The following is a 57,671-nucleotide window of genomic DNA, read 5'->3' as shown; positions in this document are numbered from 1 at the left end:
CACGGGCAAAGGCAAAGCGATCTTTCGCGTTGTCAGCGGCAACTTCCTCGAAATGTTCGACTTCATGGTCTATGGCTTCTACGCCACGGCCATCGCCAAAACCTTCTTCCCGACTGACAGTGCCTTCGCTTCGCTGATGCTGTCGTTGGCGACTTTTGGTGCCGGTTTCCTGATGCGACCGCTGGGGGCGATCTTTCTCGGCGCCTACATTGACCGTCATGGCCGTCGCCAGGGTTTGATCATCACGCTGGCATTGATGGCCGCCGGTACGGTGCTGATTGCCTGTGTTCCGGGATACGCCACCCTCGGCGTTGCCGCTCCTTTGCTGGTGCTGTTTGGCCGCTTGCTGCAAGGTTTCTCGGCGGGCGTGGAGTTGGGCGGCGTGTCGGTGTATCTGGCTGAAATCGCCACGCCGGGCCGCAAGGGCTTTTTCGTCAGTTGGCAGTCCGCCAGCCAACAAGCGGCGGTGGTCTTCGCCGGTTTGCTCGGCGTCGGCCTCAATCATTGGCTGAGCCCGGAACAGATGGGTGACTGGGGCTGGCGCGTGCCGTTCTTGATCGGCTGCATGATTGTGCCGGTGATCTTTGTCATTCGTCGTTCGCTGGAAGAAACTCCGGAATTCCAGGCACGCAAACATCGCCCTACCCTGCGGGAAATTGTCCGCTCGATCGGTCAGAACTTTGGCATCGTCATCGCCGGCATGGCGCTGGTGGTGATGACCACGGTGTCTTTCTATTTGATCACCGCGTACACCCCGACCTTCGGCAAGGCTGAGCTGCACTTGTCGGACTTCGATGCGTTACTGGTGACGGTATGTATTGGCCTGTCTAATTTCTTCTGGCTGCCAGTGATGGGCGCGGTGTCCGACAGAATTGGACGTAAACCCCTACTGCTGGCGGCGACTATTCTGGCGATTCTGACCGCGTATCCAGCGCTGTCGTGGTTGGTGGCGAATCCGAGCTTCAGCCATTTGCTGATCGTCGAGTTGTGGTTGTCGTTCCTGTACGGCTCGTACAACGGCGCGATGGTGGTGGCGCTGACCGAGATCATGCCGGTGGAAGTGCGTACAACCGGGTTCTCGCTGGCCTATAGCCTGGCGACGGCGACGTTTGGCGGGTTTACTCCGGCGGCGTGTACTTATCTGATTCATGTGCTGGATAACAAGGCTGCGCCGGGGATCTGGCTGAGTGGTGCGGCGGTGTTGGGGTTGTTGGCGACGCTGGTGTTGTTCCGTGGCAACAAGCATGAGCTGCGCACTGCGCAAGCGGCCATCCCTGGCGGCGCCCGATAGGAAACCTTCGGGAGCGAGCCCCCTCCCACAGGAGAATGCATTCCAATTGTGGGAGGGGGCTCACTCCCGAAGAGGGCGTAAAGCAAAGATCGCAGCCTTCGGCAGCTCCTACAGAATCAAATGCGATCTCCTGTAGGAGCTGCCGAAGGCTGCGATCTTTTGATCTTCCCCAAACAAAAACGCCCCGACCAAAGTCGGGGCGTTTTCATGTGCAGCTATCGCTTAGCGCGGGAACGCTGGCGGATTCACATCAGCCATGTCTTCCATCACGCGGATAACCTGGCAGCTGTAACCGAACTCGTTGTCGTACCAAACATACAGAACAACGCGGTTGTCCTGAACGATGGTCGCTTCAGCGTCGACCACACCGGCGTGGCGCGAACCCACGAAGTCAGTCGAAACCACTTCCTGGGAATTGACGAAGTCGATTTGCTTGTGCAGATCGGAGTGCAGCGCCATATAGCGCAGGTACTCGTTCATTTCTTCACGGGTGGCGGCTTTCTCAAGGTTGAGGTTGAGAATGGCCATCGACACGTTCGGCGTCGGAACGCGGATCGCGTTACCGGTCAGCTTGCCGGCCAGCTCAGGCAGGGCCTTGGCAGCAGCGGTAGCAGCACCGGTCTCGGTGATCACCATGTTCAGCGCGGCGCTACGACCACGGCGATCGCCTTTGTGGAAGTTGTCGATCAGGTTCTGGTCGTTGGTGTACGAGTGAACGGTTTCGACGTGACCGTTGATGATGCCGAACTTGTCATTCACAGCTTTCAGCACTGGCACGATGGCGTTGGTGGTGCAGGAAGCAGCGGAGACGATCTTGTCATCAGCGGTGATTTCACCGTGGTTGATGCCGTGAACGATGTTCTTCAGCTTGCCTTTGCCAGGCGCGGTCAGAACAACGCGGTCGATACCCGGGCACTGCAAGTGCTGGCCCAGGCCATCAGCGTCACGCCATACACCGGTGTTGTCCACCAGCAACGCGTCTTTGATGCCGTACTGGGTGTAATCCACTTCAGTCGGGTTCTTCGCGTAGATCACCTGGATCAGGTTACCGTTGGCGGTGATGGTGTTGTTTTCTTCGTCGATGGTGATGGTGCCGTTGAACGAACCATGTACCGAATCGCGACGCAGCAGGCTGGCGCGTTTGGTCAGGTCGTTGTCGGCGCCTTTACGCACGACGATGGCACGCAGACGCAGACCGTCGCCACCACCGGTTTTCTCGATCAGGATGCGCGCCAGCAGACGGCCGATACGACCGAAGCCGTACAGCACAACGTCGGTGCCTTTACGTGCGGAAGCGCTTTGCTGGCCAACCACATCAGCCATTTCTTCACGAACGAATTGCTCGGCGCTGCGGCCGTTGCCTTCGTTGCGGAATTTGAACGCCAACTTGCCCAGATCTACCGAAGCCGCGCCGAGCTTGAGCTCGCTCATGGCTTTGAGCAGTGGGAATGTTTCGTGGACGGAGAGTTCGCTGTCGTCGGAAGAACGGTGGCGCGCAAAGCGGTGAGCTTTGAGAATCGCGATGACAGACTGGTTGATCAGGCTGCGGCCATAGATCGAGCTCACCACGTTGTTATTGCGGTAGAGCTGACCGATAAGCGGGATCATCGCTTCTGCGAGTGCTTCACGGTCGATCCATTCACCAAGACACTGGTCGGGCTTCTGAGTCACGGTAACCTTCCACATGTAGGGGCAGAAAAAAGGGGCTACATTATGCCGCCCACAACCTCATTCAGCAATGCGCGCTTGTCGCGAAATCGGTAACAAAATTCCTTTCAAAAAAATCACGCCTCGCGCCAGCCCAGTAAATACGCGGCTTCCAGCGCAGTCAATTTTTCGTCGACTGTTAGACGATGTCTGTAACCCTCCGTAACACGAGCCAATTTCGGCACTACATAACCACTAAAAAAGTGCTCGTTTTTATGGTTACCACTACATTTCGCCAAAACAGTGAAGATAGACGTAGTCTGCAACTGACAGGCGACACCCGACGCCGCTACAATTACCGACTTTGTCGCAAAGCCTGGAGCTCAACCTTCCGTGCCCGTTCTGCGTCTACCGCAACTCCCTGCCGAGGCAGGTAAACAGCATTGGGGCAATTTGCCCGGCGCTGCCCTCAGTCTGGCGATTGCCGAGGCTGCCAGCGCTGCCAAGCGCTTCACCCTGCTACTGACCGCCGACAGCCAGAGTGCTGAACGACTGGAACAGGAGCTGAGTTTCTTCGCCCCGGATTTGCCCGTCCTGCATTTCCCCGACTGGGAAACCCTGCCCTACGACCTGTTCTCGCCGCATCAGGACATCATTTCCCAGCGCATCGCCAGCTTATATAGGCTGCCGGAACTGGAACACGGTGTGTTGGTGGTGCCGATCACCACGGCCCTGCACCGTCTGGCGCCAACCAAATTCCTGCTCGGCAGCAGCCTGGTACTGGATGTCGGGCAGAAGCTCGACGTTGAGCAGATGCGCGCGCGACTCGAAGCCAGCGGCTATCGCTACGTCGACACGGTGTATGAGCACGGCGAATTCACCGTGCGCGGCGCGCTGATCGACCTGTTCCCGATGGGCAGCAAACTGCCCTATCGCATCGATCTGTTCGATGACGAAATCGAAACCCTGCGCACCTTCGACCCGGAAAACCAGCGTTCCATCGACAAGGTCGATTCGGTCAAGCTGCTGCCGGCGCGTGAATTCCCGTTGCAGAAAGACGCGGTCACCCGCTTCAAGGCGCGGTTCCGCGAGCGTTTCGACGTCGACTTCCGTCGCTGCCCGATCTTTCAGGATCTGAGCAGCGGGATCACTCCGGCCGGTATCGAGTACTACCTGCCGCTGTTCTTCGACGAAACCTCGACCCTGTTCGATTACCTGCCGCAGGACACGCAAGTGTTCTCGCTGCCGGGCATCGAGCAAGCGGCGGAGAATTTCTGGAACGACGTGCGCAATCGTTATGAAGAGCGCCGCGTCGATCCATCGCGTCCTTTATTGCCGCCCGCCGAATTGTTCCTGCCGGTGGAAGACTGCTTCGCGCGCCTGAAGAGCTGGCCGCGAGTGGTTGCCAGTCAGCAAGACGTCGAAAGCGGCGCCGGTCGCGAGCGCTTCCCGGCGCAAGCCCTGCCGAATCTGGCGATTGAAGCCAAAGCCACGCAACCGCTGGCCGCGCTGGCTGGCTTCCTCGATGAATTCCCCGGGCGCGTGCTGTTCACTGCTGAATCCGCGGGCCGTCGCGAAGTGCTGCTGGAGTTGCTCGAACGTCTGAAGCTGCGACCGAAAACTGTCGATAGCTGGCCGGACTTTGTTGCGAGCAAGGATCGTCTGGCGATCACCATCGCCCCGCTCGACGAAGGCCTGATGCTGGATGATCCGGCGCTGGCACTGGTCGCCGAAAGTCCGCTGTTCGGTCAACGCGTCATGCAGCGTCGCCGTCGCGAGAAGCGTGCCGACGGCAACAACGACGCAGTGATCAAAAACCTCACCGAGCTGCGCGAAGGCGCGCCGGTGGTGCACATCGATCACGGTGTCGGTCGCTACCTCGGCCTGACGATTCTGGAAATCGACGATCAAGCCGCCGAATTCCTCACCCTCGAATACGCCGAAAACGCCAAGCTGTACGTGCCGGTGGCCAACCTGCATCTGATCGCGCGCTACACCGGCAGCGACGATGCACTAGCGCCGCTGCACCGTCTCGGCTCGGAAACCTGGCAGAAAGCCAAACGCAAAGCCGCTGAACAGGTACGTGACGTCGCCGCTGAGTTGCTCGACATCTACGCCCGCCGCGCCGCTCGCGAAGGTTATGCGTTCGCCGACCCGAAAGCCGACTACGCGACGTTCAGCGCCGGTTTCCCGTTCGAAGAAACCCCGGATCAACAAACCACCATCGAAGCCGTGCGCGCCGACATGCTCGCGCCGAAACCGATGGATCGCCTGGTCTGCGGCGACGTCGGTTTCGGCAAGACCGAAGTGGCCATGCGCGCGGCATTCATCGCCGTACACGGCGGCCGCCAAGTTGCGATTCTGGTGCCGACCACCCTGCTCGCCCAGCAGCACTACAACAGCTTCCGCGACCGCTTCGCCGACTGGCCGGTGAGCGTGGAAGTGATGAGCCGCTTCAAATCGGCCAAGGAAGTGAATGCAGCGATCGCCGATCTGGCCGAAGGCAAGATCGACATCGTCATCGGCACGCACAAACTGCTGTCGGATGACGTAAAAATCAAAAACCTAGGGCTCGTAATCATCGACGAAGAACACCGCTTCGGTGTCCGTCAGAAAGAACAGCTCAAGGCCCTGCGCAGCGAAGTCGACATCCTCACGCTGACCGCCACGCCGATTCCGCGCACGCTGAACATGGCGGTGTCGGGCATGCGCGATCTGTCGATCATCGCCACGCCGCCAGCGCGACGCCTGTCGGTGCGCACCTTCGTCATGGAGCAGAACAAGAGCACGGTCAAAGAGGCCCTGCTCCGCGAACTGCTGCGTGGCGGCCAGGTTTACTACTTGCACAACGATGTGAAAACCATCGAGAAATGCGCCGCCGACCTCGCCGAACTGGTACCGGAAGCGCGTATTGGCATCGGCCACGGACAAATGCGCGAGCGCGAACTCGAACAGGTGATGAGCGACTTCTATCACAAGCGCTTCAACGTGCTGATCGCCTCGACCATCATCGAGACCGGCATCGACGTGCCGAGCGCCAACACCATCATCATCGAGCGCGCTGACAAATTCGGCCTGGCGCAACTGCACCAGTTGCGCGGTCGTGTCGGCCGCAGTCACCACCAGGCTTACGCCTACCTGCTGACGCCGCCGCGCCAGCAAATCACTTCGGACGCGGAAAAGCGTCTGGAAGCGATCGCCAATACTCAGGATCTCGGTGCCGGTTTCGTGCTGGCGACCAACGACCTGGAAATCCGTGGTGCCGGCGAACTGCTTGGCGATGGCCAGAGCGGGCAGATTCAAGCCGTCGGTTTTACGCTGTACATGGAAATGCTCGAGCGCGCGGTGAAAGCGATCCGCAAGGGCGAGCAACCGAACCTCGATCAACCGCTCGGCGGTGGCCCGGAGGTCAACTTGCGGGTACCGGCGTTGATTCCGGAAAACTATCTGCCGGATGTCCATGCGCGCCTGATTCTGTACAAGCGCATTGCTTCGGCCACCGACGAGGAAGGCCTGAAGGATCTGCAAGTCGAGATGATCGATCGCTTTGGCCTGTTGCCGGAACCGACAAAAAATCTGGTGCGCATCACAGCCTTGAAGTTGCAGGCCGAGCAGTTGGGCATCAAGAAAGTCGATGGCGGGCCGCAAGGTGGGCGCATCGAGTTCGAAGCGCAGACGCCGGTCGATCCGATGACGCTGATCAAGCTGATCCAGAGCCAGCCGAAACGCTACAAATTCGAAGGCGCCACGATGTTCAAGTTCCAGGTGCCGATGGAACGCCCGGAAGAGCGCTTTAATACTGTAGAGGCGCTGTTTGAGCGCCTCCTCCCGAAATCTGTTTAAAGGACGCCGCATGCGCCTGTTTCGCTCGCTGACTTTGCTACTCACCCTGGTAGCACCTTCGGTTTTTGCCGATGACCTGTATCAGGTCGAAATGATTCTGGTGCGCCAGAACGCCGTGCCGGCCATCGTCAGCCGTGCCGCGCCGGAAGACTGGGCCGCCGGCGCCCAGCGTTTGGCCGACGACAGCAAGCGCACCCCGGCACTGAATGACGTGGTGACTAAACTCACCGCCAGTGGCGACTACACAGTCCTGATGCACAAGGCCTGGCAGCAGACCCTCGGCGAAGCACCGGCGAAAGTCGCGGTCAGCGACGGTCAGGAGCAATACGGCCAGTTCCCGATCGAGGGCACGCTGGAGATGAAGCTCGGGCGCTTCACCGACGTCGCTGCCGATTTCTGGGTCAATCAGATCGACACCAATGGCTTGGTCACCGCCAGTGAACGCCTGAAACAGGACAGCCACACCAAGAACGGCCAACTCAACTATCTCGACAACGGCCATCTGGCCCTGCTGATCAAGATCACTTCCCTGACCGCACCCGCGCCACGGGAAGCGCCTGAAGCGATTCCGGACTGATCGAAGTCCTTATGAACCCGCCGCTGAGTAAACCGTTGGCGCCCTCTTGGGTCAGCCGATTCAAGGAACAGAGCCTGGAGCGTGGCCGCCGCTACGCCCTGGAAAACCGGGTACGCATCGCCCAGGTCGGCGATGCAACGATCACCGCCAGCTGCGAAGGCTCTGGCGGTAACGTTTACCGTCAGACGATTCATCTTCGCGAGTCAGCCAAAGGCACTTTGCTGCTGGTCGATGCCGGCTGCACCTGCCCGGTGCGCAACAACTGTAAACACTGCGCAGCGGTGTTGCTGAAAGTGCAGGAAACCCTCGACTACCCCGCCGCCGCCAAAGACGCCGAGCTGTTGGAGAAACTTCAAGCCGTGCTGGAAAACCGTGGCCCGAAAGCGCCGCCGCAAGTGCTGATCGACAATGTGCAGCCGATGCCGCGCCTGTGGCTGGCCAGTGTCGAGTTCAGCGCTTTCGAACCGCGCAACGGCAAGATGCAGCGCTACATTCAGCACCGCGCGGCGCTGTCGTTCAGCTATCTGGATGAGTACGTCAGCGGGCAGAAGAACAGCGACATCCTGATCCGTCAGGAAACCCAGACGCTGCGGATAAAACGCCACCTGGAAGTCGAACAGTCCTACCGCGAACAGTTAAGAATCCTCGGCTTTCGTATCGCCACGCGGCAGAGCAAAGCGCTGCCAGAAAGCGCGGGCGAACTGTATGAGATGGTCAACGACAGCGCCTGGCTGACGTTTACCCTCAACGATTTGCCGAAGCTGCGCACCCAAGGCTGGGAATTGCAGATCGACGAGGAGTTTGGCTTTGACCTGACTGCCGTGGATGACTGGTACGCCACGGTCGAGCAGGCGCCGGAGCGTGACTGGTTTGATCTGGAACTGGGGATCATCGTCAACGGTGAGCGCCTGAGTCTGTTGCCGATCCTGCTTAACCTGATGCGCTCGCACGCGGAGATTCTCAACCCGGAACGCCTTGCGCGGCGTCGCGATGACGAGCTGATTCTGGTCAACGTGCCGCAACGTAATAACGAGCACGGGCCGCTGCAGGTGGCGTTGCCGCTGGGTCGGTTGAAACCTGTGCTGATGACGCTCGGCGAGTTTTATTTGCAGGAACCGGGCGAAACCACCCTGCGCCTGAGCAAGGCCGACGCCACACGCCTCAACTCTCTGGAAGGCCTGCCGCTGCTGTGGGAGGGTGGCGAGCAGATCCGCACGTTCGCCCAACGCTTGCGCGACATTCGTGACTTCAGCGCTGAAGCACCGGAAGGACTGAACGCGACGCTGCGTCCGTATCAGCTCGAAGGCTTGAGCTGGATGCAATCGCTGCGGCAACTGGAAGTCGGCGGGATTCTCGCGGATGACATGGGTTTGGGTAAAACCCTACAGACCCTGGCGCATATTCTCAGCGAGAAAAATGCCGGACGTTTGGATCGCCCGTGCATGGTGGTGATGCCGACCAGCCTGATTCCGAACTGGCTGGATGAGGCGGCACACTTCACCCCGCAGCTGAAAGTGGTCGCGCTGTATGGCGCCACGCGCAAAAAGCATTTCGATAATCTGGCCGATTTCGACCTGATCCTCACCACCTACGCGCTGCTGCCCAAAGACGTCGAACGTCTGGCCAAGCAACCGCTGCACGTGTTGGTGCTGGATGAAGCGCAGTACATCAAGAATCCCAACAGCAAAGCTGCGCAAGCGGCGCGTGAGCTCAACGCACGCCAGCGTCTGTGCCTGAGCGGTACGCCGCTGGAAAACCACTTGGGCGAGCTGTGGTCGCTGTTTCACTTCCTGCTGCCGGGCTGGCTCGGCGACGTCAAAAGCTTCAACGCCGATTACCGTGTGCCGATTGAAAAGCGCGGCAGTGAAGTCAGACTTCAGCACCTCAACGGTAGGATAAAACCGTTCCTGCTGCGCCGCACCAAAGAGCAGGTCGCCACCGAGCTGCCGCCGAAAACCGAGATCATCCATTGGGTCGATCTCAACGAAGCGCAGCGCGATGTGTACGAAACCATGCGTTTGGCGATGGACAAAAAAGTCCGCGACGAGATCACCCGCAAAGGCGTGGCGCGCAGTCAGATCATCATTCTTGAGGCGCTGCTGAAGCTGCGTCAGGTTTGCTGTGATTTGCGCTTGGTCAACGACGCCACCCTGCCCGCTCGCGGCAGCACCTCGGGCAAGCTCGACAGCTTGATGGAAATGCTTGAGGAGTTGCTTGAGGAAGGACGGCGGATTTTGCTGTTTTCGCAGTTCACCTCGATGCTGGCCTTGATCGAGCAAGAGCTGAAAAAGCGTAATGTTTCCTACGCGCTATTGACCGGCCAGACCCGCGATCGGCGCACACCGGTGAAGGAATTCCAGAGCGGCAAGCGTCAGATTTTTCTCATCAGCCTGAAGGCCGGTGGCGTTGGTCTGAACCTGACGGAAGCGGACACGGTGATTCACTACGACCCGTGGTGGAACCCGGCGACCGAGAATCAGGCGACGGATCGGGCGTACCGGATTGGTCAGGAGAAACCGGTATTCGTTTACAAGATGATTGCTCGGGGCACGGTGGAAGAGAAGATTCAGCATCTGCAAAAGGAAAAATCCGACTTGGCGGCAGGCGTGCTGGATGGGCGCAAGGCTGGGGACTGGAAGTTGCAGAGTGATGATATTGAAGCGCTGTTTGCGCCGTTGCCGGATAAGCTCGATAAGCGTTGAGACCTGCAGTGCTGGTTAGATAGCTTTCGCGAGCAGGCTCGCTCCCACATTAGAATTTTGGCATTCACCAGATCCCTGTAAGAACTGGATTGGTGAACGCCACAGACCCAATGTGGGAGCGGGCTTGCTCGCGAATAGGGGCACCTCGGTCTAACGGTTAAACCCCAGGCTCAAACCTTGGAAACAGGCAACGGCGCAAACAGCGCCTCGATGTCACTCTGCTCAAGCTTCCAGCCACCCGTCGTCCCGCCTTCAAGCACCGCCCCGGCCAGTGCAGCCTTCTCCTGCTGCAACGCCTGTATCTTCTCCTCCACGGTGCCACGGGCAATCAGCTTGTAAACAAACACCGGGTTGTTCTGCCCGATGCGATACGCGCGATCAGTGGCCTGATTCTCCACCGCCGGGTTCCACCAAGGGTCGAAGTGGATCACCGTGTCCGCAGCGGTCAGGTTCAAACCGGTACCGCCCGCCTTCAGACTGATCAAAAACAACGGCACCTTGCCACCCTGAAACTCCTTGACCGGCGTGCGCCGATCCGTGGTGTCACCGGTCAGCAGCGAATAGGCAATGTCCCGTTGCTGCAATTCTTCCTCGATCAAGGCGAGCATCGAGGTGAACTGCGAGAACAGCAGGATTCTGCGACCTTCGCCGAGCAGCTCTTCGAGCATCTCCATCAAACTGACCAACTTGCCACTGCCGGAACGCAGTGCCTTGGCTGTCATTGGCATCTTGATCAGGCGCAAGTCGCAACAAACCTGCCGCAGCTTGAGCAAGGCATCGAGAATGATGATCTGACTGCGCGCCACGCCACTGCGGGCAATCTCGTCACGAACTTTTTTGTCCATTGCGACGCGAACCGTTTCATAGACATCGCGCTGGCCGTCGCTGAGTTCGACCCAATGGACGATTTCGGTTTTCGGCGGCAACTCGGTGGCGACCTGATCCTTTTTGCGACGCAACAAAAACGGCTTGATCCGTGCCGTCAGGTGCTGCATGCGCTGAACATTGCCGTGCTTTTCAATTGGCGTGCGGTAATCGCGATTGAAGGATTTGCTGTCGCCAAGCCAGCCGGGCATGAGGAAATGAAACTGCGACCACAGCTCGCCCAAGTGGTTTTCCAATGGCGTGCCGCTCAGGCACAAGCGCTGACGGGCCTGCAGATCACGCGCGGCTTGCGCCGCTTTGCTGATCGGGTTTTTGATGTTCTGCGCTTCGTCGAGAATCAGCACGCTCCACAGCTGCGGCTGTAGAACCTCGAGATCCCTCGGCAGCAACGCGTAAGTGGTCAGCACCAGATCGTACTCGGCCAGATTAGCGAAATCTTTCTGCCGTCCCGTTCCGTGCAGCGCCAAAACTTTCAACTGCGGGGTGAAACGCTCGGCCTCGTCGAGCCAGTTGGGAATCAGGCTGGTTGGCATCACCGCTAGAGCCGGGCAATCGAGGCGACCGGCGTGTTTTTCCGTGAGCAGATGCGCCAGGGTTTGCAGGGTTTTGCCCAGCCCCATGTCATCGCCCAGAATGCCGCCGACCTCAAGTTCACGCAGGGTCTGCATCCAGTTCAGGCCTTCGAGCTGATACGGGCGCAGTTGCGCGTTAAGACCGGCCGGCGCAGCGACGTGGGTGTGACTGGAATTCTGCAAACGCTTGGCGAAGGTGCGCAGCCGCTCGCCACCCTGCCAATCCAGCGGCACGCCATCGAGCATACTCAAGCGCGCGGCATCCGGGACACTCAAGCGCAGTGCATCGCCCTGATGACCGCCCAAGTACAACTCGCCCAGCGTCGCCATCAGCGGTTTGACCCGACTCAGCGGCAGCGCGACCTTGGCGCCCGAAGAGTCACCAAAACCGCTGGGCTTCAGTTCGATCAGGAGTTTTTCGTCATCGCTGCGTTGTGCCAGATTGACCGGGTCGAGCAAGCGCGGCTGGGTGCGCAACAAGTGCAGAAGGATCGGTAGCAAACTGTAGCGCTGGCCATTGACGACGATACCCAACTGCAAATCAAACCACTGATGCCCAGCCTCTTCTTCGACCTCGGCGTACCAATGCTCGACTGGCTGTACATTGAAATGAAAGCCGTCACTGATCTCGACTTGCCAGTTCAAGGCGCGCAGGGTGGCAAGCCCTTCGTGCATAAACCCGAGCCAGGCGGAATCATCCGGCAAGGTAAACATCTCGCCGCGACGATCCAGCGAACTCTTGCGCGTGGCTTTCTTGAAGCCGTGCTTTTGCAGGATCTGGCGCAGCTGCTTTTCCACCGCAGGCTGGCGTTGAATACGCTGGGTTTCGGTGCCGTTGAGGATCATCACTTCCGGATTGCGATCCGCCGTCGGCTGGCCGTTGTAGGTAAACACCAGGGCGGCGCGGTGCTCCAGAACGTATTCCCAGCGCGAGCGCTCCCGACCGCTGACGAGGGTCAGTTGTGGCTGCGGCAATACGTCGTCGATGACTCGTTCGGTCAGTTGGTGTGGCGGCGGGATTCTCGTCGCCACACTCATGCGATGGCTGAACTGCATGGCCTGACGCGCCGGAACGTCCGGCGCCAGCGTCAAATGACTGGCCAGTTTTTCTTCCAGATCATTGAACAGAGGGCCAATCTGCCGCTGTTCACGATCCAGGTAATAAAGCGGCTCCAGCGCCAGCACGGTTTCTTGCGCCGCCTCGGCACTGCTCCACTGCGCGCGGAAGCCGCCGTCGGCCTGTTCAGCCCAGGCGAACTGGCCGGTGCGTTTCGCCCCCGCCACCAACGGGCGCAGATCTTCGAAATCGAGGAACAGCCGCGAGGTGCGCAGGAGCATGTCCAGCAGTTCGGCGCCGCTGCTGCCTTCCAGCGGATAGCCGCTGTAATAGGCGTGGTGGGAGTGCATGGCAACCAGCAGCCTGGCGACGCGCAGATCCAGCTCGGACAGGTAGCCGGGCTGACGCATGAGCATTTCCGCCAGCGAATACATCGGTTTGACTTCGCGTAACTCGCCGCTCTTGAGCTGGGAAACCTTGAAAATATCGAGCAGCCACTTGCCGCTCACTGACGTTGGCTTGAGCTTGTAAAACAGGCGCGTGCCTGCGGCTTGCGCGCCCTCTACGGCGGGCTTGGCCGGCACCGGAATTGTCGAAAGCCAATGTTCCAGCGCCCGACCCAGCGGGATCTGTGCGTCACTTTCAGACGCACTATGATCACTGCCCTGCAGGTGATAAAGCACCGCAGCGCAATGCTTGCAGTCGATAGCGACAGGACAGGTGCACAGGCAACGCAAATAGACGGAACCTAGCCGATCTTCAGACAGGTAAATGGTTTGTTCATACGCCTGATCTTGCGAACCGACGCAGAACGCCTCGATCTTTCTGTCATCGATCTCGATGATCTCTACCCGGTTCTCTGCGGCATAAGCGCGAGCCTTGGCCAGCGCGCTGCTAGTGAATTCCTGAGTCCAGGCCAACGACTTGAGCTGTTCGATGAAAATGCTCATGGGCAGCCCTTAGCTGGCCAACACCCGCGCCAATGTCGACTTCACCTTACCCATGCCGTCATGCAACGCCTGCTCGATCTCGGCCATGGTGATCACTTCGGTGGTCTTGCCCGCTGCCGGGTTCACTACCAGCGCCAGACAGGCGTAATCCAGATCCAGTTCACGCGCCAGCGCGGCTTCCGGCATGCCGGTCATGCCGACGATGTCGCAGCCATCACGCTCCAGTCGCACGATCTCGGCGACCGTTTCCAGACGCGGCCCTTGAGTGCAGGCGTAAACGCCTTGATCGCTGTATTCGCAGCCTTCGGCGGCCACGGCAGCGATCAATTGCTGACGCAGCGGTTCGCTGTAGGGAAAGCTGAAGTCGATGTGGGTGACGTGCTCCAGATCATCGGCGAAATAGGTGTGCTCGCGGCCGCTGGTGTAGTCGACGATCTGATGTGGCACGCAGAAATGCCCGGTGCCCATCACCGGATGAATCCCGCCGACGGCATTCACCGCGATGATCGCTTCAGCGCCGGCCTGCTTCAGCGCCCACAGATTGGCGCGGTAGTTGACCTTGTGCGGCGGGAAGCGATGCGGGTGGCCGTGACGGGCCAGGAACAGCACTTCCTTGCCGGCGTATTCGCCGATCTGCACTTCGGCCGATGGCGCGCCATAAGGCGTATCGACTGCCAGCGACTGACGAATGCTCAGGCCTTCGAGTTGAGTCAGGCCGGTGCCACCGATGATTGCGTAAACGGTCATAACGAAAAATCCTTAATCGATCAGTTGAGCGTCTTTGAGCGCGCCGATGGCGGTGAGCCAGCGCGGATCCTGGCGATATTCGGTGCTGGCAATGGCCTGACCGCGCATACGGGAAATTCGGGCGGAGGGCTTGACCTTCATCCGTTGCGCGGCGCTAAGGGCGAGTTCGGCAGCGGCGCGGTCGTTGCACACCAGGCCCATGTCGCAGCCGGCAGTCAGCGCAGCTTCGATGCGGCTGGCGGCGTCGCCGACTACGTGTGCGCCGGCCATCGACAGGTCGTCGCTGAAGATCACGCCGTCAAACTGCAACTCGCCGCGCAGGATGTCCTGTAACCAGCGGCGGGAGAAACCGGCTGGCTGCGAATCGACCTGCGGATAGATAACGTGCGCCGGCATGATCGCAGCCAGTTGTTTGCTGAGTCTGGCGAACGGCACGAGGTCGTTGGCGCGGATCTCGTCGAGGCTGCGTTCGTCATTCGGGATCGCCACGTGGGAATCGGCTTCGGCCCAACCGTGACCAGGGAAGTGCTTGCCGGTGGCCGCCATGCCCGCGCTGTTCATGCCGCGAATAAATGCCCCGGCAAGGACTGCGGCGCGCTCGGGATCGCCTTCAAAGGAACGGGTGCCGACCACGGCGCTGCGCTGGTAATCGAGATCGAGTACCGGGGCGAAACTCAGGTCGAGTCCGACCGCCAGCACTTCGGTGGCCATGATCCAGCCGCATTGTTCAGCGAGGTATTCGGCATTCGGGTTGTCGGCGATGGCGCGCATGGCCGGCAGGCGCACGAAGCCCTGACGCAGACGCTGCACACGACCGCCCTCTTGATCCACGGCCAGCAGCAGATCCGGGCGAATCGCACGGATCGCGGCGCTGAGCTCACGCACCTGGCGTGGATGTTCGATGTTACGGGCGAAAATAATCAGGCCGCCCACTTCGGGCTGACGCAACAATTGGCGATCTTCGGCCGTCAGCCAAGTACCGGCGACGTCCACCATCAACGAGCCTTGCAGGCCAGCAGTCATAGAGATTCCTTGAAAACGAAAAACCCGATGCGCAGAAAATCGCTACCGTGAGCAGTGCTCGGCAGGTCGGCAATTTCTGTGAGAATCGGTTTCAGAACGAGAGTCGGCATGGGCGGCTAGCTTAGCGGATACAAGCTGCCGCGCCCACCCGTGCGCGGTTAAACCTTGGCGGCGACCGGCGTTGACTTGCTGCGCGGACGCAGTTGCGCGGTGGCCATGGCCGTGTCGGTGACGCCGGTTTCTGCGCGCATGCCTGCGGCGAGGAACGGCACCATCAGGCGCATGACTTGTTCGATGGAAGTGTTGACGCCGAAATCGGTCTCGGCAATCGCCCGCAACGCCTTGATACCGGACATGCTAAAGGCCGCAGCGCCGAGCATGAAGTGCACGCGCCAGAACAGTTCGATGGGTGGAATACGCGGCGCGGCTTCGTTGACCAGCAACATGTAGCGACGGAATACCTTGCCGTACATGTCTTCCAGATAACGGCGCAAGTGGCCCTGACTCTGGCTGAACGCGAGGCCGAGCAAACGCATGAAAATCGACAGATCGTTGCCGCTGCGTGGTTGCACCACGAGGGCTTGCTCGACGAGGATTTCCAACAGTTCTTCGAGGGTCGGCTTGTTCTCAGGCTTGGCCTGACGGCGCTCCAGCTCTTTATCGAGGCTGAGGCAGAACGGCCCGAGGAAGCGCGAGAAAACTGCCTGAATCAGGGCCTTCTTCGAACCGAAGTGATAGTTCACTGCTGCCAGGTTGACGCCAGCCTTGCTGGTAATCAAACGCAATGAGGTTTCAGCGAAACCTTTCTCCGCGAACAACTGCTCGGCAGCATCAAGAATGCGTTCAACGGTTTCCGACTGGGCCATGGCTACTCCGCCTGACAAACACTTGTTTGAAACATACGTTTCAGCCTATGCCTTGTCAAGCCTGCCAGTTCGTTTTGGGAATGGTCGGTCAGCTATTTAACCACACAAGCCCGGCGCTTTTATAAGCAGCGCCGCCGACCGTCCGGCGGCAGACAAAAAAACGGTCATTGCCAAGAGCGTTTCACTGTATATAATCCCAGTCACTGTATAAAAAGACAGAGCGATCATTATGCTAAAGCTGACGCCACGCCAAGCCGAGATTCTGGCCTTTATCAAACGTTGCCTCGAAGACAACGGTTATCCGCCAACCCGTGCGGAAATCGCTCAGGAACTGGGCTTCAAGTCGCCTAACGCGGCAGAAGAACACCTCAAGGCGCTGGCCCGCAAAGGCGCCATCGAAATGACCCCGGGCGCCTCTCGTGGCATTCGCATCCCTGGCTTCGAAGCCAAGGCTGACGACTCTACTCTGCCGGTCATTGGCCGTGTCGCTGCAGGTGCGCCGATCCTCGCTCAGCAGCACATCGAAGAATCCTGCAATATCAATCCCGCCTTCTTCCACCCGCGTGCCGACTATCTGTTGCGCGTGCACGGCATGAGCATGAAGGACATCGGCATTTTCGACGGTGACCTGCTGGCCGTCCACACCACCCGCGAAGCGCGTAACGGCCAGGTTGTTGTCGCCCGTATCGGCGATGAAGTGACCGTCAAACGCTTCAAGCGTGAAGGCAGCAAAGTCTGGCTGATGGCCGAAAACCCTGAGTTCGCCCCTATCGAAGTCGACCTGAAAGATCAGGAACTGGTGATCGAAGGCTTGAGTGTCGGCGTTATCCGCCGCTAAAGGAGGCTTTATGCAGTTCCCACACACACCTCAGCAAACACAACTGCCTTTATTCGAAGCGTTTCTGGCGCAACCGATGGCGCCGATCCTCAAAGAAGTGGTCGAGCGTGAATGGAATGCCGAACCTGAAGTATTCAGTGAGCTGTCTCTGCGCGGTGCGGCCGGGAACTGCCTGAACCTGCTCGCCCCGATCCTTCGCGAATTGAGCGAGGATCAGGACGCTCGCTGGCTGACGCTGATCGCGCCGCCTGCCAGCCTGACGCAAACCTGGCTGCGCGATGCAGGCCTGAACCGCGAACGCATTCTGCTGCTGCAACCGCGCGGCACGCAAAGTGCTCAGCAGTTGGCGTGCGAGGCATTGCGTCTGGGCCGCAGTCACACAGTGGTGACCTGGCTCAACCCGCTGAACACAACCTCACGTCAGCAACTGATCAGCGCAGCCCGCACGGGCGACGCTCAAAGCCTGAACATTCGCTTGGGTTGATTCGCAGGTGAAATGCGCTGTGTGAAGCGCAGGGCTTCTCCAAGGACAGAGAAGCCGATCTGAAGCGGTACCGATAAAAACGAAAAGCAGGCAGGGATCAGTGAAGAACCCGTGGCCCCTCTTCCTTATCAAACTCACCTTCAATCATCCGGCCGGCCATCTGCACGCCGACGCTCAACATCGCCTTGGCGATTTCCACATGCTGACCCTGAAGGAAAGTCTTGGCATCCTCGGAGAAATCCAGAGTCACCAAAGAACCTTCGTCCTCAGCCCTGCGCAGTTCGATTCGGCCGTCTGGTAACTCGACAATTTCTAGAAAGGACGTTGGCATATAGGTCTGTTCTCCACGAAAGGCAGGGATTATATAGACATCATTCAGGATTCGCTCGGGATCTTGACCAGCAGCATGTTTCAGATTGCCACCGCGTCAATCAGTCTCAGCACTCGTTCAATCCTTCACGAAAACGAATCGCCAAACCTTTCAGATTCTGCCGCCAGCTCTCCAGCTCCTCTCGGCTCAACTCTTCTGGCGCCTCTTCTTCATCGAGGTTGATCGCCTGAATCAGCGGCTGGGTCACGTCGCCCTTCGGCTTATGCGGCACCCGCGGAGGCTGAAACAGTGCCGAATGCGCCGCCAACAGTTTCGCCAGCCAGGTTTCAGGATTACCCGCCAATTCGACCATTTCGGCCATTTCGGGAATCGCGATCGACTCCAGCACTTCGCGCGTCAGCAGCATCTCTGCCCGTGGCGCACTGGCCTGAGGTAGACGATAGAACCCAGCGATCTCGTGGCACAGGCCCAGCAAAGCGCCGTAGAGGTGGAACAACGCCGATTCACGCCCGGCCTGAATCAGCGCCAGAGAATTCATCGCCCGCCCTTCTTCAGCGCGAGCCAGGGCTTCCAGCGACAGGCCGGCGAAATAGATCTTCTGATTGGTACGGGTATAGAGTTCGTGAGCCATGACGGCGCTCTCCACAACGAAATAATTGCTTCACACAGGCCGGACAGTGTCGTGGATCAGCCGATCCCACCGCAAGCAGAAAACAAAAAGGCCGCATGAAAACCCGAGGGTTTGCATGCGGCCTTTTCAGTATCGGACTAACGCTTACTCGGCCTTGGCCTTCGTACGCTTGTCTTCAACCGTCCACTTGCCGCCATCGTAGTAAGCCTTCCAACCGGTAGGCTTGCCGTCGACTTCGGTCTGCACGTATTGCTCCTTGGTTTTGCGGCTGTAGCGGATAACCGCTGGCAGACCATCAGGATCCTTCTTCGGCGCGTCGCAGAGGAAGTGGTACTTCGGATCGATTTCGTCCTTGTGCGGCACAATCTCAATCACCAGCGGAGCCCGGGTCTCGCGGTTTTTCGGGAACTGACTCGCCGCGAGGAACAGGCCGGAGGCACCGTCGCGCAGGATGTAGGTGTCGTTGACCTTTTCGCATTTCAGCTCAGGCATCTTCACCGGATCCATCTTCGGCGGCGCCGCGTCACCGCTTTTCAGCAGCTTGCGGGTGTTCTTGCACTCGGGGTTGGTGCAACCGAAGAACTTGCCGAAACGGCCGGTCTTGAGTTGCATCTCACTGCCGCACTTGTCGCATTCCAGGCTCGGCACCTTCGTAGCCCTTGATGCGATAGCTGCCCTCTTCGATTTCGTAGCCAGCGCAATCCGGGTTGTTACCGCAGATGTGCAGCTTGCGCTTTTCGTCGAGCAAGTAAGCGTCCATCGCTGTGCTGCAGATCGGGCAACGATGCTTGCCGCGCAGTACCAGCGACTCCGACTCGCCCTCATCGTCCGCAGCGATTTCATCGCCCGGCACCAGGTTGACGGTGGCCTTGCAGCGTTCTTTCGGTGGCAGGCTGTAGCCCGAGCAGCCGAGGAACACGCCGGTCGATGCGGTACGAATCTGCATCGGACGGCCGCAGGTGGTGCACGGAATATCGGTCATCACCGGTTGGTTGGCACGCATGCCGTTTTCCGGGTTCTCGGCTACTTCGAGCTTTTTCTTGAAGTCGCCATAGAACTCGTCCAGCACGTTTTTCCAGTCGCGCTCGCCTTGCGCCACGTCATCGAGATTCTCTTCCATGCCGGCGGTGAAGCCGTAGTCCATGAGGTTCGAGAAGCTCTCCGACAGACGCTCGGTAACGATGTCGCCCATCTTTTCCGAATAGAAACGACGGTTGTGCAGGGTCACGTAACCGCGATCCTGAATGGTCGAAATGATCGCCGCATAAGTCGAAGGACGACCGATGCCGCGTTTTTCCATTTCTTTCACCAGGCTGGCTTCGGAGTAACGCGCCGGCGGCTTGGTGAAGTGCTGCGACGGATCGAGCTTGATCAGCTTCATCACGTCGCCCTGCGCCATATCAGGCAGAACGTCGTCATCGCCCGGCTTGGCAATTTGCGGCATGACACGGGTGTAACCGTCGAACTTGAGGATGCGGCCCTTGGCGCGCAGCTCGAAATCGCCAGCGCCGACGCTGACGGTAGTCGACAGGTATTGGGCCGGCAGCATCTGGCAAGCCAGGAACTGGCGCCAGATCAGCTCGTAGAGACGCTCTGCATCGCGCTCCATGCCCGCCAGCTTGCTTGGAATGGTGTTGGCGTCGGAAGGACGAATCGCTTCGTGAGCCTCTTGTGCGCCTTCCTTGCTGCTGTAGACGTTCGGCGTTTCCGGCAGGTACTTCTTGCCGAACTCGTCCTCGATGTAAGCCCGCGCCATTGTTACGGCATCGGCCGAGAGGTTGGTCGAGTCGGTACGCATATACGTGATGTAGCCGGCTTCATACAGACGCTGGGCCATCATCATGGTTTTCTTCACGCCGAAGCCCAGGCGGTTACTCGCAGCCTGTTGCAGGGTCGACGTGATGAACGGCGCCGAAGGCTTGCTGCTGGTCGGCTTGTCTTCGCGTTTGACGATGCTGTAGCTGGAAGCCTTGAGCTTTTCCAGCGCGGCCGTGGCCTGGGCTTCGTTCAGCGGCTTGAAGGCTTCGCCTTTTTCGCGAGCCACTTCGAAACGCACGGTCGAGCCTTTGGTGGTGCCGAGATCGGCATGCACTTCCCAATACTCTTCCGGGTTGAACGCACGAATTTCGCGCTCACGCTCAACGACCAGTTTCACGGCTACAGATTGCACGCGGCCAGCGGACAGGCCACGGGCGATCTTCGCCCAGAGCAGCGGCGAGACCATGTAACCGACAACGCGATCGAGGAAACGACGCGCCTGCTGAGCATTGACACGATCGATGTCCAGCTCGCCCGGCTTGGAGAACGCTTCCTGAATCGCCTTCTTGGTGATTTCGTTGAACACCACGCGCTTGTAGCGGCTGTCGTCACCACCGATGGCTTCGCGCAGGTGCCAGGCAATGGCTTCCCCCTCTCGATCCAAGTCGGTTGCGAGATAGATGGTGTCAGCATCTTTGGCGAGCCGGCGCAGCTCTTCGATGACCTTCTCTTTACCCGGGAGGATCTCGTACTTGGCTTTCCAGCCATGATCGGGATCGACACCCATACGCGAGACGAGCTGCTTGCGCGCCTTCTCCTTCGGCGAGAGCACCGGACCTTCGCCCGCAGCAGCCTTGCCGCGCTTGGCGGCTGGCTCTTTGCTGGCGCTAGCCGAACCGCTGGTGGGCAGGTCTCGGATATGGCCGATACTCGACTTCACCACGTATTGGTTACCCAGATACTTGTTGATGGTCTTGGCCTTAGCCGGGGATTCCACAATGACCAGCGATTTGCCCATGGATCAGAAAATTCCTGAATTCTAGAAGTGAAAGGCGGTTGGCGCCTGACGCGGCACCGCTATATATAGTTGATACAAGGTGAGGTCAAGCACAGGGTTCTGTGCGCACTCGCCTTATGCCTTGGAAAAAAGGCTCGGTTCAGCTTGCACCAAAGCAAAGCGTGGCACCTGCTCGCCGTCAACCTCGACCGACTCGAGAAACATGCTCAAGGGGCGCACCCAAAAGCCGTAATCGCCATACAGGGCTTGGTAAAAGACCACTTCTTCTTCGGTTTCCGAATGCCGCGCAACACTGAATACACGGTACTGCGGACCTTTGTAATGTTGGTAGAGCCCAGGTTGTATCGGCATGTTTTGGCCCTCACTCAAATTTTTTCAAAATAAAAACAAAAATAAATCCAGAAAAACAAAAACCGGGGCACTTGGCCCCGGCTTCCATCGACGAGACGCTTAAACGCGTTCGAAGACGGTGGAGATGCCTTGGCCGAGACCAATGCACATAGTGGCTACCCCGAAGGTGCCGCTATTCTGCTTCATCACGTTCAGCAAGGTGCCGGAAATACGGGCACCGGAGCAACCGAACGGGTGACCCAGGGCGATCGCGCCGCCATGCAGGTTAACCTTCTCGTTCATCTTGTCGAGTACTTTCAGATCTTTCAGCACTGGCAGAGCCTGTGCAGCGAAAGCTTCGTTGAGCTCGAAGAAGTCGATATCGTTGATGCCAAGACCGGCACGTTTCAAGGCTTTTTGTGTTGCCGGAACTGAACCATAGCCCATGATTGCCGGATCCACACCTGCCACTGCCATCGAACGGATAACCGCCATTGGCTGGATGCCCAGATCTTGTGCGCGCTGCGCCGACATCACGATCATGCACGAAGCACCATCGGTGATCTGCGACGAAGTACCCGCGGTCACGGTGCCGCCCTTTGGATTGAAGGCAGGCTTGAGGGCCGCCAGACTTTCCAGGGTGGTTTCCGGACGAATGGTTTCATCATAGTCGAACAGTTTCAGGAAACCGTTCTCGTCGTAGCCCTGCATCGGGATGATTTCGTCTTTGAACTTGCCTTCCACGGTGGCCTTGTGGGCCAACTGATGGGAACGCACGCCGAAAGCATCTTGCTGCTCGCGAGTGATGCCGTGCATTTTGCCGAGCATTTCAGCGGTCAGACCCATCATGCCCGAGGCTTTCGCCGCGTACAGAGACATGTGCGGGTTCGGATCGACACCGTGCATCATGCTCACGTGGCCCATATGCTCGACGCCACCAACCACGAACACGTCACCGTTACCGGTCATGATCGCTTGCGCAGCAGTGTGCAGCGCGCTCATCGACGAGCCACACAGACGGCTGACGGTCTGGCCGGCCGAAGTGTGCGGGATCTGGGTCATCAGCGACGCCATGCGCGCGATGTTCCAGCCCTGCTCCAGGGTCTGGTTAACGCAGCCCCAGATCACGTCTTCGACTTCCGCCGGATCGACCTTGACGTTGCGTTCCAGCAATTTGCTGATCAGGTGCGCCGACATGTCTTCGGCGCGGGTGTTGCGGTGCATGCCGCCCTTGGAGCGGCCCATCGGAGTACGACCGAAGTCGACAATCACGACGTCTCTTGGATTCAAGCTCATAAAATTTCACTCTCGCTCAAAAGTTGGGACGCTTAACCGAAGAACCGTTGGCCGGTTTTGGCCATTTCACGCAGCTTCGCGGTCGGGTGGTACAGCGCGCCCAAATCAGCGTACTGGTCAGCCAGGGCAACGAACTCGGCAACACCGATCGAATCGATGTAGCGCAGTGCACCGCCACGGAATGGAGGGAAACCGATACCGTAGACCAGACCCATGTCGGCTTCGGCGGCGGTTTCAACGATGCCGTCTTCCAGGCAACGCACGGTTTCCAGGCACAGCGGGATCATCATCCAGTTGATGATGTCTTCGTCAGTGACTTCGCGCTGCTCGTAAACGATCGGCTTGAGCACTTCGAGTACCGATGGATCGGCGACTTTCTTCTGCTTGCCTTTCTTGTCGGCTTCGTAGGCATAGAAGCCCTTGCCGTTTTTCTGACCCAGGCGCTTGGCTTCGTACAGCACGTCGATGGCCGAACGACGGTCATCCTTCATGCGATCCGGGAAACCTTCAGCCATTACGTCACGACCGTGGTGACCGGTGTCGATGCCGACCACGTCCATCAGGTATGCCGGGCCCATTGGCCAGCCGAATTTTTCCATGACTTTGTCGATACGGACGAAGTCCACACCGGCGCTGACCAGTTTGGCGAAACCGCCGAAGTACGGGAACAGTACGCGATTGACTAGGAAGCCCGGGCAGTCGTTGACGACGATCGGGTTCTTGCCCATTTTCTTGGCGTAAGCAACGGTGGTGGCAACAGCCAGCTCACTCGACTTCTCGCCACGGATCACTTCCACCAGCGGCATCATGTGCACCGGGTTGAAGAAGTGCATGCCGACGAAGTTTTCCGGACGCTTGAGGGCTTTCGCCAGCAGGCTGATGGAAATGGTCGAGGTGTTGGACGCGAGGATGGTGTCCTCTTTGACCTTGTCTTCAACTTCAGCCAATACGGCTTGCTTGACCTTCGGGTTCTCGACAACAGCTTCGACAACCAGATCGACGTGACCGAAGTCGCCGTAGGACAGGGTTGGGCGAATGCCGTTGAGGACTTCAGCCATTTTCGCAGCGGTCATGCGACCTTTATCAACGCGGCCAACCAGCAGTTTGGCGGCTTCGGCCAGACCCTGCTCGATACCGTGCTCGTTGATGTCCTTCATCAGGATCGGCGTACCTTTAGAGGCCGACTGATAAGCGATACCGCCACCCATGATGCCTGCGCCGAGTACGGCAGCCTGCTTCACGTCTTTGGCGATTTCGTCGTAGGCCTTAGCCTTTTTCTTCAGTTCCTGATCGTTCAGGAACAGACCGATCAAGCTCTGCGCGGCAGAGGTCTTGGCCAGTTTGACGAAACCGGCAGCTTCGACTTCCAGAGCCTTGTCACGACCGAAGTTCGCAGCTTTCTGGATGGTCTTGATCGCTTCAACCGGCGCCGGGTAGTTCGGGCCAGCCTGACCGGCAACGAAACCTTTGGCGGTTTCGAAAGCCATCATTTGTTCAATGGCGTTCAGCTTGAGCTTATCCAGCTTCGGCTGACGCTTGGCCTTGTAATCGAACTCGCCGGAGATGGCGCGTTTGATCAGCTCAAGAGCCGCTTCCTGCAGTTTTTCCGGAGCAACCACAGCGTCGACGGCACTGACTTTCAGCGCGTCTTCAGGGCGGTTTTCCTTGCCGGAGGCAATCCACTCGATAGCGTTGTCGGCACCGATCAGGCGCGGCAGACGCACGGTGCCGCCGAAGCCTGGGTAGATGCCCAGTTTGACTTCCGGCAGACCGATCTTGGCTTTGGTCGACATGACGCGATAGTCAGCCGCCAGGCACATTTCCAGACCGCCGCCCAGAGCGATGCCATTGATGGCCGCTACGGTCGGAACATTGAGGTCTTCGAAATCGCTGAAGATCTTGTTGGCTTCGAGATTGCCAGCAACCAGCTCGGCATCCGGCAGCTTGAAGTTCTCGACAAATTCGGTGATGTCGGCGCCGACGATGAATACGTCCTTGCCACTGCTGACGATCACGCCCTTGATCGAAGCATCTGCCTTGATGGTGTCTACGGCCTGACGCAGTTCGTTCAGGGTAAGACGGTTGAACTTGTTGACGGACTCACCCTTGAGGTCGAATTTCAATTCGACGATGCCACTTTCAAGAGCTTTAACCGTGATGGCTTTACCTTCGTAAATCATCAACTGATCTCCACGATATGGAAGCTGAACAGTACACGTCGGACGCAAGCGAATGGTTTGGCAGGACGCTTCTTCGTCACTGCTGATACCCATTCACCCGGCACACCCGCCAACGCGATAGTCGGGATTCTGTAGGAGCGGTCAGTAAGACAAACGCTCAATTCATACGCCCGTTTGATTTGGGTACGTCACCTTCACGGAATTTCCGACAATTGTCAATCGCCCAAAATACGGGTTGAAATGCGACTTTGCGGTCATTTCCGCACCACGCAGACCGGCAACACGCGCCTGCATGAGAAGCCATTCATAGAATCAATAGTTAGAAAAGTCGCCCTAATTAGCGCCGAGCCTTGTTTAACAGGCTACGCTGGCTGGACTACAGGGAAAAGCGCTGAGCGCTGCAAGCGAGATCCGTTGTAAAAAGATTTACCGGCCTGCCTGGCCAACCCAGCCCGATGAATCATGTCGGGCTTTTTAATGCGCGTCTGCCGGACGATCCCCACCGTTGCAGTGGGAAAAGTCCGCGCGTCATGCCAGCGCTTTCAGAGTCGCGTCGATATCCAGCAAAACCGAGGCTTCGCCCTTTTCACCCCAATACAAGGCGATCATCTGCTTGTCGGCTTCGACTTTGAAAACGTTGCCCGGCAACTTTTCGAAATGATTAAGCAGCGCCGGATCTTCGCAGGCTTCCTGCCATTGATTGACCCACGCACCCGGCGATTTCTGCCAATACGTCCAGCACGCCGGCTGCTTGCTACGGCGCGGCCGATGATATTGCGCGCACGGGCTCGGCGGCTCTTGCGCCATCCAGTGTGGCCACTCCTGAGGCGCCAGTTGCATGGCCAGACCGATGCGGCGCGCCTCCATGCGCAGGGCGATGCGACCGCTTTGTGCACGCGATGGACGCAACCACGCCAGCGGACTCAAAACCACCAACAGGATTGACACCACCAACCAGACCGTCATATCTCTACTCCCGATTTTTGATGAGCCATTGCTCCGCTTCGGAACCAATGCGCTTGAAACCAGCCATACTTAACAATATTGAACCGTCACGAGGAGCACCTCATGCCCTACACCCATATCCTGGTCGCCGTAGATCTGACTGAAGAGTGCGACCCTGTGATTCACCGCGCCCGTGAGCTATCGGTGAGCAATGGCGCCAAGCTGTCGCTGGTGCATATTGTCGAACCAATGGCCATGGCGTTCGGCGGCGACGTGCCGATGGATCTGTCACAACTGCAACAACAGCAGTTCGATCAGGCCAAGGAGCGCCTGGAGCGCCTGAAGCTCAAATACTCCGAGCTCGAAGGCGCCAACTGCCATTTGACCTATGGCCAGCCACGTCAGGAAATCCACCACTTCGCCAAGGAACAGCAATGCGATCTGATTGTGGTTGGCAGCCATGGTCGTCATGGCCTGGCCTTGTTGCTCGGCTCCACTGCGAACGACGTACTGCACGGTGCGCCTTGCGATGTGCTCGCTGTCCACCTGGTCAAACGCTGAAACACCGCACCATGTAGGAGTGAGCCTGCTCGCGATAGCGTTGTAACAGTCGACAGACGCGTTGAATGCTAAACCGCTATCGCGAGCAGGCTCACTCCTACAATGGAAATGCGTTTACATATGAAAAGCCCGGCCTCACGCAAATGAGGCCGGGCTTTTTTGTTACGGGATCAATCAGGCATCCAGCTCGGCCCAACGCTCCATCAACGCATCCAGCTCAGCGTGCAACTGCTCCAGAGAAGCAATCACTTTAGCCGTCTCAGCTGCAGGTCGCTGATAGAAACCGGCATCCGCCATTTCAGCTTCCACCGCAGCGATCTGCTGCTCTTTGGCGTCGATGTCGCCCGGCAACGCTTCCAGCTCGCGCTGCAGCTTGTAGCTCAGCTTCTTCTTGGCCGCCGGGGCGGCAGCGGCAGGTTCAGCCACCGCAGCAGGCTCAGCGGTTACCACTGCCGAATTCAGGTCAGCCTTGCCGGATTTGCTTTCAGTCACGCCCAGCAGACGCGGCGAGCCGCCCTGACGGATCCAGTCCTGATAGCCGCCGACGTATTCACGCACCTTGCCTTCACCTTCGAAGACCAGGGTGCTGGTGACCACGTTGTCGAGGAATGCCCGGTCGTGGCTGACCATCAGCACGGTGCCGTTGAACGTCAGCAGCACTTCTTCAAGCAGCTCCAGCGTTTCCACGTCGAGGTCGTTGGTCGGTTCGTCGAGCACCAGCAGGTTGGCCGGTTTGCTGAACAGCTTCGCCAGCAACAGACGCGCACGCTCACCACCCGACAGCGCCTTGACCGGCGTGCGAGCACGCTGCGGGCTGAACAGGAAGTCGCCGAGATAACTCAGCACGTGGCGGCTCTGGCCGTCGATATCAATGAAGTCGCGACCTTCGGCAACGTTGTCGATAACGGTTTTTTCCAGATCCAGTTGATGACGCAACTGATCGAAGTAGGCCACGTCGATCCGCGTGCCCTCTTCCACTTTGCCGCTAGTCGGTTGCAGACCGCTGAGCATCAGTTTCAGCAGCGTGGTCTTGCCGGTACCGTTGGCGCCGAGCAGACCGATACGGTCGCCGCGCGTCAGCACCATCGAAAAATCCTTGATCAGGAACGGGCCGCCCGGGTGAGCGAAACTCACGTTCTCGAGCACCATCACCTGCTTGCCGGACTTGTCGGCAGTGTCCAACTGAATATTGGCCTTGCCGGTGCGCTCACGACGCTCACTGCGCTCAACGCGCAAAGCTTTCAGGGCGCGCACGCGGCCTTCGTTACGGGTGCGGCGCGCCTTGATGCCCTGGCGGATCCAGACTTCTTCCTGGGCCAGTTTCTTGTCGAACAGCGCGTTGGCGGTTTCTTCAGCGGCCAGCGCGGCTTCTTTGTGCACGAGGAAACTGGCGTAGTCGCCGTTCCAGTCGATCAGGCCGCCGCGATCCAGTTCGAGGATGCGCGTGGCAAGGTTTTGCAGGAAGGAACGGTCGTGCGTGATGAACAGCACGGCACCCTGGAAATCTTTCAGCGCTTCTTCGAGCCAGGCAATCGCACCGATGTCCAGGTGGTTGGTCGGTTCGTCGAGCAGCAGCAGATCCGGTTCGGACACCAGCGCCTGCGCCAGCAGCACGCGACGACGCCAGCCGCCGGACAACTGGGCGAGGGTCTTGTCGGCCGGCAGTTGCAGGCGGCTCAGGGTGCTGTCGACCAACGTCTGCAAGCGCCAGCCATCACGGGCTTCGAGGTCTTGCTGAACGTGCATCAGCTTGTTCAGGTCTTCTTCAGTGACGCAGTTCTGCGCCAAATGATGGTACTCGGCGAGCAATGCGCCCACACCATCCAGGCCTTCAGCGACCACGTCGAACACCGTCCGATCGTCGGCCACTGGCAATTCTTGCGGCAATTCGCCGATTTTCAGACCGGGGGCACGCCACACGGAGCCGTCATCAGGCTTTTGATCGCCCTTGACCAGCTTCATCATGCTGGACTTGCCTGTGCCGTTGCGGCCGATGATGCACACCCGCTCACCACGGGCGATCTGCCAGGACACCTTGTCCAACAACGGCATAGCGCCGAACGCAAGGGACACATCGCTGAATTTGAGCAGGGTCATGAGCTTCTCCAAAAACCGGGCGCGCATTCTACCTGACTTAGGGCTCCAGCAGGCCGGCAATTTGTCTGTCGAAGCACTCTGCACAACAATTGTTGCGAACTTGTGCTGCGAGGCCCGCAAAGCTTTCGCCGCTCGCTGGCAAAAGGCTAAGCTACAGACAATTCAGTGCTGACCGAGGTCGGCACTTGTCATGATTTCTCTGCCCGGATGTCTCATGCGCAGTCGCCTTTTCAGTGTTTTGTCCTGCTTGCTACTTACCGCCGCTGCCGTTCAATCCGCCCAGGCGGTGGATCTGTCCACCCAACGCCAGTATTACGATGAAGCCAAGCGCGCCTTGGCCAAAGGCGACACCGGCCCGTATTTCCGTTACAGCCAGGCCCTGGCCGATTACCCGCTTGAGCCGTATCTGGCTTACGACGAACTGACCGCGCGCCTGAAAAGCGCAAGCAACGAGGAAATCGAGAAATTCCTCGCCGAGCACGGTGACCTGCCCCAGGCCAACTGGATGAAGCTGCGCTGGTTGCGCTGGCTTGCCGACCGTGGCGACTGGGCGACCTTCGTCAAGTACTACGATCCGAAGCTCAACTTCACCGAACTGGACTGCCTGAATGCGCAGTACCAGATCACCCACGACAAAAAATCCGAAGGTTATGCCAATGCCGACAAGCTCTGGCTGACCGGCAAATCGCAGCCCGCCGCGTGTGACGCGCTGTTCGGCATCTGGGCCGCTGACGGCCAGTTGACCGAACAGAAACGCTGGGAGCGCACCAAACTCGCCGCTCAGGCGCGCAACTATCCGCTCGCCAACAGCCTCGTTAACGGCCTGACCACCCTCGCCCCGCGCGGTCGGTTGCTGGTCGATGTCGCGCAGAAACCCGAGTTGCTCAACCAACCGTCGCGCTTTACTCCGGCGGATGAGCCAATGTCCGACGTGGTCAGCCTCGGCCTGCGCCGCCTCGCCCGTCAGGATCCAGACAAGGCCATGGCGCTGCTCGACGGTTACGCCAGCAGCATGCATTTCTCCCGTGATGAAAAAGTCGCGATCGCCCGGGAAATCGGCCTGACCCTGGCCCGGCGTTTCGACAGTCGCGCGCTGGACGTGATGACCAAATACGACCCGGAACTGCGCGACAACACCGTGTCCGAATGGCGTTTGCGTCTGCTGTTGCGTCTGGCGCGTTGGGACGATGCTTACCAACTGACCAAGCGTCTGCCGCAGGATCTCGCCACCACCAACCGCTGGCGTTACTGGCAGGCGCGCAGCCTGGAACTGGCGCAACCGCAGAACCCGGAAGCACAGACCCTGTACAAAAATCTGGCGCGTGAACGTGACTTCTACGGTTTTCTCGCCGCCGACCGCTCGCAATCGCCGTATTCGTTGAACAACAAGCCACTGGTGCTGAGCCAGGCGTTGATCAACAAGGTGCGCAACACGCCTGGCGTACGCCGTGCGCTGGAATTCCATGCGCGCGGGCAGATCGTCGACGGTCGTCGCGAGTGGTACCACGTCAGCCGTCATTTCAATCGTGACGAAATGGTCGCGCAGGCAAAACTGGCTTATGACCTGAAATGGTATTTCCCGGCGATTCGCACCATCAGTCAGGCGCAGTATTGGGACGACCTGGACATCCGCTTCCCGATGGCCCACCGCGAAACTCTCGTGCGTGAAGCCAAGGTGCGTGGCCTGCATTCTAGCTGGGTGTTCGCGATCACTCGCCAGGAAAGCGCCTTCATGGACGACGCCCGCTCCGGCGTCGGCGCCAGCGGCCTGATGCAACTGATGCCCGCCACCGCCAAGGAAACCGCGCGCAAATTCAGCATTCCGCTGGCCTCGCCGCAACAAGTGCTCGATCCGGACAAAAACATCCAGCTCGGCGCAGCTTATCTGAGCCAGGTGCACAGCCAGTTCAACGGCAACCGCGTCCTCGCCTCCGCCGCTTACAACGCCGGCCCCGGTCGTGTGCGCCAATGGCTGCGCGGCGCCGATCACCTGAGCTTCGACGTCTGGGTGGAAAGCATCCCGTTCGACGAAACCCGCCAGTACGTGCAAAACGTACTGTCGTACTCGGTGATCTACGGCCAGAAACTCAACTCGCCACAGCCGCTGGTGGATTGGCATGAGCGCTACTTCGACGACCAATGACCTGTAGGCGCTGCCGAAGGCTGCGATCTTTTGACCTGAAAAAAATGCCCGCATGAAAATGCGGGCATTTTGTTTGGAGCAAGATCAAAAGATCGCAGCCTTCGGCAGCTCCTACCTGAATGTGGGGGCTGTCGTTTTGCCCCGTTCAGTCAGGCGATACTTTTGTACTGGGCTCCTGGGCGAATCGGGGTCGGTCATTTCAATCAATTTAATAGCCAGTGCGGGTTTCAGATAGTTCGCGCGAAAGGTTGCCTTGTGAGCCAGCCCGAGGCTACTCATGAGCTCGTTTACGCTCAGTTGATCAGCCCCATCAAATACGCCGAGCAACATCGCTACTTGGTCGGTTACTTGGTCGGTTACTTGGTCGGTTGAAGGCTCATTGCTGATTGCTTCTTGCAGCGCAAGACTTAAGGCTTGAAGCATGTACTCGACGAAGGGGGTCGATTCGGCCATCCGATCCGCCGCTGACCGATTTGCTCGCTGATGTTAGCGATCACAGCAACCATTCGAGTGTTCAGGTTCAACGGCGGCTGGTAACCACTCATGTCCCCTCCAAGCATTTCCTACGGGCGCTCATCATTCATAGGTGTTGTTTATACGCTTCCTGACCATCACTAAACTGCAACGCCGCCAGCCGTGCATACAGCTGATTACTGGCAATCAATTCCTGATGTGTCCCTACCGCGACCAATTTGCCCTGATCCATCACGGCGATCCGGTCGGCGTTTTTCACTGTGGCCAAACGGTGCGCAATCACCAGCGTCGTGCGGTTGTGCATCAGGCTCGGCAAGGCTTGCTGGATCAAGTGTTCGCTTTGCGCGTCGAGGGCGCTGGTGGCTTCGTCGAGCAGCAGGATTGGCGCGTCCACCAGCAGCGCCCGGGCGATGGCCAGCCGTTGGCGTTGGCCGCCGGAAAGACCGAGGCCGCCGTCGCCCAAGTGGGTTTGGTAGCCGTCGGGCATTTGTTCGATGAAATCGTGGGCGTGGGCGATTCGCGCGGCCTCCTTGACCTGCTCCAGCGTGGCCGTCGGGCAGCCATAACGAATGTTTTCCTCGACGCTGCCAAAGAACAGCGCGGGCGTTTGCGAGACGAGGGCGAAGCAGCGGCGCAGATCCAGAGGATCGAGGCGGGTCAAGGGCACGCCATCGAGGAGAATTTGTCCTTCGCGCGGGTCGTAAAATCGCAGCAACAAATCGTACACCGTGGATTTCCCGGCGCCGGACGGCCCTACCAGCGCCAGGGTTTCGCCCGCGCGGACGGTCAGATTCAAGCCATCGACGGCGTAGCTTTCTGGACGCGAGGGATAGGAAAAACGCACATCCCGCAGCTCCAGCTCGCCGCGCACGCGCTCAGGCAACGTCACCAACCCGGAGGTGGGCGGCTGGATGATATTTTCCGAGCGCAGAAGTTCGGCGATGCGTTCGGCAGCGCCAGCAGCGCGTTGCAGCTCACCGATCACTTCGCTGAGTGTGCCGAAAGCACTGCCGACGATCAGGCTGTAGAACACAAACGCCGCCAGTTCACCCGCCGAAATTCGCCCGGCGATCACGTCCATGCCGCCGACCCATAACATCACCGCGACCGCGCCCAGCACTAGCACGATCACCAGGGTAATCAGCCACGCACGCTGGAAGATGCGTTTACGCGCGGTTTCAAAAGCCTGCTCGACCGTCGAGGCAAAGCGTTGCTCGTCCTGCACCTGATGGTTGTAGGCCTGCACGGTTTTGATCTGGCCAAGGGTTTCGGAGACGTAACTGCCAATGTCGGCAATGCGATCCTGACTCTGGCGTGACAGATTGCGCACACGGCGGCCGAAAATCAGGATTGGCGCGACTACAAGCGGCAGCGCGATCACCACGATGCTGGTGAGTTTGGGGTTAGTGATGAACAGCAGCACAACGCCACCGATGACCATCAGCAGATTGCGCAGAAACAGCGACAGCGACGAACCGATTACCGACTGCAGCAATGTCGTGTCCGCGGTAAGGCGCGACTGGATTTCCGAGCTGCGGTTGTCTTCGTAAAACCCTGGATGCAGGTACACCAAGTGGTTGAACACCTGTCGACGAATGTCCGCGACAACGCGCTCGCCAATCCACGACACCCAATAAAACCGGGCAAAAGTGCCGATCGCCAGTCCGACCACCAACAGCATGAACAGGCCAATCGACTGGTTGAGCAAATGCGGCGACTGGGTCATGAAACCCTGATCGACCAGCAGTTTGATCCCCTGCCCCATCGACAAGGTGATGCCGGCGGTGACGATCAATGCGAGCAGTGCGCCAAAAGCCTGCCAACGATAGGGCAGGAGAAAATGGCTGGTCAGACGCAGGGCGCGCCGGTGTCGGGAGGAAAGCATCGAGATCATTCGGGTTCACATCTGCGCAGATGAATAGGGCCAGCCTAGTCATTGAAATGGGGTGGAACTCTGTAAATCACAATGAGTCAGGTTAAATATGCCCGTGACGACTAGCCCCTAGAGGCTATTGGTCTAAAGTTCGGGTTGAGACGAGCGGTCATTTCTGTTTGAGTGGAGATGCCGCCGCCGACAGACCGCAGGGCGTTGTCACAGCCCGGTCACGTGGCAGTTTTAACCTTGGCGAATAACCTGATGAGGAGACAGGCCATGTCCTTGCAACACAGCAGCGATGACAAGATTGAAGTGATCCGCACCAAGCCCGGCCAACCTCTGGGTTGCTCGATTATTGATAAGGATGGGCGTGAAGTACCGATCACTGAAGACATGATCCAGCAAGCGTGCAGCGAACTGGAGAAGCGATTGGTCAAGCCTGCCGAACAAGAGTGATATAGCCACCGTCTTCCTGACCCGGCCCCATTTTGGCCGGGTTTTTTCTGTCTGCAAGCAGGGGATTTGTGGTGCGGCCTTCGCGAGCAGGCTCGCTCCCACAGGATCTGTTATCCATTGAAGATCTCTTGTGGGAGCGAGCCTGCTCGCGAATGGGCCACCTCGGTTCTAAACCGAAACAGCCCCCAGCGCCGCCACTATTTTCGCCAACACTGGCGATGCCCCTTCAATTCGCACTTTCAGCCCTTCAATCTCGCGCCGCACCGGATACTGTTTGCGCAACACATCAAACGCCGCACGCTGCTCAGCGACGTTGCCTACAAGGCTGCGGCGGAAATCCGCATCGTCGCGGCGCGGGTCGTACACGCCACGGCACAACATCGCCAGCGCCCACGCCGGATCGCTGTCAGCGTGCAGGGAAACTTCCGACAGCCACGGTACCGGCAGCAAGTCGCTGAGCTGAATGTTCGCAGGCTGGCCGATGAACTCGCAGTACGCCTGATAGATCTGTGCGGTGCCGCGCTGTTTGCCATCAAGGCTGTAACCGGCAATGTGCGGCGTTGCCAGCACGCAGAGTTCGGCCAGTTCGACATCGACTTCTGGTTCTGCTTCCCAGACATCCAGCACTGCTTGCAGGTCTTCACGTTCCAGCAGCACTTCGCGCAGGGCCGCGTTATCCACGACCGGGCCGCGCGCGGCGTTGATCAGCCAGGCGCCGGGTTTGAGTTGCTGCAAACGCTGCTGATCGAACAGATGCCAGGTCGCGCCGTCACCGCTGCGGGTCAACGGGGTGTGCAGGCTGATCACGTCGCACTGCTCGATGATCTGTTCGAGGCTGACGTAATCGCCGCCCTCTGCTGCCTGACGCGGCGGATCGCAGACTTTAACGTTCCAGCCCAAGCCTTTGAGGACGTTGATCAGGCGCCCGCCAACCTCACCGGCGCCGATCACCCCGTAAGTGCGTTTAGTCAGATCGACACCCTCGATTTCGGCGAGGGTCATCAAGCTGCCGAGCACATAGTCGACCACGCCCCGGGCATTGCAGCCGGGTGCGCTGGACCAGGTGATACCGGCCTCGTTGAAATACTCCAGATCCAGATGATCGGTGCCGATGGTGCAAGTGCCGACAAAACGCACTTTGCTGCCTTCAAGCAGCGCACGGTTGACGTTGGTCACCGAACGCACCAGCAACACATCGGCCTGCTCGACCGTCGCACGGTCAATGGAACGGCCCGGCACCCGGCGGATTTCGCCGAAACCGGCAAAAAAGGCATCGAGCAGCGGGATATTTTCGTCGGCAACAATCAGCATGGCGGGCTCCTTGGGCGGATCGGCAGTTTAACTGTAGGAGCCGCCGCGGGCTGCGATCTTTTGATGGTGATCTTAAAAAAGCAAAAGATCGCAGCCTGCGGCAGCTCCTACCCGATTACAAATCCGCAACAGAGGATTTTTCCTGACTGTAACGTCAGCGGCGTAGAATGCGGCGCCTTGCGCATCAACCTTTGTGGACGCTTTGCCTGTGAATTCTGTAACTGACCAACCTGTCGCCGTCTCCCTGACCCGCCCCGCGCGGATTCGTCTGGAGTTCAAAAACCTGCTCGCCCTCGCGCTGCCGATCATCATCGCGCAGCTGGCGACCACGGCCATGGGCTTCGTCGATGCGGTGATGGCCGGGCGCGTCGGGCCCAAGGATCTGGCGGCAGTGGCACTGGGCAACTCGATCTGGGTGCCAGTGTTTCTGTTAATGACCGGCACCCTGCTCGCCACCACGCCGAAAGTCGCCCAGCGCTACGGCGCCGGCAAGCACAGCGAGATCGGCCCGATCGTGCGTCAGGCGTTGTGGCTGGCGTTGGTGGTTGGCCTGATCGCGACCGCGATGCTGGTGGCCGCCGAACCGGTGCTGCACCTGATGAAGGTCGACCCGGAGCTGATCGGCCCGTGCATGCAATACCTGCACGGCATCGCCAGTGGTTTGCCGGCCGTGGCGTTTTATCACGTGCTGCGTTGCACCAGTGACGGCATCGGCCGAACCCGCCCGGCGATGGTGCTGGGTCTGTGCGGTCTGGCGCTGAATATTCCGCTGAACTACATCTTCATCTATGGCCACTTCGGCGTGCCAGCGATGGGCGGCGTCGGCTGCGGCTGGGCCACGGCAATCGTAATGTGGGTGATGGCGCTGGGTCTGGCCGGTTATGAGCGCTGGGCGCCGGCCTATCGTTCGAGCGAACTGTTCAGCCGTTTCGACTGGCCGCAGTGGGCAGTGATCAAGCGTTTACTGGCGATTGGTTTGCCGATTGGCATTGCGGTGTTTGCCGAATCGAGCATCTTTGCGGTGATCGCTCTGTTGATCGGCAGCCTCGGCGCCACGGTGGTGGCCGGGCATCAGATTGCGCTGAACGTCAGCTCGCTGGTGTTCATGATTCCGTATTCGCTGGGCATGGCCGTGACTGTACGGGTCGGTCAGGCACTGGGTCGTGAAGAACCGCGTGAAGCGCGTTTTGCTGCGGGCGTCGGCATGGGCACCGCGCTGGCCTACGCCTGCTTGTCGGCGAGCATGATGTTGTTACTGCGCGAGCCAATTGCGGCGATCTACACCGCTGACCCGACGGTGATTCACATCGCGGCGATGCTGATTGTGTACTCGGCGCTGTTCCAGTTTTCCGATGCGATTCAGGTTACTGCCGCCGGCGCGCTGCGCGGTTATCAGGACACTCGGGTGACGATGATTCTGACGCTGTTTGCGTATTGGGGCATTGGTTTGCCGGTGGGTTACGCCCTCGGCCTGACCGACTGGCTCGGTGAGCCACGTGGCCCGAGCGGGTTGTGGCAGGGTTTGATCGTCGGCCTGAGCTGCGCGGCGTTGATGCTGTCGATCCGCCTGACGCGCAGTGCGCGCGAGCGTATTCGGATCAGTCGTTCGGCAGGTTAAGGCCTGACTCGAGACAAAAAATGTGGAGCGAGCCTGCTCGCGAATGCGTTGTATCAGTCGCCATCCATAGTGACTGATATACCGCTTTCGCGAGCAGGCTCGCTCCCACATTTGGTTTTGCGTTTGCCTGGCGGTTACGCGTGTTTCTTGCGAATCCAATACAGATACGTGCCGGCCTCTTCGTGTTGGCCGACCAGTTCATGGTCGAGAAACACGCAGAACTTGGGGATGTCGCGACGGGTAGACGGATCGGTGGCAATCACCTTGAGCAGGCCGCCGGGCACCAGGTCACGGATGTGCTGGTGCAACATCATTACCGGTTCCGGGCAGTTAAGGCCGGTGGCGTCGAGGGTGCCGTCGACCGGGGTATCGATCATTTCACTCATGATTTACTCCTGAAACTGGCCGGCATTGTCGCGCAATGCCGGGTGTTCGGTCATCTATAGCTTTAAACCGCACCCTATGTAGGAGCTGCCGAAGGCTGCGATCTTTTGATCTGGATCTTCAAAAACAAGATCAAAAGATCGCAGCCTTCGGCAGCTCCTACAGGGAGAATCAGCGGGATTTTGGTTTCTTGATGTCGTGACGGCGCAGGTGGCAGGTCACTTCTTCACGGTCGTGGTACAGCTGTTTGCAGCCGATATCGACCTTGATCCCGCGCGCTTTGAAGCCATCGGCGATGCGCTCAAGCAAACGCTTCACTTCGGCATAACGCTGCTTCATCGGCAGCTTCAGGTTGACCACCGCCTCGCGGCAATGCCCCTCGCCGATCCACTCTTCGAGCATCGCTGCGTTACGCGCAGGCTTTTCGACGATGTCGCAGACCATCCAGTCCACCGGTTGCTTGGGCTTGAAGGTGAAACCGTCGGCCATCAAATGCTGCACCAGACCGGTGTCCATCAGGCTTTCAGCCATCGGGCCGTTGTCGATCGCCGTCACCAGCATGCCGCGATTGACCAGTTGCCAGGTCCAGCCGCCCGGCGCTGCGCCAAGGTCGACGCCGGTCATGTCACTGTGCAGACGATCTTCCCACTGATCACGCGGGATAAAGTGGTGCCAGGCTTCTTCCAGCTTCAACGTCGAACGGCTTGGTGCCTCGCGCGGAAACTTCAGGCGCGGAATGCCCATTGGCCACATCGCCGAGTTACCCGCGTCAGCCATACCGAGAAACACTTCACGACCACTTTTGAACGTCAGCAACAGGCGCGGCTTGCTCGCGTCGTCGACCAGTTTGCCGGCGCCGGTCAGCGCCTTCCGCAGCGGGCCTTCGAATTTCTTGCAGAAGTTCGACAGTTCCTTGCCGTCGTTAGTGTCGACGACTTCCAGCCACAGGCTGCCGCACACCGGGAAATCGGCCATGTGCGCGAGGATCACGCTGATGCGGTCGGTTTCCGGCAGATCGATAAATACGCCGCGCGCCCATTGGCGCGGGAAGATCAGCTCGGCGAAACGCTGGCCGCGCATCAGGCGCTCGGCGCCGTCTTCTTCGGTGCAGACAAACTCGGCGCAGGCAGTGGCCGCTTTGGCCTTGGCGTAACCGGCCACGTTGAGCCGGGCGGCGAGGTCGGAAATTTCCGAACAGACTTCGCCTTCGAAGCCTGGCCGGCAATGCATGAATAGGGTGTTCATTCTTACTCCTGGGCAGCGGGCGATCATTCGGCCCCTGCGCGATGCTCAAGCCTTGCGTTGAAGCAAAGCCTGTCACGAAAACCGGCGCATGATAGCCGATGTCGGAACCTTGGACTTGCCCATAGAGTCCAGTTATTAGCCAGCTAATGAAAACAGGGCTACGTTGATAGCTCTGCCCGTCCCCTCAATCCGTAGCCGTGCGGATTCAAAGGAGTGATCGTAATGCCGTCCCTCGATAGTCTGAAGACCCTCAAAACACTGCAGATTGACCAAAAGACCTACCACTATTTCAGCCTGCCGGATGCCGCCAAAAGCCTGGGTGATCTGGACAAGCTACCGATGTCGTTGAAAGTCCTGCTGGAAAACCTGCTGCGCTGGGAAGATGAAAAAACTGTCACCGGCGCTGACCTCAAGGCGATTGCCGCGTGGCTCAAGGAGCGTCGCTCCGATCGGGAAATCCAGTACCGCCCTGCCCGCGTATTGATGCAAGACTTTACCGGAGTTCCCGCCGTGGTCGACCTCGCCGCCATGCGTGCGGCGATGGCCAAGGCCGGCGGCGACCCGCAACGGATCAACCCGCTGTCACCGGTGGATCTGGTGATCGACCACTCGGTGATGGTCGACAAATTCGCCACGCCGAGCGCGTTCGAGCAGAACGTCGATATCGAAATGCAGCGCAACGGCGAGCGTTACGCCTTTCTGCGCTGGGGCCAGAGTGCCTTCGACAATTTCAGCGTCGTCCCGCCGGGCACCGGCATCTGCCACCAGGTCAACCTTGAATACCTCGGCCGCACCGTGTGGACAAAGGATGAAGACGGCCGCACCTATGCCTTTCCCGACACCCTGGTCGGCACCGACTCCCACACCACCATGATCAACGGCCTCGGCGTACTCGGCTGGGGCGTCGGCGGGATCGAGGCGGAAGCGGCGATGCTCGGGCAACCGGTGTCGATGCTGATTCCGGAAGTGATTGGTTTCAAACTGACCGGCAAACTAAAAGAAGGCATCACCGCCACTGACCTGGTGCTGACCGTAACGCAGATGCTGCGCAAGAAAGGCGTTGTCGGCAAATTCGTCGAATTTTATGGCGACGGCCTCGCTGACCTACCGCTGGCCGACCGCGCGACCATCGCCAACATGGCCCCGGAATACGGTGCGACGTGCGGTTTCTTCCCGGTCGATGACGTGACGCTGGAATATCTGCGTCTGTCCGGGCGGCCACCGGAAACGGTGAAACTGGTCGAGGCGTACACCAAGGCTCAGGGCCTGTGGCGTCTGCCCGGTCAGGAACCGGTGTTCACCGATAGCCTGGCGCTGGACATGGGCAGCGTCGAAGCGAGTCTGGCCGGGCCGAAACGTCCGCAGGATCGCGTGTCGCTGCCCAATGTGCCGCAAGCCTTCAGCGACTTCATCGATCTGCAATTCAAACCCACCAGTAAAGATGAAGGACGCCTGGAGAGTGAGGGCGGTGGTGGCGTGGCGGTGGGCAATGCCGATCTGGTCGGCGAAACCGAATATGAATATGAAGGCCACACCTATCGTCTGAAAAACGGTGCGGTGGTGATCGCGGCAATTACCTCCTGCACCAACACCTCCAACCCGAGCGTGATGATGGCGGCCGGTCTGCTGGCGAAAAAAGCCGTGGAAAAAGGCCTGACCCGCAAGCCATGGGTGAAGAGTTCGCTGGCGCCGGGTTCGAAAGTGGTTACCGACTACTACAAGGCTGCCGGGCTGACGCAATACCTCGACCAGCTCGGGTTTTCGCTGGTCGGCTACGGCTGCACCACCTGCATCGGCAACTCCGGGCCGTTGCCCGAGCCGATTGAAAAAGCCATCCAGAAAGCCGATCTCACCGTCGCCTCGGTGCTGTCCGGCAACCGTAACTTTGAAGGTCGTGTGCATCCGTTGGTGAAAACCAACTGGCTGGCCTCGCCGCCGCTGGTGGTCGCCTATGCCTTGGCCGGCAGCGTGCGCAGCGACATCAGCAGCGAACCGCTGGGTGAGGACAAGCAAGGCAATCCGGTGTACTTGCGCGATATCTGGCCAAGCAGCAAAGAAATTGCCGACGCGGTCAGCCAGGTCAACACCGCGATGTTTCACAAGGAATACGCCGAGGTGTTCGCCGGTGATGAGCAATGGCAAGCCATCGAGGTGCCGCAAGCCGCCACCTATGTCTGGCAGGACGATTCGACTTATATCCAGCATCCGCCGTTTTTCGACGACATTTCCGGGCCGTTGCCGGAAATCAAAGACGTCAAAGGCGCTCGCGTTCTGGCCTTGCTCGGCGACTCGGTGACCACCGACCACATCTCCCCCGCCGGCAACATCAAGGCTGACAGCCCCGCCGGCGAGTATCTGCGTGAAAAAGGCGTGGAACCGCGGGACTTCAACTCCTACGGCTCACGCCGCGGCAATCACGAAGTGATGATGCGCGGCACCTTCGCCAACATCCGTATTCGTAACGAGATGCTTGGCGGTGAAGAAGGTGGCAACACCATCTACATTCCGACTGGCGAGAAACTGGCGATCTACGACGCGGCCATGAAATATCAGGCCTCGGGCACGCCGCTGGTGGTGATTGCCGGGCAGGAATATGGCACCGGTTCAAGTCGTGACTGGGCGGCCAAGGGTACGAATCTGCTGGGCGTGAAAGCGGTAATTGCCGAGAGTTTTGAACGGATTCACCGTTCCAACTTGGTGGGCATGGGCGTGTTGCCGTTGCAGTTCAAGCTCGATCAGAACCGCAAGAGCCTGAATCTGACGGGCAAGGAGACGTTTGAGATCAAGGGTTTGACCGGGGTTGAACTGACACCGCGGATGAATTTGCCATTGGTGATTACGCGGGAGGATGGGCGTCAGGAGAAGATTGAAGTGCTGTGCCGGATCGATACGTTGAATGAGGTGGAGTACTTCAAATCAGGAGGGATCCTGCATTACGTCCTGCGCCAACTCATCGCCTCATAACGCTGAAACCCATGTAGGAGCTGCCGCAGGCTGCGATCTTTTGATCTTTTTTAAAATCAAGATCAAAAGATCGCAGCCGGCGGCAGCTCCTACAGGGCAAAAAAAAACCCGCCGAAGCGGGTTTTTCCCAAGACCATTATCGACTCCCTGTCGGCAGCGATCCTTGCAAATGGTCGATCATCCGTGATCCTGAAACACTCCCTGTGTCTCAGTTGATGTGGCTAGATTAACCGTGGGATCCAATCGACAATAGTCGACATAGCTACCATCGCGTGTAGGACATTCGCCATAGCGACCCTTCCGAAAACCCTTAGACGTGTCAGGCGTCGAGCATGGAAGCGGCAATCTGCGCAACTTTCAGCTGCCCTGAGGCCTGCTCGAGTGCGTCATCTTCCAAAAACCATGCGGCAGATAATCCGGCGAACGCCAGCACCCATTGCAGCAGTCTTTGGCGATCCAGCCCGGCGGCGTCGGTTATCACCTCAAGCTGTCGGCGAAAACGTTGGGGATTGGTGGCTGAGGGCAGATCGGGATTGCAGATCAAATTGGCGTAGTCAAAAGCGCGCTCGCCCCTGACCCGCTTCGGGTCGATGGCCAACCAGCCACGCTCACCGAAATCCAGCACATTGTCGTGATGCATATCGCCGTGCAACACCACCACGTCCTGCGGGCTGGCGAGCAATGTTTCTGCCGTTTCCAGGCTTAAGCCGTAGAGACCGCCATGCTGGGCCGCAGCGATTCGCAGCGAAGCAAACCACGGCCCCAGCTCCACCAACGGCGGCGGTGGCGTCGCGCGCGGTGCATGCAGCCGCGCCAGCGCCGCACACAGAATCCGGCTGGCCTCGTCGTCCTCGCCATTCAGCGCCATGTGCATCAGCGAACGCCGGCCCATGGCCCGCTCCATCAGCAAGCCATCCTCGTGATGCGCCAGCACCTGCGCGGCGCCATCGCCGTCCCACCAGGACATCAGCAGGTTGCCGATTTTTTCATCGGCGTCCATCGCCACTTTGAGCATCGCCGGGGTATCGCCGTGGCGCACCGGCAGCAAAAGGCTGCCGAGAGTGATGATCGGCTCGCCGTCCGGCACCAATGACCAACGCTGCAGCCACGGTTGGAAAATGTCAGCCACCGTCACGCGCTCGGGCCTTGGCACTTTCGGTCAGGAACTGTTCAAGTCGGCTCAGTTGCTCCTCCCAGCCGCGGCTGTCCATGAAATAAGCCTCTTTCTGGCGAATATCGGGGATATGCGCGAAACCTGACTCGGAAACCTTGAGCAGTGTGCCGTCCTCGTAATCCTGCAGCTCGAACCTGACCAATGTGGTCGGTTCCTGGGAATAGTCGATCTTCGGATTCACCGCATACGGGTGCCAGCGAAACGAAAACAACTGCTGCGGCTCGACCCGCTCGATCAGCACATTCCACAACACGTGTTCATAACCCGGATACGTGACCTGCCCTTGCGTCCATTCACCGGCAATAAACCGCCTGCCCTCCAGCGCCACGCCAAACCACTGGCCAAACGCCTCGGCGTCGACCAATGCACGCCAGACATGAGAACGCGGCGCCTTCAGCGAAATCTTGCGTTCGAAACTATTGGGTACTGGTTTCATACGTCACCTCCTGTTCTGAACACTAGGCTTGTATGACCACATGTCCAATGTGAAGTTGTATCAAGGAGCTATTTGGTCACCGGTGCCACGCGAAGTTGCGTCTAGACTCAAGGGTCAATCCAACGGATATCGGGAGACCGACATGCGGCGAATGCACCTCGTTCTGTGGACAGCCCTGCTGACGCTGTCTGGTTGCGTGACCTCCGTGGATCAGTGGAGCAAGCCCGGTGCGACCCAGGCGACCATCGATCACGATAAAGCCGAGTGCCAATACCAGGCCAAATCGGCAACCGCCAGTTACAGCAGCGCCCCGTCGGACAAAAGCATGTCAGCGGCAGTCGGTGCCGGGGTGGGTGATGGCATCGTGGTGGCGGAGAAACAGATCGACCTGACCAATGACTGCATGCGCCTGCGCGGTTACAGCGGCAGTTGAACTTGACCGCTACAATACGTGGCATTCCTGATACCAAAAGTGAGACCGCAAATGTCCCCACGCCTGTTGCTGGCCCTGACGCCATTACTATTCCCCTCCCTCGCCCACGCCGCCGTCGACTGCGCCAACGCCAGCGATCAGGCGACGATGAATCAGTGCGCCGGGCAGGATTTCAAAGCGGCGGACAAAGAGTTGAATGCGGCGTATCAGCAGATTACCGGGCGCTTGAAGGATAACCCTGAGGGCAAGAAGCTGTTGGTCAGTGCGCAGCGGGCGTGGGTCGGGTTTCGTGATGCGGAGTGCAAGTTTTCGGCATCCGGGGTCGCGGGCGGGAGTGTTTATCCGTTGATTTACAGCAATTGCCTGACCGGGGTGACCAAGGTGCGGGTTGAGGCGCTGAAGGAGTATTTGAAGTGTGAGGAAGGTGACATGAGTTGCCCGGTGCCGGGGGCCTGAGTTTTGCGGCGGTTTTGAGAGATTCTTCGCGAGCAAGCCCGCTCCCACATTGGAATGCATTTCAACATGTGGGAGCGGGCTTGCTCGCGAAGACTATCGGTCAAACAACCCAAATATCAGATCTGCCAAACCTCACCATTCACAAAAAACGCCCGGGCATTATCCTCAAGACTCTCCAGGTGATACCCACCCTCTTGCACAATCAAACACGGCAACCCAAGCCCGCGAATCAACTCACCCAAGGTGGCAAACCCTTCACGCGTCACCGCCACTTTGCTCTGCGGATCCAGCTCATAAATATCGAACCCCAACGACAGCACCAGCACCTCGGCACCAAACTTACGCACCGCCGCCAACGCCACATCGAGTTGCCCAAGGAAATCCGCTTCACTCGCACCATGCGCCATCGGCAGATTGAGATTGAAGCCCTCCCCCGCGCCCGCACCGCGTTCTTCGGCAAACCCGGCCACGCCCGGATAGAAGTTGGTCGGATCGCCATGCACCGAGACGTAGAGCACGTCATCGCGGTCGTAGAATATTTCCTGAATGCCCTGACCGTGATGCATGTCGGTATCGAGCACCGCGACCTTGGCGAACTTGTCACGCAACACCTGCGCCGCCACCGCCGCGTTGTTCACATAGCAAAAACCACCGGCGGCTTCGGCACGAGCGTGGTGTCCCGGCGGGCGGCACAGCGCGTACGCCGCCGGCTCGCCATCGATCAACGCCTGCGCGCCCGCCACCGCGCTTTGTGCCGACCAGTACGCCGAACGCCAGGTCTGCTCGCCGACCGGGCAACTGCCGTCGGCGAGATAGCGTGCGGCCTGCGCGAGGATGCCGCGCAGGGCATTGGGTTCGCGGACGAAGATGTTCGACATGACTTCATCGCCCCAGTCTTCGGGGATTTCTTTCCATCGGGCGTGCGCTTCCTGGAGGAATGTCAGGTACGGCGCGCCGTGTACCGCGAGCAATGGCGCGAGGCCGGCGTCGGTCGGTTGTACGACGCTGAAGCCCAGATTGTGCGCGGCTTGCACCAGACGCTGCGCGCGCTCGGGGACTTCCTGCGGCGTGCGCATCTGGCCACGGGAGTAATAGCTGCGTGGATGGTGGAGCAATTGTTCTGGGTGGAAAAAACTGCGCATGGGATGGATTCCTGTCAGTTAATACAAATCTTCAAAATGACCGATTTCAACTGTAGGAGTGAGCCTGCTCGCGATAGCGGTCTGTCATTTGACGTTGATGGTGGCTAACACGGCCCCATCGCGAGCAAGCCCGCTCCCACATGGGGATTGGGGACTACCGGGAGATTTCAGCGCGGGCGAGGACGGCGTTGAGCAACACATCGGTGCCTTGGCGCACATCCTCGGGCAGCACATCTTCGGCCTCGTTATGGCTCAAGCCGCCGACGCACGGAATGAACACCATCGCCGTCGGGCAGTATCGCGCTAGCAGAATCGCGTCATGCCCGGCGCCGCTGACAATCGATTGCTGAGCGTAGCCCAGCGCATCCACCGCCGATTGCACCGCCGCCACACAATCGGCGTCGAACGGCGTGGCCGGGCTGATCCAGTGCGGGGTGATCGTCACGCTCAAACCCCGCGCATCGGCGATCGCCTGCAAACGTGCGCGCACTTGTTGTTCCATCGCGGCGATAGCGTCGTCACGGTGATGACGCAAATCGACGGTGAAATTCACCAGCCCGGGAATGGTGTTGCGCGACGATTTATTGATGCTCAGTTCGCCCACGGTGGTGAGCCCCTCGGGCGCAAAATCTGCCGCCAGTTCTTCAATCGCCTGAATCATCCGTGCCACGCCGTACAAGGCATCCTTGCGCAACGGCATCGGCGTGGTGCCGGCATGCGCGGCCATGCCTTCGACGCGCACATCGAGCCAGCGGATCGCTTGGCCACCGCTGACCACACCGATGCTTTTCGCGTTGTCTTCAAGGATCGGGCCTTGCTCGATGTGCGCTTCGAAATAGGCATCCACCGCACCTCCCAAGGCACGGTCAGCGGCGTAACCAAGGCGCTGCAATTCTTCGGCAACGCTGATGCCGTTGGCGTCGAGCACCGCCAGTGCGGCCTGCAAATCCATGATCCCGGTGAACACCGCCGAGCCGAACATCGCCGGAGTAAACCGCGCGCCCTCCTCGTTCGTCCACACCGCGATTTCCAGCGGTTTGCGGGTTTTGATGTTCTGGTCATTGAGGCAGCGCACCACTTCCAGACCGGCCAATACGCCGTACACGCCATCGAAGCGGCCACCTTCCGGTTGGGTGTCGAGGTGACTACCCATCATCACCGGCGCCGCGTCCGGATCGGTGCCGGGACGACGGGCGAACAGGTTGCCGATGGCATCGACACTCAGCGTCATGCCCGCTTCGCGGCACCAGTGGGCGAACAGTTCGCGGCCTGCTTTGTCTTCGTCGCTCAACGCCAGACGGCAGCTGCCACCGCGTGCGGTTGCGCCGATTTCGGCCATCGCCATCAGGCTCGCCCACAGGCGTTCGCCATTGATCTTCAACATGAGGTGCTCCTGGAATCCGAGATTAGATTGAGGCCATTTCCGCGCGATGAGCGCTGGCATGGCGGCGTGCGAGGGACAACACGCAGATCAGCGAAACCGCAGCGATCAGGCTGTAGAACACCGCCAGCGGCCACCACTGACCGGTGAACTTGTGCGCGAGCATGGTGCCGATCAGCGGCGTCAGACCACCCGCCACCGCTCCGCAAATCTGATAGGCCAGCGAAATCGCGGTGTAGCGCACGCGGGTCTCGAACATGCCGCTGACGTACCCGGCGATCACCGCGTAAAACGACGCCATGCACACCACCGCCAATGCGATGCCAAGAATGATCAGCGGCGCCTGCGCCGAACTCACCAGGACAAACATCGGATACGGCGAGGCCATCGCCAGCAACGACACCAGACACAGGAAACGCGTGGCGCCGATCTTCTCCGCTGTCCATGCCGCCAGCGGCTGAATGCAAAACTGAATGATCGCAACGACGAACAGGCATTCAAGAATCAACGAACGCGGCAGCGCCAGTTGCTGAGTGGTGTAGGCGATCATGAAGGTGTTGGTGAAATACACCCCGGCAATGCCCAGCGTGTTGGCGCCGATGCACAGCAACAGTGGGCGCCACGCGGTGCGCAGAACCTCCATCACCGGCGCTTGCTCCTTACGGGTTTCCTTGCTCGCCTTCTCGCGGCTGGCGAGGAATTCCGGCGACTCATTCACGCCCAGACGAATCGCCAGACCGACCAGCAGTAACAACGCGCTGGCGAGGAACGGCAGACGCCAACCCCAACTCATCAAATCTTCTTCGGGCAAACGGGTCACCGCGCTGAATGCCAGCAGCGAGAGGATCAAACCCGCCGGGCTACCGAGTTGGGCGAAGGACGCGAAGAAGTTGCGCCGGCCCTTCGGCGCATGTTCGCCGGCCATCAACACCGCCCCGCCCCACTCGCCACCGACGGCGATACCCTGGACGACGCGCAGCAGAATCAGCAGCACCGGCGCGGCCACGCCGATCTGGGCGTAGGTCGGCAGCAGACCGATGCACACGGTGACCACGCCCATCATCAGCAACGTGATGATCAGCGATTTCTTGCGGCCGATGCGGTCGCCGATGTGGCCAAAAATGATCCCGCCCAACGGCCGCGCAAAAAAGCCCACGGCGAAGGTGCCGAAGGCGGCCATGGTGCTGAACAATGGATCATCGGAAGGGAAAAACAACGCGCCAAACACCAGCGCGGCGGCGGTGGCGTAGATGTAAAAGTCGTACCACTCAATCATGGTGCCGATAAAGGCAGCGGCTGCCGCACGGCGCGGCTGGTTGGAAGCTTGGGGCTTCATGGTCGGGCTCCTTTGATTGTTTTTTTGGCAGGAGGAAAACGCTGGGGCAAGGCACTCTGGCGGTGCTTGTCTGGAAGTGATTTATCGTCTCGGGGCTATGATTAGTCAATTTTCTATTTATTATTCCGACTATTACACCAACTTATAATCGAGGCCACGATGGCTGAGCGCGATGTACAACGTCTGCTGAATGATCGTCTGGACTGGAACCTGTTGCGCACCTTCCGCGTGATCGGTCAGGAGCTGAGCATCAGCCGCGCCGCCGCGCGTTTGCACCTGACGCAACCGGCGGTGAGCCAGGCACTCAAGCGTCTGGAAGAACAACTCGGCCGGCAACTGATCGCCCGGCGTGGCCCGCGCTTTGCCCTGACCGAAGTCGGCGAGCAGATCTTCGAACTCGCTGGCGAGATTTACGGACAGGTGTCACAGGTCGGCGGATTGCTCGAACAGCCGGCCGACGAAGTGATCGGTAAAGTGCGCCTGTTGATCATCAGCCGGATCTTCTCCGACCGGTTCGATGACTTTCTTGCCGACTTCCATCGCCAGTACCCACGGGTGGATCTGGAGGTCGATGTGATGCGCAGTTCCGACATCGTCAGCGCCTTGCAGGAGAAAACCGCGACCCTCGGCCTGAGCCTCAATCGCCGCCCGCAACCGCGTCTGGAGCAGCGTTTGTTTCTGCGGCAGCGCTATGCGTTTTTCTGCGGCAAGCACCATGAATTGTTCGGTCGCGAGGACGTCAGCGAAGGCGATTTGCAGCGCGAGAATTTCGTCAGTTTTACCAGCGACCAAATTGGCGGAATGCTCTCGCCGTTGACGATTTTTCGGGATCAGCAGGGTTTCAGCGGACGCATCGTCGCGTCCTCGCCGAGCCTGGAGGAAGTCCGACGACTGGTGATCGCCGGGTTCGGGATTGGTTGTCTGCCGGAGCATGTGGTGGCGGCCGACGTTGAGGCGGGATTGCTCTGGCGACTGCCGCCTCACGAAGGGATTGCCGATGTCGACATCCATTTACTGTGGAACCGCGACCAGCGCATGAGCCGCGCCGAGACGCTGTTTATCGAACGTTTGCAGGCGTGTCTGGCGACTCAATAACCCAGCGTTCTGTCGGCGCTGTTGAGTAGCTCTTCCCCCGAATTCAGTCGGCGGAAGTTCTCCGCAATCTGCTCGGCGATGCAGTCGTGAGACGCTGCCGAGGCCATGTGCGGGGTGATCGTTACACCGGCGGTCGTCCAGAGTGGATGGTCGCTGGGTAACGGTTCCTGATCGAAGACGTCGAGTATCGCGCCACACAGTTTCCCTGTTTGCAGCGCCTGTTGCAGATCCTCGATATTCAGGTGTGCGCCGCGTCCGACATTGACCAGTGCTGCGCCGTTGGCCAGGTGTTCGAACGTGGTTTGATTGAGTATGCCGCGCGTCTCGTGGGTCAGTGGCAACAGGTTGATCAGCAGCTCCACGTTGTGCAAAAACGCCGTGAAGGTTTTCGAGCCGGCGAAGGTCTGCACACCCGGCAGATCCTTGGTACTTCGCGCCCAGCCACGGACGTCATAACCCGCTTTGGTTAAATCCTCAGCGATGGCGCTGCCGAGGGATCCCAGGCCCATGATCCCGATCCTGAATTGACTCGCCGAGCGTTGCTGCGGCCGCTCCCAGTGCTGGCGTTTTTGCTGTTGCAGCACCTGATCAAATCCCCGGTGGAAGTGAATCACCGCCCAACGCACATACTCCGTCATGCCTTGCCGATGACCGGGATCGACCACCCGGCACACCGGCAGATCCGGGCACGACGGATCGTGCTCCAGATGATCGATACCGGCGGCCACCGAGTGAATCACTTGCAGATTGGGCAACGCCGCGAGACTCCCCGGCAGCGGAAACCAGCACGCCGCGATCTGTGCATCAAGCGCTCGCGGGTCATCGGCCAGCACTGCCGTGAGGTGCGGCGCGCTGCGTTCAAACGCAGCCTGCAATTGCTTGAGCAACAGCAAGTCGCGGGACAACAGTGCAACGGTATTCATGACAGATAGGACTCGCGCTGGGAATCGATCAAGGTCAAAGCGGCCGCCCAGGCCAGGTCGATGATGTTGTCCTGTTCATCGCGGTCGAACTGTTCAGCGGTGTGCGCGCAGACTTCGTGGGACGGATAATGCAGCTCCGAACCACCGGCCAATGCCTGCACTTGCGCCTGACAGGCACGCTCGAGAAAGTGGATTTCCTGAAAGGCCTGAGCCACACCCGAACCACCAACCAGCAAACCGTGATTGCGCAAAATCATCGCGCGGTGCGGGCCGAGGTCGGCGATCAAACGCTCGCGTTCATCCAGCGACAGCGCGATGCCTTCGTAGGTGTGATAAGCCAGTTTTCCGTAGAACTTCAGCGCGTGTTGGCTGATCGGCAGCAAGCCTTGTTTTTGCGCAGCGACGGCCATCCCGGCGGCGGTGTGCGTGTGGATCACGCAGTTCAGATCCGGGCGCGCCATGTGGATCGCCGAGTGAATGACGAAGCCTGCGGCGTTGACCCGATGACCCGCATATTCGGGGTCGACGATGTTGCCGTTCTGATCGATGCGCACCAGATCCGAGGCGCGCATACGGTCGAAAATCACCCCGTAGCGGTTAATCAGAAAATGATGTTCAGGGCCGGGAATACGCAGGGTGATGTGCGTGTCGATCAAGTCGGTCATGCGGAAATGCGCGATCAAGCGATACAGCGCGGCGAGCTCACAGCGGGCTTGCCATTCGATCGGATCGATGTGGGCAGGTTTACTCACGAATACACCTCTTTGTTGGAATGCAGAACGACCGGCGCGGCACGCAGCCGAGCGAGGCCGCAAACACCGATCAGCGACACGGTCGAGAGCAATGTGAAGAACACCGCCAGAGGCAGCCATTGCCCGGAAAATTTGCTGGCCAGCAGCGTGCCGATCAAAGGCGTGGTGCCGCCGGCGAGCGCGCAGCTCAGTTGATAGGCGATGGAAATCCCCGAGTAGCGCAGATGCACCGGGAAGGCCTGAGTCATGTAACCGGCAATCACTGCGTACAGCGCCGACAGGATCACCACCGCGACGGCAATGCCGAGGGTCATCAGCAAGATGTTTTGCGTGCCGACCAGCAGGAACATCGGGTATGGCGTGACCATGCACAGCAACGCAACCAGCGTCAGGAAGCGGCCTTCGCCAATGCGTTCGGCCAATAGCGCCGACAGCGGTTGCGAGAGCAGTTGAATCACCGTGACCAAGAACAGGCAATCAAGAATCGTCGCCCTCGAAATGCCTTGATATTGGGTGACGTAGGTGATCATGAACGTGTTGGTGAAAAAGAACCCGGCCGAGCCAATGGTCACCGCAGCCGCCGCGAACAGAATCTGCCGCCAGCACTGACGGATCACGTCTTTCACCGGGTATTTCGAGGTTTCGTTGTTCTCTTTGGCCTTGGCGAATTCCGGCGATTCATGCACGCCGGAACGGATCATCAAACCGACCATCATCAGCACGCCACTGGCGAGAAACGGCAGACGCCAACCCCAGGCGAGAAACTCTTCCGGCTCCAGCGAAGTGACGAGGCGGAAGGCGATCAAGGCCAACAACAATCCGGCAGGACTGCCGAGTTGAGCGAAGGATGCGTAAAAGGTTTTGCGCTTGGCCGGCGCATGTTCGCTGGCCATCAACACTGCCCCGCCCCACTCGCCACCAACGGAAATCCCTTGGATCAGGCGCAACACGATCAAACCGATCGGCGCCCATATGCCGACGCTGGCATAGCTCGGCAGCAAGCCGATACCGGCAGTCGCCAGGCCCATCAGCGCCATCGTCACCAGAAGCATTTTCTTGCGCCCGAGACGGTCGCCCAAATGACCGAAAACCATCCCGGCCATCGGTCTGGCGATGAAGCCGACGGCGAAGCTGCCGAAGGCTGCGAGCGTGCTGGTGACGGGATCTTCGCTGGGGAAAAACACTTGCCCAAGCACGAGTGCGGCGGCAGTGGCGTAGATGTAGAAATCGTAGAATTCGATGGTCGTGCCAATGAAGGCAGCGGCCGCGGCGCGACGCGGCTGAGCGGTGGTGTGCATGCAAGGGCACCTGTGTATTTATCGTTTTTTTGGGCAGGTTTCAGGCGGCTGACGGTCACGCTCTGTGGCGCTTGTGGGCTTTATCGCTTCCGTGACAGGATTAGTCAATTTTCAAAAACTTAACGCTAGTATTAGCCCTGCTACTACATGGAGTGTTTGATGTCCTCTTCCAACCCTTGGGTCGGTCGGCGCTTTCTCAATGATCGGCTGGACTGGAATCTGCTGCGCACCTACCTGGTAATCGGCCAGGAAGGCAGCATGAGCCGCGCCGCTGCGCGCTTGCACATCACCCAGTCGGCAGTGAGTCAGGCATTGAAACGCCTCGAAGAACAACTGGAATGTGTGCTGATTGCGCGCAGCGGACGGCGCTTTGATCTGACCGAAACCGGCGAGGAAGTCCTGCGTATCGCGGCGGATATTTATGGCGATATTTCACGACTGGGTACAGTCATCGAGCATCGCCATGATGACGTGGTCGGCAAGATCCGCATCCTCACGGTCAGCGGTGTGCAGGCGCGGCACTACGATGATTTTCTGGCGGACTTCCATGAAACCCATCCGAAAATCGAGCTGGAAGTCGAGGTGATGGGCAGCTCGAACATCATCAGTTCACTGCTGCAAAAAACTGCCACGGTGGGCGTTGGCCTATGTCGTCTCGCGCAACCACGGCTTGAACGGCGGGTGTTGTTTCGCGAGACCTACGCGTATTTTTGCGGGCAGCGCCATCGGTTGTTCGGGCAACAGAATCTGTCGCTTGAGGAATTGGCGGCGGAGAACTTCGTCAGCTTCACCAGTGATCAGCTCGGCGGCAATCTATCGCCGTTGACGCTGTTTCGCGATCAGCAAGGGTTCACCGGCAAGATCGTGGCGTCTTCCACCAGTTTCGAAGAGATATACCGATTGATCTGCGCCGGATTCGGCATCGGTTGTCTGCCGACGCACTTGGTGCGGCGCGACGTCGAGCAAGGTTTGCTGTGGCGGTTACCACCGGAGGACGGCGTAGTGGATTTCGATATCGAGCTGCTGTGGAATCGCGAGCAGAAGATGACTCAGGCCGAGACCGTGTTCCTCGACAGCTTCCAGCACATGCTCAGCTTGCGTGAGCCTGTGCTGTGAAGCTGTAATCGATCAAACGTGCGGATCGCCTGGCGCTTTGGCTGGCGCCGCGTATTGCGGCTTGAGATGGCCATCCTGATCAAGTAGCCAGGCATCCATGATCTGCCGCACCACAGGGCCTGCGACTCGGCCACCGGCCTCACCGTTTTCGATCATCACTGCAATCGCGATTTTCGGATGCTCGGCCGGCGCGAAGCCGACGAACAAGGCGTTGTCGCGATGGCGCTCGAGGGTTTTCTCGCGGTTGTAACGCTCACCCTGCTTGATCGCGACCACCTGCGCCGTACCACTCTTGCCGGCAATGCGGTACTGCGCACCGGCCGCTGCTGCACGAGCAATGCCTCGCGCATCGTGCATCACCATTTGCATACCGTGGTTTACCTGCTCCCAATCGCGCGGGTCTTTGAGCAGGATGTTCGGCATCGGGTTCTCATCGACCGGTGCCGCGCCATCGACGGTTTTCGCCAGGTGTGGACGGTTCCACACGCCTTTGTTGGCGATCAGCGCAGTGGCCTGAGCCAGTTGCAGCGGCGTGACTTGCATGTAGCCCTGGCCAATACCGAGGATCACGGTTTCACCCGGGAACCAGGCTTGGCGGCGGGTGGCGCGCTTCCAGGCTTGCGACGGCATCAAACCGGGCGACTCTTCGAACATGTCCAGCGAGACCTTTTCGCCGAGGCCGAACATCGCCATGTAGTCGTGCAGGCGATCAATGCCAAGCTTGTGTGCGAGGTCGTAGAAGTAGGTGTCATTGGAACGCATGATCGCGGCGTCCATGTCTACCCAGCCATCGCCGCTGTGGTTCCAGTTGCGGTACTTGTGATCGAAGTCCGGGAGTTGGTAGTAACCCGGATCGAAGACGCGGGTCTGCGGCGTGACGACGCCGGCATCGAGACCGGCGATCGCCACTTCTGGTTTGATCGTCGACCCCGGCGCGTAAAGACCGCGCAGCACGCGGTTGAACAGCGGCCGGTCGATAGAATCACGCAGCGCCGAATATTCCTTGGAGCTGATGCCGGTCACGAACAGGTTCGGGTCGAAACTCGGGTTACTGACCATGGCCAACACTTCACCGGTGGCCGGGTCGAGCGCTACTACGGAACCGCGACGATCACCCAGTGCCGCCTCAGCGGCTTCTTGCAGGTGAACGTCGAGGCTGAGAACGATGTTTTTACCCTGTACCGGATCCGTGTGCTTGAGTACACGCAGCACTCGGCCCTGGGCGTTGGTTTCCACTTCTTCGTAGCCGACGTGGCCGTGCAGCTGGGCTTCGTAGAAACGCTCGATGCCGGTCTTGCCGATGGATTGCGTGCCGCGGTATTCGACCGAATCGAGGGTCTTGGATTCTTTTTCGTTGATACGACCGACATAGCCGATCGAGTGGGCGAAATGCGCACCGAGTGGGTAGTGGCGGACGAACTGCGGTTCAACATCGAGCCCGGGCAAGCGGAACTCGTTAACGGCCAGAACGGCGATCTGCTCTTCGGTCAATTCATAGAACAGCGTCACCGGCGTGAACGGATGACGCGACTGCTTCATCGCCTTGTCGAATACCGTGCGGTCTTCGGCTGGCAGGTGCAGGAGGTTGATGACCTCATTCAGCTCTTCATTGACGTCGGTGGCGCGTTCGCGGGTGATGATCAGGTTGTAACTGGGACGGTTGTCAGCCAGCAACACGCCATTGCGGTCGTAGATCAAGCCGCGTGTGGGCGGGATCGGCAAGACGTGGACGCGGTTGTTTTCGGAAATGGTCGAGTGGTAATCGAACTCGACCACTTGCAGGATGTACAGGCGCACCACCAGGGCACAGCTGACTGCAAAGACGAACAGAGCACAGGCGATCAACCGTTTGTTGACCAGACGTGTCTCTTTTTCGTGATCCTTGATCGGGATAGGTTCAGGCATTTCTACAGCAACTCTTTGACATAAATTAATGCCGTTCCTTGGGCATGACATCAGTCCGTTAAAAAACGAGCTGCACCATACCAAAAACTGCCCGGTCACTTCAGAACGTTTTTCTCCAATGGCAGGTCTTGCGACGGTCGGAACGGTCTCAACGCGTCGTGAAAACTTTCCTGCGGGCAAAACAAAACCCCAACTGCTTTCGCAATTGGGGTTTCGGAATTTAATCTTGACGATGACCTACTCTCACATGGGGAAACCCCACACTACCATCGGCGATGCATCGTTTCACTGCTGAGTTCGGGATGGGATCAGGTGGTTCCAACGCTCTATGGTCGTCAAGAAATTCGGGTACTGAGTCGTGGCCAGATGGCCTCGCTTCAGCAAATTGGGTATGTGACAGCTTTCGGTGTTTGTGAACATCGAACTTTCGGTTCGTTTCGTCTTCACACACCGCAATCTGATGCTCTTTCGAGTAGTCAAATTGCTTGGGTGTTATATGGTCAAGCCTCACGGGCAATTAGTATTGGTTAGCTCAACGCCTCACAGCGCTTACACACCCAACCTATCAACGTCGTAGTCTTCGACGGCCCTTCAGGGAACTCAAGGTTCCAGTGAGATCTCATCTTGAGGCTAGTTTCCCGCTTAGATGCTTTCAGCGGTTATCTATTCCGAACATAGCTACCCGGCAATGCCACTGGCGTGACAACCGGAACACCAGAGGTTCGTCCACTCCGGTCACTCTCGTACTAGGAGCAGCCCCTCTCAAATCTCAAACGTCCACGGCAGATAGGACCGAACTGTCTCACGACGTTCTAAACCCAGCTCGCGTACCACTTTAAATGGCGAACAGCCATACCCTTGGGACCGGCTTCAGCCCCAGGATGTGATGAGCCGACATCGAGGTGCCAAACACCGCCGTCGATATGAACTCTTGGGCGGTATCAGCCTGTTATCCCCGGAGTACCTTTTATCCGTTGAGCGATGGCCCTTCCATACAGAACCACCGGATCACTAAGACCTACTTTCGTACCTGCTCGACGTGTCTGTCTCGCAGTCAAGCGCGCTTTTGCCTTTATACTCTACGACCGATTTCCGACCGGTCTGAGCGCACCTTCGTACTCCTCCGTTACTCTTTAGGAGGAGACCGCCCCAGTCAAACTACCCACCATACACTGTCCTCGATCCGGATAACGGACCTGAGTTAGAACCTCAAAGTTGCCAGGGTGGTATTTCAAGGTTGGCTCCACGCGAACTGGCGTCCACGCTTCAAAGCCTCCCACCTATCCTACACAAGCAAATTCAAAGTCCAGTGCAAAGCTATAGTAAAGGTTCACGGGGTCTTTCCGTCTAGCCGCGGATACACTGCATCTTCACAGCGATTTCAATTTCACTGAGTCTCGGGTGGAGACAGCGCCGCCATCGTTACGCCATTCGTGCAGGTCGGAACTTACCCGACAAGGAATTTCGCTACCTTAGGACCGTTATAGTTACGGCCGCCGTTTACCGGGGCTTCGATCAAGAGCTTCGCGTTAGCTAACCCCATCAATTAACCTTCCGGCACCGGGCAGGCGTCACACCCTATACGTCCACTTTCGTGTTTGCAGAGTGCTGTGTTTTTAATAAACAGTCGCAGCGGCCTGGTATCTTCGACCGGCATGAGCTTACGGAGCAAGTCCTTCACCCTCACCGGCGCACCTTCTCCCGAAGTTACGGTGCCATTTTGCCTAGTTCCTTCACCCGAGTTCTCTCAAGCGCCTTGGTATTCTCTACCCAACCACCTGTGTCGGTTTGGGGTACGGTTCCTGGTTACCTGAAGCTTAGAAGCTTTTCTTGGAAGCATGGCATCAACCACTTCGTGTTCTAAAAGAACACTCGTCATCAGCTCTCGGCCTTAAGATCCCGGATTTACCTAAGATCTCAGCCTACCACCTTAAACTTGGACAACCAACGCCAAGCTGGCCTAGCCTTCTCCGTCCCTCCATCGCAATAACCAGAAGTACAGGAATATTAACCTGTTTTCCATCGACTACGCTTTTCAGCCTCGCCTTAGGGACCGACTAACCCTGCGTCGATTAACGTTGCGCAGGAAACCTTGGTCTTTCGGCGTGGGTGTTTTTCACACCCATTGTCGTTACTCATGTCAGCATTCGCACTTCTGATACCTCCAGCAAGCTTCTCAACTCACCTTCACAGGCTTACAGAACGCTCCTCTACCGCATCACCCGAAGGTGATACCCGTAGCTTCGGTGTATGGTTTGAGCCCCGTTACATCTTCCGCGCAGGCCGACTCGACTAGTGAGCTATTACGCTTTCTTTAAAGGGTGGCTGCTTCTAAGCCAACCTCCTAGCTGTCTAAGCCTTCCCACATCGTTTCCCACTTAACCATAACTTTGGGACCTTCGCTGACGGTCTGGGTTGTTTCCCTTTTCACGACGGACGTTAGCACCCGCCGTGTGTCTCCCATGCTCGGCACTTGTAGGTATTCGGAGTTTGCATCGGTTTGGTAAGTCGGGATGACCCCCTAGCCGAAACAGTGCTCTACCCCCTACAGTGATACATGAGGCGCTACCTAAATAGCTTTCGAGGAGAACCAGCTATCTCCGAGCTTGATTAGCCTTTCACTCCGATCCACAGGTCATCCGCTAACTTTTCAACGGTAGTCGGTTCGGTTCATCCAGTTAGTGTTACCCAACCTTCAACCTGCCCATGGATAGATCGCCCGGTTTCGGGTCTATTCCCAGCGACTAGACGCCCTATTAAGACTCGCTTTCGCTACGCCTCCCCTATTCGGTTAAGCTCGCCACTGAAAATAAGTCGCTGACCCATTATACAAAAGGTACGCAGTCACAGAACAAAGTCTGCTCCCACTGCTTGTACGCATACGGTTTCAGGATCTATTTCACTCCCCTCTCCGGGGTTCTTTTCGCCTTTCCCTCACGGTACTAGTTCACTATCGGTCAGTCAGTAGTATTTAGCCTTGGAGGATCGTCCCCCCATATTCAGACAAAGTTTCTCGTGCTCCGTCCTACTCGATTTCATGACTAAGAGATTTTCGCGTACAGGGCTATCACCCACTATGGCCGCACTTTCCAGAGCGTTCCGCTAATCTCAAAGCCACTTAAGG

Annotated in this window: 41 protein-coding genes, 2 rRNA genes and 1 pseudogene (2 of these 44 cut by a window edge); 15 read left to right on the top strand and 29 right to left on the bottom strand. The window is 58.8% G+C overall.

Translation table 11 applies throughout. From position 1 onward, the window contains the following. On the top strand, positions 1–1,291 hold the 3' portion of the coding sequence (gene tcuC, locus ACZZ0D_RS05955) for a tricarballylate/proton symporter TcuC (RefSeq protein WP_463552672.1). Its footprint begins 11 nt before the window's first position; only the last 1,291 of its 1,302 coding nucleotides appear in the window; its start codon lies beyond the left edge, outside the window; its stop codon occupies positions 1,289–1,291. A gap of 222 nt (positions 1,292–1,513) precedes the next feature. Here tcuC and ACZZ0D_RS05950 read toward each other — a convergent pair whose 3' ends face one another. Beyond that, on the bottom strand, positions 1,514–2,977 hold the full coding sequence (locus ACZZ0D_RS05950; protein WP_463552671.1) for a glyceraldehyde-3-phosphate dehydrogenase: 1,464 nt from the start codon (positions 2,975–2,977) through the stop codon (positions 1,514–1,516). Positions 2,978–3,331: 354 nt separating this feature from the next. On the opposite strand from ACZZ0D_RS05950, the gene mfd reads away from it, so the two are divergent. The 3 genes from mfd to ACZZ0D_RS05935 are packed head-to-tail and all read left to right on the top strand — an operon-like array spanning position 3,332 to position 10,060. Then, entirely contained in the window at positions 3,332–6,781 is a 3,450-nt protein-coding gene (gene mfd, locus ACZZ0D_RS05945; RefSeq protein WP_463552670.1) for a transcription-repair coupling factor, read from the top strand. 10 nt (positions 6,782–6,791) lie between these two features. Next, positions 6,792–7,358, top strand: a complete 567-nt coding sequence (locus ACZZ0D_RS05940; protein ID WP_212545629.1) for a CsiV family protein — start codon at positions 6,792–6,794, stop codon at positions 7,356–7,358. Between the two features lie 11 nt (positions 7,359–7,369). Further along, positions 7,370–10,060: a DEAD/DEAH box helicase gene (locus ACZZ0D_RS05935; protein WP_463552669.1), complete on the top strand. Its 2,691-nt coding sequence runs from the start codon at positions 7,370–7,372 to the stop codon at positions 10,058–10,060. A gap of 170 nt (positions 10,061–10,230) precedes the next feature. Here ACZZ0D_RS05935 and ACZZ0D_RS05930 read toward each other — a convergent pair whose 3' ends face one another. From ACZZ0D_RS05930 to ACZZ0D_RS05915, 4 genes are all read right to left on the bottom strand, one after another. Then, on the bottom strand, positions 10,231–13,524 hold the full coding sequence (locus ACZZ0D_RS05930) for a DEAD/DEAH box helicase (protein ID WP_463552668.1): 3,294 nt from the start codon (positions 13,522–13,524) through the stop codon (positions 10,231–10,233). Positions 13,525–13,533: 9 nt separating this feature from the next. Next, a complete protein-coding gene (locus tag ACZZ0D_RS05925) occupies positions 13,534–14,271 on the bottom strand; it encodes an S-methyl-5'-thioinosine phosphorylase (RefSeq protein WP_463552667.1) in 738 nt (245 codons plus the stop codon). A 12-nt stretch (positions 14,272–14,283) separates the two neighbouring features. Next, complete coding sequence (nagZ, locus tag ACZZ0D_RS05920; protein ID WP_212551168.1) at positions 14,284–15,294, bottom strand: beta-N-acetylhexosaminidase; 1,011 nt, start codon at positions 15,292–15,294, stop codon at positions 14,284–14,286. Positions 15,295–15,452: 158 nt separating this feature from the next. After that, complete coding sequence (locus ACZZ0D_RS05915) at positions 15,453–16,160, bottom strand: TetR/AcrR family transcriptional regulator (RefSeq protein ID WP_019648307.1); 708 nt, start codon at positions 16,158–16,160, stop codon at positions 15,453–15,455. Between the two features lie 229 nt (positions 16,161–16,389). Here ACZZ0D_RS05915 and lexA point away from each other — a divergent pair, with 229 nt between their 5' ends. Then, entirely contained in the window at positions 16,390–16,998 is a 609-nt protein-coding gene (gene lexA / locus ACZZ0D_RS05910; protein ID WP_053122085.1) for a transcriptional repressor LexA, read from the top strand. 10 nt (positions 16,999–17,008) lie between these two features. After that, positions 17,009–17,482 (top strand): SOS-induced cell division inhibitor SulA, encoded by a 474-nt coding sequence (sulA, locus tag ACZZ0D_RS05905; RefSeq protein ID WP_053122087.1) that lies wholly within the window; start codon positions 17,009–17,011, stop codon positions 17,480–17,482. A 97-nt stretch (positions 17,483–17,579) separates the two neighbouring features. Here the strand turns inward: sulA and ACZZ0D_RS05900 are convergent, their stop codons facing one another. The 7 genes and pseudogenes from ACZZ0D_RS05900 to ACZZ0D_RS05870 form a co-directional block, all read right to left on the bottom strand. Next, complete coding sequence (locus ACZZ0D_RS05900) at positions 17,580–17,813, bottom strand: hypothetical protein (protein WP_008082203.1); 234 nt, start codon at positions 17,811–17,813, stop codon at positions 17,580–17,582. A 106-nt stretch (positions 17,814–17,919) separates the two neighbouring features. Continuing rightward, positions 17,920–18,444 (bottom strand): DUF6586 family protein, encoded by a 525-nt coding sequence (locus ACZZ0D_RS05895; protein ID WP_463552666.1) that lies wholly within the window; start codon positions 18,442–18,444, stop codon positions 17,920–17,922. 144 nt (positions 18,445–18,588) lie between these two features. Further along, a pseudogene (gene topA, locus ACZZ0D_RS05890) lies at positions 18,589–21,220 on the bottom strand (type I DNA topoisomerase). 114 nt (positions 21,221–21,334) lie between these two features. Continuing rightward, entirely contained in the window at positions 21,335–21,571 is a 237-nt protein-coding gene (locus ACZZ0D_RS05885; protein WP_007910467.1) for a DUF1653 domain-containing protein, read from the bottom strand. A gap of 99 nt (positions 21,572–21,670) precedes the next feature. After that, on the bottom strand, positions 21,671–22,846 hold the full coding sequence (fadA, locus tag ACZZ0D_RS05880) for an acetyl-CoA C-acyltransferase FadA (protein WP_463552665.1): 1,176 nt from the start codon (positions 22,844–22,846) through the stop codon (positions 21,671–21,673). Between the two features lie 32 nt (positions 22,847–22,878). Continuing rightward, complete coding sequence (gene fadB, locus ACZZ0D_RS05875) at positions 22,879–25,026, bottom strand: fatty acid oxidation complex subunit alpha FadB (RefSeq protein ID WP_212545625.1); 2,148 nt, start codon at positions 25,024–25,026, stop codon at positions 22,879–22,881. Between the two features lie 528 nt (positions 25,027–25,554). Continuing rightward, positions 25,555–25,992 carry a hypothetical protein gene (locus tag ACZZ0D_RS05870; RefSeq protein ID WP_159814295.1) on the bottom strand — a complete coding sequence of 146 codons (438 nt, stop codon included), beginning with the start codon at positions 25,990–25,992 and terminating at the stop codon, positions 25,555–25,557. A 102-nt stretch (positions 25,993–26,094) separates the two neighbouring features. Here ACZZ0D_RS05870 and ACZZ0D_RS05865 point away from each other — a divergent pair, with 102 nt between their 5' ends. After that, entirely contained in the window at positions 26,095–26,532 is a 438-nt protein-coding gene (locus ACZZ0D_RS05865; RefSeq protein WP_053122097.1) for a universal stress protein, read from the top strand. A gap of 174 nt (positions 26,533–26,706) precedes the next feature. Here the strand turns inward: ACZZ0D_RS05865 and ACZZ0D_RS05860 are convergent, their stop codons facing one another. Next, on the bottom strand, positions 26,707–28,629 hold the full coding sequence (locus ACZZ0D_RS05860; protein WP_400754619.1) for an ATP-binding cassette domain-containing protein: 1,923 nt from the start codon (positions 28,627–28,629) through the stop codon (positions 26,707–26,709). 214 nt (positions 28,630–28,843) lie between these two features. On the opposite strand from ACZZ0D_RS05860, the gene ACZZ0D_RS05855 reads away from it, so the two are divergent. Then, positions 28,844–30,772 (top strand): transglycosylase SLT domain-containing protein, encoded by a 1,929-nt coding sequence (locus tag ACZZ0D_RS05855; RefSeq protein ID WP_053122100.1) that lies wholly within the window; start codon positions 28,844–28,846, stop codon positions 30,770–30,772. Positions 30,773–30,883: 111 nt separating this feature from the next. Here the strand turns inward: ACZZ0D_RS05855 and ACZZ0D_RS05850 are convergent, their stop codons facing one another. After that, positions 30,884–31,225, bottom strand: coding sequence for a Fic family protein (locus ACZZ0D_RS05850; RefSeq protein WP_463552664.1), 342 nt, complete (start codon positions 31,223–31,225; stop codon positions 30,884–30,886). A 127-nt stretch (positions 31,226–31,352) separates the two neighbouring features. Next, complete coding sequence (locus ACZZ0D_RS05845; protein WP_463552663.1) at positions 31,353–33,140, bottom strand: ABC transporter transmembrane domain-containing protein; 1,788 nt, start codon at positions 33,138–33,140, stop codon at positions 31,353–31,355. A gap of 258 nt (positions 33,141–33,398) precedes the next feature. On the opposite strand from ACZZ0D_RS05845, the gene ACZZ0D_RS05840 reads away from it, so the two are divergent. Then, entirely contained in the window at positions 33,399–33,578 is a 180-nt protein-coding gene (locus tag ACZZ0D_RS05840) for a PA1571 family protein (protein WP_053122106.1), read from the top strand. A 168-nt stretch (positions 33,579–33,746) separates the two neighbouring features. Here the strand turns inward: ACZZ0D_RS05840 and pdxB are convergent, their stop codons facing one another. After that, positions 33,747–34,889 (bottom strand): 4-phosphoerythronate dehydrogenase PdxB, encoded by a 1,143-nt coding sequence (pdxB, locus tag ACZZ0D_RS05835; RefSeq protein ID WP_463552662.1) that lies wholly within the window; start codon positions 34,887–34,889, stop codon positions 33,747–33,749. A 208-nt stretch (positions 34,890–35,097) separates the two neighbouring features. Here pdxB and ACZZ0D_RS05830 point away from each other — a divergent pair, with 208 nt between their 5' ends. Further along, entirely contained in the window at positions 35,098–36,507 is a 1,410-nt protein-coding gene (locus ACZZ0D_RS05830; protein ID WP_463552661.1) for an MATE family efflux transporter, read from the top strand. Between the two features lie 134 nt (positions 36,508–36,641). On the opposite strand, the gene tusA is transcribed toward ACZZ0D_RS05830, so the two are convergent. Both tusA and rlmM read right to left on the bottom strand, forming a co-directional pair. Beyond that, positions 36,642–36,893, bottom strand: a complete 252-nt coding sequence (gene tusA, locus ACZZ0D_RS05825; protein WP_025111044.1) for a sulfurtransferase TusA — start codon at positions 36,891–36,893, stop codon at positions 36,642–36,644. Between the two features lie 169 nt (positions 36,894–37,062). Continuing rightward, a complete protein-coding gene (gene rlmM / locus ACZZ0D_RS05820; RefSeq protein WP_401239514.1) occupies positions 37,063–38,136 on the bottom strand; it encodes a 23S rRNA (cytidine(2498)-2'-O)-methyltransferase RlmM in 1,074 nt (357 codons plus the stop codon). 222 nt (positions 38,137–38,358) lie between these two features. Between rlmM and acnA the strand changes: the two genes are divergently transcribed. Then, positions 38,359–41,100 (top strand): aconitate hydratase AcnA, encoded by a 2,742-nt coding sequence (gene acnA / locus ACZZ0D_RS05815; RefSeq protein WP_053122114.1) that lies wholly within the window; start codon positions 38,359–38,361, stop codon positions 41,098–41,100. A gap of 319 nt (positions 41,101–41,419) precedes the next feature. Here acnA and ACZZ0D_RS05810 read toward each other — a convergent pair whose 3' ends face one another. Together ACZZ0D_RS05810 and ACZZ0D_RS05805 are read right to left on the bottom strand one after the other, a co-directional pair. Then, the gene (locus tag ACZZ0D_RS05810) at positions 41,420–42,235 is read right to left on the bottom strand and encodes an aminoglycoside phosphotransferase family protein (protein ID WP_463552660.1); all 816 of its coding nucleotides are present in this window, start codon (positions 42,233–42,235) and stop codon (positions 41,420–41,422) included. Beyond that, positions 42,222–42,710 carry an SRPBCC family protein gene (locus ACZZ0D_RS05805; RefSeq protein WP_212545619.1) on the bottom strand — a complete coding sequence of 163 codons (489 nt, stop codon included), beginning with the start codon at positions 42,708–42,710 and terminating at the stop codon, positions 42,222–42,224. Before ACZZ0D_RS05805 ends, ACZZ0D_RS05810 begins: the two co-directional genes overlap by 14 nt. A 142-nt stretch (positions 42,711–42,852) precedes the next feature. Between ACZZ0D_RS05805 and ACZZ0D_RS05800 the strand changes: the two genes are divergently transcribed. Together ACZZ0D_RS05800 and ACZZ0D_RS05795 are read left to right on the top strand one after the other, a co-directional pair. Continuing rightward, positions 42,853–43,143: a hypothetical protein gene (locus tag ACZZ0D_RS05800; RefSeq protein WP_463552658.1), complete on the top strand. Its 291-nt coding sequence runs from the start codon at positions 42,853–42,855 to the stop codon at positions 43,141–43,143. 51 nt (positions 43,144–43,194) lie between these two features. After that, positions 43,195–43,599: a lysozyme inhibitor LprI family protein gene (locus ACZZ0D_RS05795; RefSeq protein WP_463552657.1), complete on the top strand. Its 405-nt coding sequence runs from the start codon at positions 43,195–43,197 to the stop codon at positions 43,597–43,599. 116 nt (positions 43,600–43,715) lie between these two features. On the opposite strand, the gene ACZZ0D_RS05790 is transcribed toward ACZZ0D_RS05795, so the two are convergent. The 3 genes from ACZZ0D_RS05790 to ACZZ0D_RS05780 all read right to left on the bottom strand — a co-directional run bounded on the left by ACZZ0D_RS05790 (position 43,716) and on the right by ACZZ0D_RS05780 (position 47,458). Beyond that, complete coding sequence (locus ACZZ0D_RS05790; RefSeq protein WP_463552656.1) at positions 43,716–44,741, bottom strand: histone deacetylase family protein; 1,026 nt, start codon at positions 44,739–44,741, stop codon at positions 43,716–43,718. A 154-nt stretch (positions 44,742–44,895) separates the two neighbouring features. After that, positions 44,896–46,125 (bottom strand): Zn-dependent hydrolase, encoded by a 1,230-nt coding sequence (locus tag ACZZ0D_RS05785; protein ID WP_463552655.1) that lies wholly within the window; start codon positions 46,123–46,125, stop codon positions 44,896–44,898. Positions 46,126–46,147: 22 nt separating this feature from the next. Next, a complete protein-coding gene (locus ACZZ0D_RS05780) occupies positions 46,148–47,458 on the bottom strand; it encodes an MFS transporter (protein ID WP_053122125.1) in 1,311 nt (436 codons plus the stop codon). Positions 47,459–47,617: 159 nt separating this feature from the next. On the opposite strand from ACZZ0D_RS05780, the gene ACZZ0D_RS05775 reads away from it, so the two are divergent. Continuing rightward, positions 47,618–48,553: a LysR family transcriptional regulator gene (locus ACZZ0D_RS05775; protein WP_053122127.1), complete on the top strand. Its 936-nt coding sequence runs from the start codon at positions 47,618–47,620 to the stop codon at positions 48,551–48,553. Here the strand turns inward: ACZZ0D_RS05775 and ACZZ0D_RS05770 are convergent. Genes ACZZ0D_RS05770 through ACZZ0D_RS05760 form a run of 3 tightly spaced genes read right to left on the bottom strand, consistent with a single transcriptional unit; the run spans position 48,547 to position 51,526 of the window. Beyond that, the gene (locus ACZZ0D_RS05770) at positions 48,547–49,476 is read right to left on the bottom strand and encodes a 2-hydroxyacid dehydrogenase (protein WP_463552654.1); all 930 of its coding nucleotides are present in this window, start codon (positions 49,474–49,476) and stop codon (positions 48,547–48,549) included. The genes ACZZ0D_RS05775 and ACZZ0D_RS05770 overlap by 7 nt on opposite strands. After that, positions 49,473–50,228, bottom strand: a complete 756-nt coding sequence (locus ACZZ0D_RS05765; protein WP_463552653.1) for a class II aldolase/adducin family protein — start codon at positions 50,226–50,228, stop codon at positions 49,473–49,475. The genes ACZZ0D_RS05770 and ACZZ0D_RS05765 overlap by 4 nt, the downstream gene beginning before the upstream one ends. Continuing rightward, on the bottom strand, positions 50,225–51,526 hold the full coding sequence (locus tag ACZZ0D_RS05760) for an MFS transporter (RefSeq protein WP_159814326.1): 1,302 nt from the start codon (positions 51,524–51,526) through the stop codon (positions 50,225–50,227). The genes ACZZ0D_RS05765 and ACZZ0D_RS05760 overlap by 4 nt, the downstream gene beginning before the upstream one ends. A gap of 156 nt (positions 51,527–51,682) precedes the next feature. On the opposite strand from ACZZ0D_RS05760, the gene ACZZ0D_RS05755 reads away from it, so the two are divergent. Further along, positions 51,683–52,642 (top strand): LysR family transcriptional regulator, encoded by a 960-nt coding sequence (locus ACZZ0D_RS05755; protein ID WP_172680132.1) that lies wholly within the window; start codon positions 51,683–51,685, stop codon positions 52,640–52,642. Between the two features lie 12 nt (positions 52,643–52,654). Here ACZZ0D_RS05755 and mrdA read toward each other — a convergent pair whose 3' ends face one another. The 3 genes from mrdA to ACZZ0D_RS05740 all read right to left on the bottom strand — a co-directional run. Then, on the bottom strand, positions 52,655–54,547 hold the full coding sequence (gene mrdA, locus ACZZ0D_RS05750) for a penicillin-binding protein 2 (RefSeq protein ID WP_463552652.1): 1,893 nt from the start codon (positions 54,545–54,547) through the stop codon (positions 52,655–52,657). 224 nt (positions 54,548–54,771) lie between these two features. Next, positions 54,772–54,887 (bottom strand): 5S ribosomal RNA (gene rrf, locus ACZZ0D_RS05745). 156 nt (positions 54,888–55,043) lie between these two features. Next, positions 55,044–57,671: ribosomal RNA gene (locus ACZZ0D_RS05740) — 23S ribosomal RNA — on the bottom strand; it runs 267 nt beyond the window's last position.

The organism is Pseudomonas sp. AC193 (assembly GCF_979258075.1).
The sequence above is the reverse complement of the archived record's forward strand: the minus strand, read 5'-3'. Positions and strand labels throughout refer to the sequence as shown.

Coding starts and splice junctions, on each gene's coding strand:
- ACZZ0D_RS05950 (WP_463552671.1), bottom strand. CDS start 2,977: ATGTGGAAGGTTACCGTGACTCAGAAGCCCGACCAGTGTCTTGGTGAA.
- ACZZ0D_RS05940 (WP_212545629.1), top strand. CDS start 6,792: ATGCGCCTGTTTCGCTCGCTGACTTTGCTACTCACCCTGGTAGCACCT.
- ACZZ0D_RS05935 (WP_463552669.1), top strand. CDS start 7,370: ATGAACCCGCCGCTGAGTAAACCGTTGGCGCCCTCTTGGGTCAGCCGA.
- ACZZ0D_RS05930 (WP_463552668.1), bottom strand. CDS start 13,524: ATGAGCATTTTCATCGAACAGCTCAAGTCGTTGGCCTGGACTCAGGAA.
- ACZZ0D_RS05925 (WP_463552667.1), bottom strand. CDS start 14,271: ATGACCGTTTACGCAATCATCGGTGGCACCGGCCTGACTCAACTCGAA.
- nagZ (WP_212551168.1), bottom strand. CDS start 15,294: ATGACTGCTGGCCTGCAAGGCTCGTTGATGGTGGACGTCGCCGGTACT.
- ACZZ0D_RS05915 (WP_019648307.1), bottom strand. CDS start 16,160: ATGGCCCAGTCGGAAACCGTTGAACGCATTCTTGATGCTGCCGAGCAG.
- lexA (WP_053122085.1), top strand. CDS start 16,390: ATGCTAAAGCTGACGCCACGCCAAGCCGAGATTCTGGCCTTTATCAAA.
- sulA (WP_053122087.1), top strand. CDS start 17,009: ATGCAGTTCCCACACACACCTCAGCAAACACAACTGCCTTTATTCGAA.
- ACZZ0D_RS05900 (WP_008082203.1), bottom strand. CDS start 17,813: ATGCCAACGTCCTTTCTAGAAATTGTCGAGTTACCAGACGGCCGAATC.
- ACZZ0D_RS05895 (WP_463552666.1), bottom strand. CDS start 18,444: ATGGCTCACGAACTCTATACCCGTACCAATCAGAAGATCTATTTCGCC.
- ACZZ0D_RS05885 (WP_007910467.1), bottom strand. CDS start 21,571: ATGCCGATACAACCTGGGCTCTACCAACATTACAAAGGTCCGCAGTAC.
- fadA (WP_463552665.1), bottom strand. CDS start 22,846: ATGAGCTTGAATCCAAGAGACGTCGTGATTGTCGACTTCGGTCGTACT.
- fadB (WP_212545625.1), bottom strand. CDS start 25,026: ATGATTTACGAAGGTAAAGCCATCACGGTTAAAGCTCTTGAAAGTGGC.
- ACZZ0D_RS05870 (WP_159814295.1), bottom strand. CDS start 25,992: ATGACGGTCTGGTTGGTGGTGTCAATCCTGTTGGTGGTTTTGAGTCCG.
- ACZZ0D_RS05865 (WP_053122097.1), top strand. CDS start 26,095: ATGCCCTACACCCATATCCTGGTCGCCGTAGATCTGACTGAAGAGTGC.
- ACZZ0D_RS05860 (WP_400754619.1), bottom strand. CDS start 28,629: ATGACCCTGCTCAAATTCAGCGATGTGTCCCTTGCGTTCGGCGCTATG.
- ACZZ0D_RS05855 (WP_053122100.1), top strand. CDS start 28,844: ATGCGCAGTCGCCTTTTCAGTGTTTTGTCCTGCTTGCTACTTACCGCC.
- ACZZ0D_RS05850 (WP_463552664.1), bottom strand. CDS start 31,225: ATGGCCGAATCGACCCCCTTCGTCGAGTACATGCTTCAAGCCTTAAGT.
- ACZZ0D_RS05845 (WP_463552663.1), bottom strand. CDS start 33,140: ATGATCTCGATGCTTTCCTCCCGACACCGGCGCGCCCTGCGTCTGACC.
- ACZZ0D_RS05840 (WP_053122106.1), top strand. CDS start 33,399: ATGTCCTTGCAACACAGCAGCGATGACAAGATTGAAGTGATCCGCACC.
- pdxB (WP_463552662.1), bottom strand. CDS start 34,889: ATGCTGATTGTTGCCGACGAAAATATCCCGCTGCTCGATGCCTTTTTT.
- tusA (WP_025111044.1), bottom strand. CDS start 36,893: ATGAGTGAAATGATCGATACCCCGGTCGACGGCACCCTCGACGCCACC.
- rlmM (WP_401239514.1), bottom strand. CDS start 38,136: ATGAACACCCTATTCATGCATTGCCGGCCAGGCTTCGAAGGCGAAGTC.
- acnA (WP_053122114.1), top strand. CDS start 38,359: ATGCCGTCCCTCGATAGTCTGAAGACCCTCAAAACACTGCAGATTGAC.
- ACZZ0D_RS05805 (WP_212545619.1), bottom strand. CDS start 42,710: ATGAAACCAGTACCCAATAGTTTCGAACGCAAGATTTCGCTGAAGGCG.
- ACZZ0D_RS05800 (WP_463552658.1), top strand. CDS start 42,853: ATGCGGCGAATGCACCTCGTTCTGTGGACAGCCCTGCTGACGCTGTCT.
- ACZZ0D_RS05795 (WP_463552657.1), top strand. CDS start 43,195: ATGTCCCCACGCCTGTTGCTGGCCCTGACGCCATTACTATTCCCCTCC.
- ACZZ0D_RS05790 (WP_463552656.1), bottom strand. CDS start 44,741: ATGCGCAGTTTTTTCCACCCAGAACAATTGCTCCACCATCCACGCAGC.
- ACZZ0D_RS05785 (WP_463552655.1), bottom strand. CDS start 46,125: ATGTTGAAGATCAATGGCGAACGCCTGTGGGCGAGCCTGATGGCGATG.
- ACZZ0D_RS05780 (WP_053122125.1), bottom strand. CDS start 47,458: ATGAAGCCCCAAGCTTCCAACCAGCCGCGCCGTGCGGCAGCCGCTGCC.
- ACZZ0D_RS05775 (WP_053122127.1), top strand. CDS start 47,618: ATGGCTGAGCGCGATGTACAACGTCTGCTGAATGATCGTCTGGACTGG.
- ACZZ0D_RS05770 (WP_463552654.1), bottom strand. CDS start 49,476: ATGAATACCGTTGCACTGTTGTCCCGCGACTTGCTGTTGCTCAAGCAA.
- ACZZ0D_RS05760 (WP_159814326.1), bottom strand. CDS start 51,526: ATGCACACCACCGCTCAGCCGCGTCGCGCCGCGGCCGCTGCCTTCATT.
- mrdA (WP_463552652.1), bottom strand. CDS start 54,547: ATGCCTGAACCTATCCCGATCAAGGATCACGAAAAAGAGACACGTCTG.